This window comes from Nocardiopsis sp. MT53 (assembly GCF_019598965.1).
Classification (GTDB): domain Bacteria; phylum Actinomycetota; class Actinomycetes; order Streptosporangiales; family Streptosporangiaceae; genus Nocardiopsis; species Nocardiopsis changdeensis.
Window position 1 is genome coordinate 2,289,952 of sequence record NZ_CP080599.1, and the last position, 52,758, is coordinate 2,342,709.

Sequence of the window (52,758 nt, forward strand, 5' to 3'; positions counted from 1 at the left end):
GGAAGCTTGCTTCGAGATGAGGTCTCCTGCCTCCTTTGAGAGGGTAAGGCTCCCTAGAGACGATGGGGTTGATAGGCCGGGTGTGGAAGCCCTGTGAGGGGTGGAGCTGACCGGTACTAATAGGCCGAGGGCTTGTCCGCTGCAGATAATTGGGTGCTCGCGCATACATGTTCACATAACTGTGGAAGCTTCCGTTTCCCTGTCCTGGTTGGGGTGGGGTTGCGGTGTGGGTTTCCGTGGTGGTTATGGTGGGAGGGTCACACCCGGTTACTTTCCGAACCCGGTCGTTAAGTCTCCTTGCGCTGATGGTACTGCCCTGTGGTGGGGTGGGAGAGTAGGTTGCCGCCACGGTTTTCTTCGGGTTGAGAGCCCCTGCCTTCGGGTGGGGGCTTTCCCTGTTTTCGGGGTGCGGGTTTTGTGTGTGGGGGGTCGTCCTTGGGGCGGCCCCCTTTTTTTTTGTGTTCTGGGGGCCTTGGTCGCAGGGGGCGGCCGCGGTGGTCTTTCCGTTTGTTCCCTTTTCAATGCTGTGTGGGGTGGGGGTGGGTCTGTCCGGGGTCTCGGGGGTTGCCGGAGGGAGCATCGTCTCCTTCGGCTGCAAGAGGTCGGGGCGGGTGTTTCCTCTGTCCCGGACACCGAGGGGTTTCTGCCTGTCCTGGAGGCCTTGGCCACAGCCGGAAGGTGAACCGCCTTCTGCGCCACAGGGGGTTTCTCACCCGACCGGGATCTCCGCCATAGCCGTGTCAGGCCAGTGGGGTGCCCGGCCATAGGGGGTGTTCGCCGAGGTAGTTGTAGGTTTCCAAGAGGCCGGCCGCTTGGGGTGGGCGGTCCGCGCCGGGTGGGCCCGGCCCCGGCCGCAGTCGGTGTCCGGCAGACCACCAGGCGGGTGCGTTGGGCGCGCGTGGCGGGTGGTGGGGGTGTGACTGCCGGAGCCGGGTGCACCCGGAGCGCGCACACCCGCACCGCCTGGAAAGGTTGGGGGCGCCGGCGGCGGTGAAGGGGCTCCACGCTGTCGCCTACTCCCGCGCGTGACCGCGGTACCGGTCAGTGCTGGGGGTGAAAGCCGCACGTTTCCGCGACCCCGGCCCCAGACCGGGCACAGGACCGCGGCCCTGGCCGTAGGGGGTGTTGCCGCGCATACGTGCGACCCCGGCGCCAGGGGGGTTAGGGAGGAAGAACCGCGGCCCCCGCCGCAGGGGGTGTGGGAAGGAGCGACCGGCGGCCTCCGCCATGGGGGTGAGACCCGCTCCCGATCGCCGGCCCCGATCCACGGCATGGGAAGGCATTTAAGGCGTTTGCGGCGTTCACCGGGTGGGGTCAAGGCCGCGGTTCTATTGCCGACCTGGGGCTGAGGCCGCGGGTTTTTGCGGCGACCCCCCCTGGAGCCGGGGACGCGGTTCTTCCTCCCCAACCCCCACGGCTGAGGGCTGCGGTCCGGTGCCCGGGCTGGGGCCAAGATCGCAGGCACGCGCGGCAACACCCCTCGGGGCGGGGGTTCCGGCTCTTCCTCCCCAACCCCCCCTCTGGCTGAGGCTGCGGGTGCTCGCGGCCTTTACCCCCCGGGGGGCGGAGGTGCGCGGTCCTGTGCCGGGCTGTGGCCGGGGCCGCGAGAATGTACCGCTTTCACCCCCTGGGACTGGGGTCGCGGTCTCTCCTTCCCACACCCCCTGGGGTAGAGGTCGCGGACCTGTTCCCGGTCTGGGGCCAGGGTCGCGGGTACCTGCGGCGACACTCCCTGGGGCGGGGGTCGCGATTCCTCCTCCCCACACCCCCTGTGGCTCGGGGCTGCGGGCGCGTGCGGGTTTCACCCCCGCTCCCGTCCGTACCGCGGTCACGCGCGGGAGTAGGCGACAGCGTGGAGCCCCTTCACCGCCGCCGGCGCCCCCAACCTTTCCAGGCGGTGCGGGTGTGCGCGCTCCGGGTGCACCCGGCTCCGGCAGTCACACCCCCACCACCCGCCACGCGCGCCCAACGCACCCGCCTGGTGGTCTGCCGGACACCGACTGCGGCCGGGGCCGGGCCCACCCGGCGCGGACCGCCGTTCCCAAGCGGCCGGCCTTTTGGAAACCTACAACTACCTCGGCGAAGACCCCCTATGGCCGGGCACCCCACTGGCCTGACACGGCTATGGCGGAGATCCCGGTCGGGTGAGAAACCCCCTGTGGCGCAGAAGGCGGTTCGCCTTCCGGCGGTGGTGAAGGTCCCGGTCGGGTGGGAAACCCCCTAGAGCGCAGGAAACGGTCCACCCTCCGGCTGTGGCTGAGGCCCCGGTCGGGTGCGCCAACCCCCTGGGGTCGGGGCGGGAAGCCGCCTGCGACCCTCACCCCCTGCGGCGGGGGCCCAGCGATGCCCTCCGGCTGTGGCCAAGGGCCCCGGTTAGGTGGGAAACCCCCTGCGGCGCAGGAGGCGGTTCGCCTTCCGGCTGTGGCTGAGGCCCTGGTCAGGCGGGAAGCCCCCTGGGGCTGGAGCGGGAAGCTACCCGCGGCCCTCACCCCCTGCGGCGGAGGTGGCGGTTCGCCTTCCCCCTGGGGCTGAGGGCCCCAGCCAGGTGGGAAACCCCCTGGGCCCGGGGCCCGCAGGGTACGCGCGGCCCCACCCCCATGTATCCGGGACGGAGGGCACGCCGACCCCGGCCCCCTGGGGTCGAAGGAGATGATGTGCCTTCCGGTGGTGGCTCGGCCCCCAACAGACCCACCCGTCACCCACCACAACGTTGAAAGACAAGGCAAAACCCCCGAACGACAGGCGGAAGGCCATCTGCGGCCCTCACCCCCTGCGATGAAGGCCCGGCGACGCTCTCTGGTGGGGGCTGAGGGCTCCACGCGGGTGGAAACCCCCCCGCGGCGGAGGCCCAGCGACGCTTTCCGGCCGGGGCTGAGGTTTCCGGTCGGGTGGGAACGCCCCGCGGCGAAGACCCACGACGCCCACCGGCGGTGGCCGAGGACAGCAGGAAGCCGGATGACCCGTCCCCCGACAGCCCTACCCGTCACCCATCACAGCGTTCAAAGGGCCCGAGGGAACCCACGAGCGGAACCGCCCCACCCCCCGTCACCCCAGGGACGTGTGCCCGATGGACGCCGGTTCCGCATGTGCGTGCAGGTCGGCCGCCTCGATCTCCTCCCGGGTGATCCCCAGGATGAACGCGATCGTGTCCAGGTAGGGCACGTTCACCGACGTGTCCGCCTGCTGGCGGACCACCGGCTTGGCGTTGAACGCCACACCCAGCCCGGCCGTCTGGAGCATGTCCAGGTCGTTGGCCCCGTCGCCCACGGCGACGGTCTGCTCCAGCGGCACCCCGGCCTCGCGGGCGAACCGCTCCAGCGTGACGGCCTTGCCCTTGCGGTCCACGACCGGGCCCACCAGGCCCCCGGTCAGTTTGCCGTCGACGATCTCCAGCGTGTTGGCGGCGGAGTAGTCCAGGCCGAGCCGCTCCACGAGCACGTCCGTGATCTGGGTGAAGCCGCCGCTGACGATGCCGCACTCGTACCCCAGCCGCTTGAGCGTGCGGATGAGGGTGCGGGCGCCGGGGGTCAGCTGGATCTCCTCGCAGACCTCCGCGATGGCGCCGGCGTCCAGGCCCTTCAGCAGGGCGACCCGGCGGCGCAGGGACTCCTCGAAGTCCAGTTCGCCGCGCATCGCCTGCTCGGTGACGCGGGCGACCTCCTCCTCGCAGCCCGCGTGGGCGGCCAGCAGTTCGATGACCTCGCCCTGGATCAGGGTGGAGTCGACGTCCATGACGATGAGGTGTTTGGCGCGGCGGTGCAGGCCGCTGGGCTGGACGGCGACGTCCACGCCCTGGGTGGAGGCCTCCATGGCGAGTTCGGCGCGCAGCTGCGCCAGGCGGGCGGGGTCGCCCGCGGCACCGGAGATCTCCATCTCCACGGAGGTGACCGGGTAGCTGGACAGGCGCTCGATCCGGTCGATGTTGGCGCCGGCCCGGGCCACACAGGAGGTGATGGCGCCCAGGGCGCCGGGGCGCAGCGGGTCGGCGAGCACGGTGACGTGCAGCCGTGCGGCGGAGGAGGACTCGTTGACCCGGTTGTGCGCGTCCCCGGAGGCGTAGTCGGCCTCCATGTCGAGGTCGATCGCGGTCTTGTCGAGCGCGTTGCGGACCTCTTCGAAGACGCGGTGGCGGCTCACCCCGGGGGCGACGCGCTCGTCCACCTCCAGGACGGCGCCCAGGACGAGGCGCCCGGCCAGGACGACCTGCTCGAGGTCGACGATGGTCACGGGGAAGACGGAAAGGGTGCTCAGCAGGCGCGCGCTGATCCCCGGACGGTCGCGACCGGTCACCGTCACCGACAACGTGGTTTCATCATTCATGGCGCTATCCACGGTACTCGGCCGCCCGCCGGCGTCGTCGCGCAGGTCGCTTCTTTTCCCAGCTAGTTCACTATGTGGACACCCGGGCCGGGGTCTTCCCGGGCCCTGGTGTCACTTCTGCTTCTTCGACTTGCGCGGTTTCTTCGCCTTGACGGAGACTCCGCCCAGCATGCAGGTGCCGGTGAGCCGGATGACGGGGGCGTTCGGGTCGGTCACCTGGTCCGTTCCGTGCAGCTCGGTGCCGCCGAGGATTCCGGACGTGTTGTTGATCACCCTGACCCCGTGGGGGACGGTGATGTCGACCCCGCCGAGGATGACGGCGACCTGGATGGTGACCTCGCGGCGGCTCAGGACGGCCTCGCGCAGGTCGAGGTCGACGCCGCCGCACAGGACGGACACGTTGGTGCGGGGCTCGACCAGCCAGCGGCCCTTGCGCTCGCAGCCGCCGAACACGGCGACCATGTTCTCCGAGCCCTTGCTCTGCCCGGCCAGGTCGCGGGCCTCCTGGCCCAGGATCTCCATGCCGTCGGCCGCGTGCGCGCCGTCGACGGCGGTGGGGAACGGGCTGTGCCCGGCGGCGGGCAGGTCGGAGACGATGGGCGCGAGCTCGCCCATGGTCTTGGCCTTGTAGAGGGTGTCGAGTCGTTCCTCGTGCTCCACGGGGGTGAGGCGACCCTCCGCCAGCGCTTCGCGCAGGCGTTCGGCAACCTTGTCACGGTCCGCGTCGGAAGCTCGGATGTGCTCGGGCTGCATGGTGTCGGGTCTCCTCCTCGATCGTGGGCCGGGTGTCGGCCGCACTCCAAGTATGGGTTCGGGCCCGTCGCGGGCGGATCAGGTATCTTCCCTGGCCCTACCCTGAGACTCCCCCTCAGGCCCCCAGGACCAAGGATGCCCCTTCCGGGCCGTACCGGCCAGGGCCGGTACCGGGTCGTGACCGTCGGGCGGGGCGGTGCGCGGTGCGGGCGCCCCGCCCGGACGGCGCGTCAGGCCGCGATGAGCCGGTCCACCAGCAGCTCCAGCCTCTGCTCGGCGTACTGCGGCGGCAGCCGCCCCTCCCGGGTCAGGGTGGCCAGCCCGTGCAGGGCGGCCCAGAACACCTCGGTGAACAGCCCCGGGTGGACGCCGTCCCCGGCGACCTCGCCGAGTGTCTCCAGCAGGGCGGCGAAGGCGTCCTTCAGGGGCTCGGGGGTGTCCTCGCGCGCGAAGGCCAAGCCGCCGTCGAGCCGGAACATGGCGTCGTAGACCGCCGGGTTGCGCACGGCGAAGTCGAGGTAGGCGCGGGCGAGGGCGGTGACCCGTGGCCGGGTGCCGTCCGCGGCGGCGGTCGCGGCCCGCAGCGCCACGGCCATCTCGGCGGCGCCCTGGAGGGCGACGGCGCCGATGATCTCGCGTTTGCCGCGGAAGTGGCTGTAGAGGACGGGCTGGCTGTACTCGATGCGCTCGGCGAGCCGGCGGGTGGTGACGGCGTCCCAGCCCTGCTGCTCGGCGAGTTCGCGGGCCGTCGCGACGATGAGGCGTTCGCGCTCGGCCCGTTCGCGCTGCTTGCGTTCCTGTACCGACATGGCTTGATTCTAGCACCGCTAGACAATCGAGCGGCAGCAGTACTAGCATCGCATCGAAAGCTAGCGGCGCTAGAAAATTGGAGGCACAGCCGTGCTCGTCGCACTGGAGATCGTCACCACCGTGATCGTGGGCCTGATGGTGGGGGTGGAGCTCGCCGTCGCCCTGGTCCTCGGCCGGATCCTCGACGCCCTCCCCGAGGACAGCGGTCAGCTCGGCCGGAGCCACGGGGGCCGGATGCTCGGGGCCGTGATGCCGGTCTGGTACATCGGCTCGCTCGTGCTCGTCGGGGTCTGGGCCGTCGCCGGGTGGCACCAGGACGGTGTCGGCCTCGTCGTCACCGCCGCCGCGCTGCTGGTCGTCAGCGTGCTCATGTCGGTCCTGCTGCTCGTCCCGATCAACAACAGGGGCAAGACGTGGACCCCCGAGAACCGGCCCGCCGACTGGAAGCGGCAGATGAAGCGCTGGGACCGCTACCACTACGTCCGGGTGGCCATCATCACCGCGGCCTTCGCCCTGCTGGTCACCGCCCTCGCCTGAGCCCGCCGGCCCCGGACGGCCGGCGCGGCCGCGCCGGGGCGGGCCGCGTCCGCCGTCGGCGGATACGGCCCCACGGCTCTCCCCTCCACACACCCGTCGGCCGCGCGCCCGGCGCGTGCCGCGGGGGCCGGGCGCCCTACGGGGCGGGACCGCCGGTCACGGCACGGCACGTGCCCCGGGACGCGGGCTCAGAGGGGGATCGAGGAGTGCGCGGCCACCAGGGCCCGGCGCACGGCCGAGTCCAGCCGGCGCAGGGACCGCGCCCTCAGCTCCGCCTGGTGGGCGCTCATGCCGCGGCCGGAGCGGGCGTCGGCCAGCTCCACGACCGCCGCCAGGCGCGCAGCCTGCTCGGCGACACCGCGGGCGCGCTGCGGGTAGGCGGGCGGGAGCCCGCCGCCGCCCCCGTCGGCGGAGCCCAGCGCGTTCACCCGCCGACGGACATCGGGGGAGAAGCCGGTGAGGTCGTCGACGCCCTCCAGGTCGCGGGCGACCTCGATGAGGGTGAGCTTGAGCGCCTGCTCGGCCTCGGCCAGGCCGGGTACCTGGGGGATCGTGTCGTTGGCCCGATACGGGGCCCAGGAGACCCCCACGTAGGATGAACCCCGCCGGTCGGTCGTGGGGACCAGCCCCACCTGGCGGTCGGCGAGTCGGAGCAGTACCCCCTCCCGCGCCTCCAGCGCGGCCTGGTTGAACTCCCCGGGGCCGACCAGACCGAGCGGGTCCCCTTGTACGGGCAGTGCCAGCCGGAACGCCGACGGTCTCGTACCCGGCAGGCCACGAAGTCGTACCAGTGCGGCCCGCAGCGGTACGCCCTCCTCGAAGGGCAGGTCCCCCGGCGGTACGGTCCCGATGAGCTGGGGCCCGCTGTGGCGTTCGACGGCGTCCACGGCCTCGTCCAGGCCGACGTGCCCGGACAGCCAGGCGTTGCCCCAGGCGACGAGTGTTGCGGACGTGGAGTTCATGGCTCCAGGGTAGGTCGGTGCTGCGCCGGCCGGGTCGGCACTGCACCGGCGCGGGACGCGAGTGACGTGAGGGAGAACGATGGACGGTCGGGTTCTGGGGCTGAGCGGTGTCACCGTGCGGCGGGGTGACGCGCTCCTGCTGGACGGCGTGGACTGGTCGGTGCTGGAGGGTGAGCGTTGGGTGGTCCTGGGCCCCAACGGCGCGGGCAAGACCACCCTGCTGAGCGTGGCCTTCAGCCAGCTGTACCCCACCTCGGGCGAGGTGGAGATCCTGGGCGAGCACCTGGGGCGGGTGGACGTGTTCGAGCTGCGGCCGCTCATCGGGTACGCGGGGGCGGCGATCGCCAACCGCGTCGAGCAGGGCACACCGGTCCTCGACCTGGTGCTGAGCGCGGCCTACGGGTACCTGGGCCGGTTCCGGGAGGAGTACGGCGTCCCGGACCTGGGCCGGGCGCGGGCGCTGCTGGGCCACTGGGGCGTCGGCGACCTGGCCGACCGCGAGTTCCACACGCTGTCGGAGGGCGAGCGCAAACGCGTGCTGATCGCCCGGGCGCTGATGTCGGACCCCGAGCTGCTGCTGCTGGACGAGCCCGCGGCGGGCCTGGACCTGGGCGGCCGCGAGGACCTGCTGCGCCGCCTGGGCGCGCTGGCCCGCAACGAGGCGGCCCCGGCCCTGGTTGTGGTGTCGCACCACGTCGAGGAGATCCCGGCCGGGTTCACGCACGGGCTGCTGCTGCGCGGGGGCGGTGTGGTCGCGGCGGGTCCGCTGGACGAGGTGATGACGGCCGACAACCTGTCGGAGACGTTCGGCCTGCCCCTGAAGGTGGAGCGCGACGGCGACCGCTGGAACGCCCGGGCGGTCTGACCCCGGACCCGCTCCCGACCCCCGAGAACCCTTCCCCGCTCTCCTCCCGTGCACGGCCGGCGGTCCTCCGCCGGCCGTTCCCCTTTCCCGGATCCCCGGCGACCTCCCTGTCTTCGGCGCGGGGACCGGGGCCGGAACCGGCGGCGGGCCGTTGTCGATACCGGGACCCAGAGTGGACGCTGTCCCAAAACCCGGATAAGGGGTACGGAAACGGCGCCATCATATTGACCTTAAATACTGTTCCTGTCCGGATATAGCTCCTTGATGTGACTTCGGGTACCGTCTTCGGCGGTGAGCGGAACACTCCAATTCGGCGCGCTTTATGATCATCGGGTGGGCGGGGCCGGGCGATGCGCGGTCCGTGCCCGCGTTGCCTGCACCCCCGTCAGGAGAACCGGAGCTGCCCAGATGTCGATGTCGAATACCGCCGCGGCGCATACCGCCCCGGAGCACGACAAAGGGGTGATCGCATGACCATGGTCATCATCGTCGCCCTTTTCGTCGCCGTTCTCCTTCTCATCTTCTGGCGGAGCGTGCGCATCATCCCCCACTCCATGCAGGACGTGGTGGAGCGCTTCGGCAAGTACCACCGCACCCTGGACTCGGGGTTCAACGTCGTCATTCCGGGCGTCGACCAGGTCCGCGAGCGCATCGACCGCCGAGTCCAGGTGGTGAGCTTCCCGCCACAGTCCGCCATCACCGAGGACAACCTGGCCGTGGAGGTCGACTCCGCGGTCTACATCCGGGTCGTGGACGCCTACCGCGCCACCTACGAGGTCGCCAACTTCATCCAGGCGGTCGAGCAGCTCACCCTCGCCACGCTGCGCAACGTCATCGGCGGCATGAACCTGGAGGGGACCCTCACCTCCCGCGACCAGATCAACCGCGAACTGAAGGCGGTGCTGGACGAGGCCACCAGCGACTGGGGCATCGAGATCAGCCGCATCGAGCTGAAGGGCATCGAGCCCCCGGGCTCGGTGCAGGAGGCCATGGAGATGCAGATGCGCGCCGACCGCGAGAAGCGCGCGCAGCTGCTCAGCGCGGAGGGCGAGAAGCAGTCCGCGGTGCTGCGGGCCGAGGGCGAGCGGTCGGCTGCGGTGCTGCGGGCCAAGGGGCAGGCGGAGGCGCAGATGCTCACCGCCAAGGCCGACGCCGAGGCCCAGACCCTGCGGGCGCGCGGTGAGGCCGACGCCATCCACATGGTGTTCAAGGCCCTGCACACCAGCAAGGTCGACCCCGACGTGCTGGCCTACCAGTACCTCCAGAAGCTCCCGGAGATCGCCAAGGGCGACGCCAACAAGGTGTGGATCGTGCCGTCCGAGATGGGCCAGGCCATCCAGGGGGTGGGCGCCGCGTTCCAGCGCCTGCGCGACGAGGTCGTGCGGGTGCCCTGACGCCCCCGCCGCGACCCGCCTGCGGCCCCGGTGCGCTCGGGCGCCCCGGGGCCGCACGGCTTCACGGAAGTCCTGCTCCACGGGCCGCAGGGCCCGTCCCGGCGGCCAGTGGATGACCCGATGACCGGCTCACCGGGGCCGCTCTCGTAGGCTGTGGGAGCCCTCGACGGTCGGGGAGCGGAGAAGCCACGAAAGCCGGACTATGGAACTCTGGGAGGCTGCGGCCGTCCTCCTGGCGGGGATCGCCGCCGGGGGGATCAACTCCATCGCGGGGTCGGGGACCCTGTTCACCTTCCCCGTGCTCCTGGCCCTGGGGTACCCGCCGATCACCGCCACCATCTCCAACAGCATCGGCCTGGCGCCCGGCAGCATCAGCAGCGCCATCGCCTACCGCAGGGAGCTGTCCGGGCAGCGCTCCCGGGTCATCCGGCTGGGCGGCATGTCCCTGATGGGGGCGATCACCGGCGCGCTGCTGCTCATCTACCTGCCCGCCGGGGTCTTCGAGAAGGTCGTCCCGTTCATGATCGGCGCGGCCTGTGTGCTGATCATCCTCCAGCCGCGCATCACCCGCTGGGCCCGGGCCCGCAAGCCCGCGCGCAGGGACGGCGGTCCGCTGCTCCCGCTGGGCGCCTACCTGACGGGCAGCTACGGCGGCTACTTCGCCGCGGCCCAGGGCATCATCCTCATGAGCATCCTGGGTGCCGCCCTGGACGACGACCTCCAGCGGCTCAACGGCCTGAAGAACCTGCTCGCGGGGATCGTCAACGGCGTCGCCGCCGTGTTCTACATCGTGCTGGCCTCGCCGTCGTGGCCGGTGGTCGGCCTCATCGCGGTGGGCTCGATCCTCGGCGGCTACCTGGGCGGTCGGTTCGGCCGCCGGCTGAGCGCCGCGGCCCTGCGCGTCGTCCTGGTGGTCGTGGGCCTGTCCGCGGCGATCCAGCTGCTCCTGGGCCGGGTCTGACCCGTCCCGCCGCGCGGGGGCCCGCCTCCGGTTCCGGGGCACGCCCGGCGCCCGCGCCCGGGCGGGGGGTCAGGTGCGGAAGTACCCGCGCCGGTCGGCGTCGTCGATGAGCGCCGTCGCGTACGCCCCCAGCGCCTCGGACCCCTCGGCGATCAGCTTGACCTTCTCCATGACCTGGGCCCGGGTGATCCCGAACCGCACCCAGGTGCCGCCCTCGTTGTGCCAGTTCGCGAGCATCGGCGACAGCCGGTCCACGGCCCGGGCGAACCGCGCCTCGGGGGTGACCCTGGCCTCGAACTCCTCCCAGAGGGCGCGGGCGGCCTCGGCCTGGTCCTCGGGGAGCAGCGGGAAGATGCGGTCGGCGGCTGCGCGCTCGCGCTCGGCCTGGGTCTGCGAGTTGACCTGGTCGAACAGGAAGGTGTCGCCCGCGTCGATCTCCACGATGTCGTGCAGCACCAGCATCTCGACGACCCTGTCGATGTCGGTGCCCTCGGGGGCGTACTCGGCGAAGGTGCGCGCGGTCAGCGCCAGATGCCAGGAGTGCTCGGCCGAGTTCTCCCTGCGGGACCCGTCCACCAGCAGGTTCTGCCGCAGGATGCGCTTGAGTTTGTCCACCTCCAGAAGGAAGCGGAGCTGCGCGTTCAACCGCTCGTTGTCGACCCCGCTGGCAAAGACCGGTGCCGGTTCCGTCACGTGGTTCGCCCTCCTGAAGGATGAGTCGAAACGGTCAGGTGGACCGCCCTCGAGCGGTCGCCCCTGGATGATCCCATGGAACGCGGACCGGCTGTCGCGGCGGCGTCCGTTAAGGGGACGGCCGGAGATGCGGCGGAGTGCACACGGTGAACGCGGTCTCACGGGGAGGTTGCGGTCGCGCGCGGACCGCCACCGGGGTACCGGACCCCTCACGCACCGCCCCGGACCTGCGCGGAAGCCGTGACGTGCCGGTGGAACCACTCTGTCAGGGCGCGGTCGGCGAGTACGCCGCCGGGGGTGAGCGGGCCCGGTTCCAGCCCGGGTTCGGGGCCGATGGCGTGCGCCAGGTCGGGGATCACGATGTGACGGAGCACATGGTCGGTGCCCTCGGGCGACACGGGTGCGGCGGCCTCCTGTTTCAGGCGGCGGCCGCGCCGCCGGAGCCAGCCCGAACCGCGCTCCTCGGGCTCCGCGGTGCCCGAGAACTCGGCGCGCAGCGCCTCGTGCAGGCCCAGGCCGTGCTCGGGGGGCAGCACGTCGTCCCGGCCGCCGCTGACGACCAGCACCGGGACGCGGCGCCTGGCGACCTCGGGGGCCCGGGAGGTGAAGTCGAACCGCTCGCGGACCGCCAGCGCGTCCTCGGTCCAGCCGTAGGGGGCGCCGCGGTTGCGCTCCCGGGCGGCCAGGACGGGCGCCGGGTCGGTGACCGGGTTGACCAGGGCCGCGGCGCCGACCGGCAGGTCGCCCTCGGCCAGGGACAGCAGGACCGCGGAGGCGCCCGCGCCCACCCCGAGTAGGCCGACCGGGTCGTCGGTGATCGGGAACAGGGAGCGCAGCTCGGCGACCAGCCGCGGCAGCTCGGCCGCGGCCCCCTCGACGACGGGGCCGAACAGCTCCATCAGGTAGTCGCTCTCCCCGCGGCGGCCGATCTCGGGCACCCCGCCCTCGGGCAGCCGGGCGCCGAACAGCGGCAGCCCGGGGTAGACGCGCCAGGCGGGCAGGGAGGCCAGGGGCGCCGTCCCCGCCAGCGCGGCCTCGCTGCGCGGCGGCTCGAACGCGTGCAGGCCCAGGACGAGCGGTGCCGGGTGCGCCCCCGTCGCCGGGGGCAGGGCCAGGAAGGGGATGCCCGCGGCGGTCCCGGCGACCGGGGCGGACCTGCCGTCCAACATGGTGCCGTCTACCACCGCGCCTCGCCTTCGTTGCGCCGGGAGAAGTCGGTGAGGTAGCTGCTCACCAGCCTCTTCGCCTCGTTGATGAGGTCGGGGTCGCCCTCGGGGTCGTTCCGGAACGCCAGCTTGAGCACGGCGTCGGCCGCCTCGACGGCCACGTTGACGGCCCGGTCGAGCTCGTCGCTGTCGGGGATGCCGGAGGCGGACACCACGATCTTGCGCAGCCGGATCGAGATGACCCGGTTGTTGTCGGTGCCGCCGTTGAGCAGCCGGGTGTCGACGATGTCGCCGAAGTGCAGGCTGCGGAAGCCCGGCACGTTGCGGTGCATGTCGATGTACTCGTCGACGATGGCGTCGACGGCGGTGGTCCAGTGGGAGAACGACGTCCCGGCGAGGCGTTCGGTGATCCGGGCGCCGAACTGGTCGAGGAAGCGCAGTCCCAGGGCCTGGGTGATCGCCTTCTTGTCGGGGAAGAACTGGTAGACCGAACCGATCGCGACCCCGGCGCGCTCCGCGATCCGGGTGGTGGACAGGTTGTCGTAGCCGACCTCGTCCAGGATCTCGGCGCAGCAGTCGAGCATCCGCTGGACGCGGAGCATGCTGCGCTGCTGGGCCGGCAGCCTCCGGAGGGGGGCCTGCGCGAAGGCGAGCTCCTCAGTGGAGACACGTGCGTGACCCGACCCGTTCTTGCCTGCGGGGGTCCTCCGCGACCGCGGGGGCGTTGAGCTTCGGGAATTAGTCGTCACAGCACCTATGATGCCGTTCCGGAATCACCTGGTTCCGGGGAAATTCCAGTTTCGTTCTGCGGACTCTTCCTTCCGCGCCACCGTCAGGGCAGGGTAGTGGCGTGCCCGAGGCCTCACAGCCATCGCTCTTGGAGGTTGAGTCATGAACACCCCGCCGACGACCGAGGACTCGCGGGACACCACACCCGAGCAACTCGACGCCGTCATGGAGCGCGCCGCGGCCGCCGCCCCGCTGCTGGCCTCGCTCGCCCCGGCCGAGCGGGCCCAGCTGCTGCGGGCCGTCGCCGACGCCCTGGACGCCGCCGCCGACGACCTGGTCCCCCTGGCGCAGGCCGAGGCGCACTACCCCGAGGCCCGCTGCCGCGGCGAACTGGGCCGCACCACCTTCCAGCTGAGGCTGTTCGCCGACGTGCTGGAGGACGGCACCTACCTGGAGGCCATGGTCGACCCCGCCGACCCCGACTGGGGCACCCCGCGCCCGGACGTGCGGCGGATCCTGGTGCCGCTGGGGCCGGTCGTGGTCTTCGGGGCCGGCAACTTTCCGTTCGCGTTCTCCACCGCGGGCGGGGACAGCGCCTCGGCGCTGGCCGCCGGCTGCCCGGTGGTCGTCAAGGCCCACCCCGGCCACCCGCGCCTGGCCCGGCGCACCACCGAGGTCGTCGTGGCGGCGCTGGCAGCCGCGGGCGCCCCGGAGGGGGCGTTCGCCCTCGTGGAGGGGGTCGAGGCCGGGCGGCAGGCGGTCCTGCACCCGCTGACCCGGGCCGTCGGGTTCACCGGCTCCATCCCGGGCGGGCGGGCGCTGTTCGACCTGGCGGTGTCGCGCCCGGACCCGATCCCGTTCTACGGGGAGCTGGGCAGCGTGAACCCGGTGTTCGTCACCCGGGCCGCCGCCTCCGCCCGCGGCGAGGAGGTCCTCGCCGGGTACGCGGAGTCCGCGAACCTGGGCTCGGGCCAGTTCTGCACCAAGCCGGGCGTGGTGTTCGTGCCGGAGGACACCGAGCTCGACGCGCTCGTCGCCGACTTCGCGGGGCGGGCCGCGGCGCCGCTGCTCAACGACCGGGTCGCCGACGGGTTCGCCCGCGGGTTGGACGCCCTGGCCGGGCACCCGGCCACCGAGGTCCTGGTCCAGGGGGCGGCGGACGGGGACGGCGGCTGGTCGCCGTCGCTGCTGCGCACCGACCTGGACGCGCTGCTGGAGCACTCCGAGACACTGCTGGAGGAGTGCTTCGGCCCGGCGACGCTGGTGGTGACCTACGCCGACGAGCGGAGGCTGCTGGAGGCCGCGGGCGTCCTCCAGGGCCAGCTCACCGTCACCGTGCACGGCGAGGAGGACGACGCGATCGCCCCCGCGTTGCTGGCGCTGGGCGCGTCCGTGGCGGGCCGGGTCGTCTGGAACGGCTGGCCCACGGGGGTGGCGGTCACCCACGCCATGACCCACGGCGGGCCGTACCCGGCGACGACCGCGCCGCTGCACACCTCGGTGGGCGGCACCGCCATCCGCCGCTTCCTGCGCCCGGTCACCTACCAGTCGGTGCCGGACGGCCTCCTCCCGGAGGCCCTGCGCGACGCCAACCCGCTGGGCGTCCCGCGCCGCCTCAACGGCGCGCCCCCGGCGGTGTGACCCGCCGGGCCGGGGCGGGCCCCGCCCGCCCCGGCCCCCGCTCGGGGAATCCGGGGAAGTACGGGTCCCCGGTGGCGCCCCACGCCTCGTACTTCTCCCGGAAGGCCTCGGCGTGCTCCCGCCGACTCTGCGATTCCGATCGGTGGATGAGCGCTCCCGCGACGTACCCGGCGCAGCCGAGGACGGGCAGGATGAGGTTCGCCGGGTGCAGCGCGGCCTCATCCCAGACCTGGGAGGTGATGATGAGCGCCGCGCAGCACAGGGCACCGGCCCATTGCAGGAAGATCGCTCCGCCCGGGCGCCGGACCCCGAACTCCCGCAGCCGCTGTCCGGCGAGGACGTACCCGTGCCGGTTCACCCACGGGTGCCATCCGAGAGAGCCCCGGTCCACCAGGCCCTCGGCCATGGCCACGTGGTACGGGTCCGCCAAGGGCGGCAGCGCGCCCTCGGCGGTCAGCGCCATGTCGTACCGCAGGGTGAGCCGGTACACGGCCGGGCAGAGCAGCGCGCACCCCGCGAGGGAGAGGACCGCGTACGGCAGGAGAGCGGCCATCGCGTCGCCGACACCGAGATAGAAGCCTCCGGCGGCCAGGAGCAACGCGAAGAAGACACCGGCCGCCAGTGCGGACACGAGGGCGTTTCCGCGCGGGTCGTTCTGATGGCGGATCTTCGCCGCGGCGGCTCGCACCACCCACGAGCGCGGTGCGGGCGGGAGTGCCGGGGGCCGTGGCGGGAGCAGGGGGGATGGTGGGGGAGCCATACCCCCTACCGTATCCGGAGACCCTCCTGACGGGTAGGTGTGAGGTTCGCCCGAAGACCTTGGTGGCCGGAGCCGGCCGGCCGTAGTCTCCCGCCATGAGCAGCCACCCGAACCCCGTCCCCGACGCCGTCGAGGCGCTGATCCGCGACCTGCCCAAGGTGGAACTCCACGTCCACCTGGAGGGGTCCATGCCCGCCGAGACCCTCTTCGACCTGGCCCGCCGCCACGGGCTGGAGTCCGTCCCCGACACGTTCGACGCGTTGGAGGCGTGGTACGAGTTCACCGACTTCCCGCACTTCCTCGACGTGTACCTGGCCTCCGTCGAGGCCCTGCGCGAGGAGGAGGACTTCGCCCGGCTCACCGCGGCGGTCGCCGGGCGCCTGGCCGCGCAGAACGTCCGCTACGCCGAACTCCACATCAGCCTGTACACCCACCTCATGCGCGGGGTGCCGGCCCGGGTGGTGTTCGACGGCGTGGAGTCCGCCCGCCGGCAGGCCGAGCTCGACCACGGCATCCGGCTGCGCTGGATCCCCGACTTCCCCACCGACTTCGGGCCGCAGAGCGCCGAGCGGACCCTCGAAGCGGTGCTGGCCGACGCGCCGCCCAGCACGGTCGGGTTCGGGGTGGGCGGTACGGGCAGCACCCTGGTCCCCTACGCCGACGTGTTCGGCCGGGCCCGGGCGGCGGGGCTGGCCAGCCTGCCGCACGCCGGGGAGCACGGCGGTCCGGAGCGGGTGGTCGAGGCCCTGGACCTGCTCGGGGCCGAGCGCATCGGGCACGGCATCGACTCCATGCTCGACGGCGACCTGGTGGCGCGCCTGGTCGACGAGCAGGTCCCGGTCGACGTCAGCCCCACGTCCAACGTGTGCACGCGGGCGGTGGAGCGGATCGCCGACCACCCGCTGCCCGCCATGCTCGACGCCGGGCTGCTGGTCACGCTCAACACCGACGACCCCACCATGTTCGGCACCGACCTCACCGAGGAGTACCGCACCGCCCACCGGATGGGCCTGGCGCCGGTCGACCTGGTGAGGCTGGCCGCCAACGGCGTCCGGGCCTCCTACCTGGGCACGGCCCACCGGCACGCGCTGCTGGCGGAGATCGCCGAGGCCGCCGCCCGGCACGGGGTCCCGGCCTCCGCCGTGGTCTGACCCCGGGCACGGGCCGGGCGTCCGCGCCGGTCGGCGCGGACGCCCGGGAGCCGCGGATCAGGCGGGGGAGTCGGTCAGCGGCAGGCCGCACTCGTTGCGCATGTCGGTCCAGGTCTGCGTGGCGGTCTCGGCCGCGGCGCCCTCGTAGGGGACGGGCACGCCGCCCTGGATCTGCGCGGGCAGCCAGTCGGCCCCGGTGACCGAACCCTGGTCGAAGGTGAGGGTGAGCACCCCGGTCTCCGCGGTCGGGCCGCTGAAGTTGTAGAACACGAAGTTGCTCAGCCCGTAGTGGACGTAGGAGTCACCGAGGAACCCGCCCGGGGACAGCACGTGCGCGTGTCCGCCGACGACCGCGGTCGCGCCGGCGTCCACCAGCTCCTGGGCGAGGGTGGGCGCGTGCGGCAGCGGGCAGTGCGACCCCTCCAGGCCCCAGTGCAGGAACACCACGACGTTGTCGTACTGCCCGGCGGCCTCGGCGACGGCGTCGAGCATGTGCTGCTTCATCTCGCCCTTGGTGGAGGCCATGCCGGGCTTGCCCTCGCCCGCGGTCCACTCGGCCATGAGGTGGTCGTCGAGCACGTCGGTGGCGCCGAACATGGCGACGGTCTGCCCGTTGACCTCGGCGACGTGCGGGGTGTACGCCTCCCCGATGTCGTTGCCGGCGCCGACGAGGGCGACGTCGGAGGCCTCGCCGTTGGCGAGGGTGTCGGCCAGGCCGTCGAGGCCGTAGTCCATGCCGTGGTTGTTGGCGACGGTGGCCACGTCCACGCCCGCCTCGGACAGGGCGTCCAGGGCGGACGCGGGCGCCCGGAAGAGGAACTCCTTGCCGGGGGCCGGGGTGCCGCCCTCGGTGATGGCGGTCTCCAGGTTGACCATGGTCAGGTCGGCCGCGGACAGGTGCTCGGAGATGGGGTCGAGCGCGGTCGCCGGGTCGTCCAGGCGGGGGCGGAGCACGCCCTCGAACATCACGTCGCCGCCGAAGGCGATGGTGAACGGTTCGGCGGCGGCCTGCGGTTCGGGGCTGGAGCCGGGCGAGGACGAGGGCTCGCCGCCGGCCGCCCCTTGGAGCTGTTCGGGTTCTTCGTCGGCGGAGGAACAGGCGGCGACGAGCAGGAGGACGAGCGTTGCGGCCCCGAGCGGCAGGATCGTGCGCGCGCGGGGGCGGATGTGTGCGGGTTGCATGCGTGCTCCAGAAGGGGCGGGGGAAACGGGGGGCGTGTCCTGAGGGTCAGGACGCGCGTCATGCGTCTCCGGTTGGCCGGTGCGCGCGAATCGGAGACCCCGTGCCGCCCGTCACCGGCGAATACTGATCGTGTTCAGATTATTGCCAAGCGTGTTCGCGTGCCGGGTTCGACATGTCGGGCCCGCGCTCGGGGGCGGCCCTCCGGGTTCAGGGTACGCGCCCGTGACCAGGGGTTTTGTCATGTTCTGGGGCTTCTGTGGTGAGAGGCACTCGATGGGGCTCAAGGGGTTTTCGTGGGAGTGCGAACGGGCGGCGGGGTCGGTCGTCGGCGCCGTTTCCCGTCTTTTCTCTCAAAAGGGATATCAATCCCATTCTTCTGAATTCACCGCGCACGGGTTGAGGCGCCTCCGAGGCCAATCGACTAAGTTGCTTAGTGGTTTGGCCGAGCGGGTTCACGGAGAACTTTTTTCGCCTCGAGAATCACCCAACGTGTCCGTTGTTTCTCTCTGTGTGTGCACTCAAGAGTCTCTGATCTGCACTGATTTCATGTGGTGTTATCGTGATCACTCGGGGTGTCGGGGGCGCGGATAAACATTTCCGGAAAGTGCTTGTGTTCCTTCCCGGGCTTGCTAACGTTTCGGTCCGTTGCCGGTTCGCGAAGAACGCAACCGCGACACCACGCGGGCCACCCCGCCGTTCCACCGCCCCAGTGCCGGTGACGGGCCCGCGCCGCCGACCGGCGGGACCGTGCGCCACCCGGGCGCCCCGCGCACACCGCGGACCGGACCCGCCCCCACGGCCCAACGCCACGACGGCGTGCATCCCCAGGTTTCCTGCGTCGAAAGGCCGCACCAGATGCGCAACACACTCCGTTACTCCTTCGCCACCGCCGTCGCCGCCGGCCTCGCCTTCGTCCCGGCCGCCGCGGCCTTCGCGGACACCACCACCGACGGCTCCGGGGGCATCGCCTCCGGCAACCAGGTCGTCGTGCCCGTCGACATCGAGGCGGGGCTGTGCGGCAACTCGCTCGCCGTCCTGGGCATCTCCGCGGCCAAGTGCACCCAGGTCTCCGAGGTCCTCTACGAGGCCAGCGGCCAGGGCGGCGGAGCCTCCACCGACGGCTCCGGGGGCGTGGCCTCCGGCAACCAGATCGTCATCCCGGTCGAGGCGGCCGTGGACGCCTGCGGCAACGCCGTCGCCGTCGGCGGGATCTCCAAGGCGGAGTGCGTCGAGGTCGTCGAGGTCCTGGAGGAGGAGTCCGGCAACGGCACCTACTCCACCGACGGCTCCGGGGGCGTGGCCTCCGGCAACCAGATCGTGGTCCCGGTCGACGCCGCCATCAACATCTGCGGCAACTCGGTGGCGATCCTGGGCGGCGCCAGCTCCAAGTGCACCACCATCATCAACATCATCCAGGCCGCCCCCGAGAACGAGGGCACCCCCGAGGCGACCACCGACGGCTCCGGGGGCGTGGCCTCCGGCAACCAGGTCGTCGTCCCGGTCGACGCCGCCGTCGACATCTGCGGCAACGCCATCGGCGTGCTCGGCCTGGCCGAGGCCTCCTGCATGGAGATCATCTCCGAGGAGCCCGCGCCCGAGCAGCCCGAGGAGCCGGGCGAGGAGACCCCCGAGGAGCCCGCCGAGCCGGAGGAGCCGGGCGAGGAGACCCCGCAGGAGCCCCAGCCCGAGAAGCCCCGCGAGGAGGACAAGAACGAGGAGGAGCCCTCCTCCGACGACCGGCCCGCCCCCGTCCAGCAGGCGGGCGGTGAGCTTCCCCTCACCGGTGGCGCCCTGACCGGCCTGGTCGCTGCGGGCGTCGCCGCCGTCGGCGCCGGCGGCGCGGGCCTGTACTTCGCCCGCAAGCGCAAGGCCGCCGCCACCGCCGACACGGAGTAGCGAGAACGGGGGACGAGAACGGCGGGACACGGGCCCGGCCGGACGCCACTGTCCGGCCGGGCCCGGTGCGGGCGGGGCGGTGCGGGGCGCCCGGAACCGTCTCATACCCTCGAAGACGTGCGCAGAGTCCTGTTCTCCCAACGCATGCTGGCGTTCCACGCGCTGGTCCTCGTCATCGTGCCCTCCTTCATCTGGCTGGGCTTCTGGCAGCTGGACCGCTGGGAACAGCGCAGCGCGTCCGTCGAACTCCAGCAGGGCAACCTGGCCGCCGACCCCGTCCCGGTCGCCGAGCTCACCGAGGTCGGCGGCGACGTGGACCCCGCCGACCGGTGGCGTGCCGTCGAGGCCTCCGGCACCTGGGACACCGGGCACGAGATCCTCCTGCGCAACCGCGACGGCTCCGGCGGTGTCGGCTTCCACGTGCTGACCCCGCTGGTCACCGAGGAGGGCCCGGCGCTGCTGGTCAACCGGGGCTGGATCCCGCGCGGCGAGACCGCCCTGGACACCCCGGAGATCCCGCCCGCCCCCTCCGGCACCGTCGAGGTGACCGGGCGCCTGCACTTCTCCGAGACCGAGGAGAACACGGGGCTGCGCAACCGCGACGACCTGCCCGAGGGGCAGCTGCTCGTGGCGGACGTCCCGGCGATCGCCGAGGGGCTGCCCTACCCGGTCTACGGCGGGTACGCCGACCTGACCGCGCAGGACCCGGTTCCCGACCCCGCCCCCGAGCGCGTCGAGGTGCGCGAACTGGACTCCGGGATGAGCCTGTCCTACGCCGTCCAGTGGTGGGTGTTCACGCTCGTCGCCATCGGCGGATGGGTCTTCCTGATGCGCCGCGAGCTGAGCGAGGCCCGCGAGGCCGCGGCGGCGGGGAACCCGGACGCTTCGGACGGCCCCGAAGGCCCTGACGGCACCGACGGTCCGGCCGCGGCCTCCGCGGCGGCGGCCGCCGGGGACCGCCCGCGAGAGGATGTGGGCTGACGCCGGCCGACGGCCGCCGACCACAGGGGGACACGTGCAGGAACACGACGACTACCCGGCGCCCGGACGCGTGGAGCGCCGCCCCGTCGACGCCGACGAGAGCGCCCGCGCCGGGCGCTCGTGGTGGGACGGGGCCGCCGACGCCTACCAGGCCGACCACGGCGGGTTCCTCGGCGACGCCGACTTCGTCTGGTGTCCGGAGGGCCTGACCGAGGCCGAGGCCGGACTCCTGGGCGGTCTCGACGACCTGCGCGGGCGCCGTGTCCTGGAGATCGGCGGGGGAGCCGGGCAGTGCGGCCGGTGGCTGCGGGCCCAGGGGGTCGGCGAGGTCGTCTCCTTCGACCTGTCGTTCCGCCAGCTCCAGCACTCCCGGCGCATCGACGAGCAGCTGGGGCTGCGCCTGCCCGTGGTGCAGGCCGACGCCCAGCGGCTGCCGTTCGCCGACGCCGCCTTCGACACCGTGTTCTCCTCGTTCGGGGCGTTCCCCTTCGTCCCCTCGGCCGACGACGCCCTGGCGGAGGCGACCCGGGTGCTGCGCCCCGGCGGGCGGCTGGTGTTCTCGGTGACGCACCCGGTCCGGTGGAGCTTCCCGGACGACCCCACCGAGCACGGGTTCACGGTCCGGCAGTCGTACTTCGACCGCCGCGCGTACGTGGAGGAGGACGACCACGGCAACGCGGTCTATGTGGAGCACCACCACACGGTGGGCGACTGGGTGCGCGGGATCGCCGGGGCCGGCCTGGTGCTGGGCGACCTGGTGGAGCCCGAATGGCCCCCGGGGAACGACCGGGTGTGGGGTGGCTGGGGCCCGGTGCGCGGGCGCATGATCCCGGGGACCGCGATCTTCAGCGCCGACAAGCCCTAGGAGGGGTCCGCCGCCGGCGGTGCGGACAGGTACTCGGGCGGCACCGCCGGGACCAGCCACACCCCGTTGCCCGTCACCCGGAACCCGTGGCCGTCCCGGTGCATGCGCCCGGCGGCGACGGAGAGCACCACCGGCCTGCCCCGCCGCGCGCCCACCCTGGCCGCGGTCTCCTCGTCCGGGGACAGGTGCACGTCGTGCCGGTTCATCGGACGCAGTCCCTCGGCGGTGATCGCGGGCAGGAAGCGGCCGACCGTCCCGTGGTAGAGGACCTCCGGCGGCACGGCCGGCGCCAGCCCCAGGTCCACGGGCACCGAGTGGCCCTGGCGGGCGCGGATCCGGGTGCGGTCGGCGCTGAACTCGAACCGCTTCTTGTCGTTGCCGGCCACCACCTCGTCCAGCTCCGTCCGGGAGAGCCGGACGTTCGCCCGACCCAGCCCCGCGAGCAGGGCGTCCACGGAGGTCCACCCCTGGGGGTCCAGCCGCACCCCGGCCCGGCCGGGGTCGTGGCGCAGCACGCGCGCGATGTACTTGGAGGCCCGTACCAGCCTCCGGGGGTCCATCCCCCTCTGTTGTTCCCTGCTCATGACCGCATCCTGGCCGGGCGGGGTGCGCCGGTCCAGGGGTTTACGGGCCGGCCGTTTATCCGGTGGACCCGGCGGGCCGCCGCGCACTAACGTGCCTGTCCGTCGACGAGGAGGGAAGGGCCCGTGTCACAGCGGTTGCGGGGGATCTGGGCGGAGACGAAGCGGGCGTTCGAGGCGGAGCGGTACCGCGTCGGCGACCGGGAGGTCGACCTGTCGGCCGACCTGGCGGCGATGCGGGAGGGCACCCGCCACCACCTGCCGGAGGACATCGCGGCGCTGCCCGTGCCCGCCGCGCGCCACGACACCCGGTTCGAGGTGACCGGGGAGAGCACGCTGGCCGCGCTGCTGCGCCTGGCGGGGGAGGGCGGGGTGGCGGCGCTCAACTTCGCCTCGGCGCGCAACCCGGGCGGAGGCGTGGCCAACGGCGCGCGGGCCCAGGAGGAGAGCCTGGCCAGGTCCACGGCGCTGTACGCGTCGCTGACCCGGTGCCCGGAGTTCTACGAGCACCACAGGGCGGAGCGGTCGCTGCTGTACAGCGACAGGGTGATCTGGTCGCCGCGGGTGCCGGTGCTGTGCGATGACCGGGGCGACCGGCTGGCGGAGCCGCCGGCGGTCGGGTTCCTCACCTGCGCCGCGCCCAACCGGCGGATGGTCGAGCGCAACGGGGTCGAGAGCGCCGGGCCGATCCCCCGGGTGCTCGCCCGCCGGGCCGGGGGCGTGCTGGCCGTGGCCGCCCACCACGGGGTGGACGTGCTCGTGCTCGGCGCCTGGGGGTGCGGTGTGTTCGGCAACCGCCCGGAGGAGGTCGCGGCGGCCTTCGCCGAGCACCTGCACGGGGACTACGCCGGGGTGTTCGCGCGGGTGGTGTTCGCGATCCTGGACCGCGACGGCGCGGTGCACCGGGCGTTCGGCGACCGCTTCCCGGAGTCGGCCGGCGTGTGACGGGAGGCCTCAGTCCCCCCGCGCCGCTCGGCGCCCGGCGCCCTCGAGGTTGCGCGCGGCGGACTCGTCCACCTGGGCCAGGCGCCGCAGGACCGTCAGCAGGGTGTCGCCGAGCACCGTCTTGACGACGGCGCCCTCCAGTACCTCCTCCGTCGCGGGCAGTCCGCTGATGCGGTCCAGGTCGACGGCGGCGATGCCCTCCGCCGCCTCGGCGTAACGGTCCAGGTCGGCGTCGCCGACGGAGTGGCCGACCTCGCGGTGCCCGGCCAGGACCACGGCCAGGGCGTGCAGCGCGGGGTGGTCCGGGTAGAAGTGCCAGCCGCGCCGGGTGACGAGCGCCAGGGCGCGTTCGCGGTCCTCCTCCAGCGGTTCGATGTCGTCGCCGACCAGGGGCAGCCGGCGCATCACGAGGCCGAGCTTGGAGTGCAGTCCGACGTCGGGCTCGCCGACCTCGGCGAGGACCTCCCGGACGGTGGCGACGGACAGGCCGCCGACGGTGGTGAGCGCCCGCACCAGGCGCAGCCGGCTCAGGTGCTCGTCGCCGTAGCGGGCCTGGTTGCGGCCGGTGGCCTCACCGCGGGGGAGCAGGCCCTCCCGCAGGTAGTACTTGATGGTCGGGATGGGGACTCCGGACCGTTCACTGAGTTCGGCGATGCGCATGCGGCCATCTTCTCCTGTCTCCCGTCTCCCGGGGGCTCTTGTGCGATCCAAATGGATAGTGGATAGTGTTGGTATCTGCACTGGATAGCACTGGTATCCATAAGGAGTATCCCATGAACCCCCCGAAGACCACCCTCCGCACCGTCATCGACCTGCACCGACCGCTCACCCTGACCGCGCTCCTGTGCGCGGCCGTACTGCTGGTGGCCGTTCCCGGCCTCCTCCTCGACGGGAGGACCGTCACGGGCGACCCCGTCTGGCTCAAGCCCGCCAAGTTCGCGGTCTCCATCGCGGTCTACAACGTGACCCTCGCCTGGCTGCTGTCCCTGCTCACCGCGTGGCGCCGCACCGGCTGGTGGCTGGGGGCGGTCGTCGCCGTGATGGTCACCGGCGAGCTCGTCGCCATCACCCTCCAGGCGGTGCGCGGCCGGGCCAGCCACTTCAACAACGCCACGGAGTTCGACAGCGCCGTCTACTCGCTGATGGCGTCCATGATCGTCACGGTCTGGGTCGCCACCTTCGCCATCGGGGTCATCCTGCTGGTCCAGCGCCTGGGCGAGCGCTCCGTCACCGCCGCCGTCCGCGCCTCCCTCGCGATCGCCCTCGCGGGGATGGCCGTCGCCTTCTTCATGACCTCGCCGACCGCCGAACAGATGGTCACCCTCCAGCAGGGCGGGTCGGCGGACGTGATCGGCGCGCACACGGTCGGGATGCCCGACGGCGGGCCCGGCCTGCCGATCGTCGGCTGGAGCACGGTGGCCGGCGACCTGCGCGTCGCCCACTTCGTGGGCCTGCACGGCCTCCAGGTGATCGTCCTGTTCGCGTTCGGGCTGATCGCCCTCGCCGACCGCTACCCCCGCCTGGCCGACGACGCCCTGCGCACCCGGCTGGTCCTGGTCGCCTCCGGCGCCTACACGGGCCTGCTCGCCCTGCTCACCTGGCAGGCCCTGCGCGGGCAGTCGGTGGTCGCCCCGGACGCCCTCACCCTGGGCGCCGCCGCCGCGCTGGCCGCCGCCACCGCCGCGGGCGCCTGGTGGGCGCTGGGCCGGCGCGAGCGCGAACACGTATGATCCCGGGTGACCGGACGGAGGCGGCCATGCGGCTCAAGCTCGACCTGCACGACATCTTCAACCGCGGGCGCGACATCGACCGCGCCCTCGCAGACATCATGGACGAGGCCGAGCGCACGGGCGCCAAGACCGTGGAGATCATCCCGGGCAAGGGGTCGGGCCAGCTCAAGAAGCGGGTGCTGCGCTTCCTCGACCGCAAGGACGTCAAGGCCCGCTACCACCGCGTCGAGAAGGACTCCAAGAACTTCGGCCGCCTGTTCGTCCACTTCAAGCACTGACACCGCCCGGGACCACCGCCCCGGGGATCGAAACCGTGTTCGGGTGATTGCGGTGAGTTGTGCGAGACTTTGCCGCCGCCATCCCCGGGGCGCCGGGGGGACGGTCCACACTCGGGAATGACGTGTCCACGAGGGGGGACCAGATGATCACGACCGACTTCCTGCCCGGGTCGCCCTGCTGGGTCGAGGTGTCCTCGCCCGACACCGACGCCTCGGCCGCCTTCTACCGGCGGGTCTTCGGCTGGAAGGCGATCGAGGACAGCCCCGAGGCCGCCGGCTACCTGTGCTTCCAGCTCGACGAGGACAAGGTCGCCGGGCTCAGCCCCCTCCTGGGCGAGGGCGAGCACCCCGCGTGGACGGTCTTCTTCCACGACCCCGACGTGGACTCCACCGTCCCCGCCGTCGAACGTCTGGGCGGCACCGTCCTGTTCGAGCCGTTCGACGTGCTGCGGCTGGGCCGCACCGCCCAGTTCTTCGACCCGCAGGGCGGCCGGTTCGCGGTCTGGAACCCCATCGGGTTCCCCGGCGTGCAGCGCGCCGACACCCCCGGGTCCCTCTGCCGGGTGGAGCTGTGGACCCCCGACGGGAACGGCTCGGAGGACTTCTACCGGGAGCTGTTCCGCTGGAGCTACGCCGACTCGCCCCGGTCGGCCTGGAACGGCCGCTACCGCGCCGTGACACCCGCCGGGGCCGGCCGCGACCGCGACCAGGGCGGCATCGTGGCCCTGCCCCCCGAGCGGGTGGACGACACCAAGGGCTCGGCCGAATGGAACCCGGTCTTCCGGGTGGCCGACGCAGACAGGGCCCTGGAGGCCGTCCGAGCCGGAGGCGGACAGGTCTACACGGGCCCCGAGGACACCCCCGGCGCGGGCCGCATCGCGGTCTGCGCGGACCCCTTCGGTGCCGGGTTCGTCCTGTCGGAGTCCCCGCAGGGCTGAATCCCCGGGGTGTCCTCCGCCTCCGAAGAGCGGGGGCGGGGGACACCGGGCCGCCTCACTGGCGCGAGACCGCCGAGGCCCCGCCGCGCAGGACGAACTTCTGGATCTTGCCGGTGGCCGTCTTGGGCAGCGCCTCCACGAACTCCACACTGGTCGGCGCCTTGAAGTGCGCCAGGTTGTCCCGGGCGAAGTCGATGATCTCCTGCTCGGTCGCCCGCGCTCCCTCGCGCAGCACCACCGCGGCGCGCGGCGACTCCCCCCACTTCTCGTGCGCGACGCCGAACACCGCCACCTCCAGGACGGCCGGGTGGCGCAGCAGCGTGCCCTCGACCTCGACGGAGGAGATGTTCTCCCCGCCGGAGATGATGACGTCCTTGAGCCGGTCCTGGATCTCCACGTACCCGTCCGGGTGCACCAGGGCGGCGTCGCCGCTGTGGAACCACCCGTCCCCCATGGCGCGTTCGGTGGCCTCGGGGTCGTTGTAGTACCCCTTCATCACCACGTTGCCGCGCACGGTGATCTCGCCGACCGTCCTGCCGTCCCAGGGCACCTCGTTCCCGTCCTCGCCGACCACCCGCAGTTCGCCGGAGGTGATCAGCTCGACGCCCTGCCGGGCCTTGACCGCGGCCCGCTCCCGCGGCGGCAGCCCCGCGTGCTCGGCGCGGGGCTCGCAGACGGTGATGAACGGCGCCGTCTCGGTCAGGCCGTACACGTGGGTGACGGTCCAGCCGAACCCGTCCTCCAGGCGCTCGATGGTGGCCGCCGCCGGGGAGGCCCCCGCCGTGAACACGTGGACCCCGGCCGGCACCTCGCCGCGTACGTCGTCGGGGGTGTTGGCGAGCATGATGAGCACGGTCGGGGCGGCGCACAGCCACCGGACGTCCTCGGTGCGGATCAGCTCGAACACCGTCGCCGGGTCCATCGCCGGCAGGCACACGTGTACTCCGGCCGCCGCCGTCACCGTCCACGTGAACGTCCAGCCGTTGGCGTGGAACATCGGCAGCGTCCACAGGTAGGACTCGCCGATGCCGATCCGCCCGTACAGCAGGGTGCCCACCGAGTTCATGTACGCGTTGCGGTGGGTGATCATCACGCCCTTGGGCCGGGCCGTGGTCCCCGAGGTGTAGTTCTATGTCGCTTGTAGAGGACACATTCGTGATGGGCTGCGGAAACACGCCCTGTAGATGCCACTCGCGCGCGGGTCTGGCCGGTGCGGGCGGCGGCCTGTAGACTCGTCCGCGGATGAGTACTTAGGTACCCAGAGAGGCCCCGGGGAGGGATACCCCGGGGCCTCTCTGATGTCCGGGCCTACCCCCGGCGGACGGCGCCCAGGAGCGCGCCCCACTCCCGGCCGGGAAGCAGGAAGTGGCCATCCTCGGGGTTCTGGGAGTCGCGGACCGCCGCGGTGCCTTCGCCGGCATCGGCGTACTCGACGCAGTTGGAGGGGTTGCTGTAGCTCGACTTGCGGAACACGAGCCCGGTGGATTCGGTGGATGAGTACATGGTCGTGACTTTCTAGGCGGCCAGCGCTCGCAGGTATGCGGGCACTTCATCGGGGTCGAGGGCCTTGGCGACCAGCCGGTCAAAGGACTGGCGGTACCGGGTGACCTCGACCGGCTTTTCCAGGTAAAGCCCGTCCGTGTTCGTCTCGAGGAACACGATGGACGCGGCGTCGGTGTAGTCCAGGATCACGAACGGGCCACCCATCCCAGCATGCAGCCCCGCATCCATCGTGAGCACCTGGATTGTGACCGAATTCGGGTCTTCGGCCAGTTCGATAAGTCGGTCGACCTGGGCGCGGAACAGCTCCGGGTGCGACTTCAGCATGAGTAGGGCGGCCTCATGGATCACCGCCCACACCGTTGGCGGGTCCGGCTGGGTGAGCAGCTGTTGGTGGCGTACGCGGGCTTCGACCGCTGAGGCGACGTCGTCGGGGTTGCGGATGAGGGTCGCGTGGGAGACGGCCGCGGCGTAGGCCTCGGTCTGGAACAGGCCGGGGATGTACTGCGGCTCGAAGATGCGGATGCCGGTCGCCCCGGCCTCGTAGGAGATGTAGGGGCCACCGATGGCGTCCCCGTACCTGTTCCACCAGCCGCTTTCCCGGGACTGGCGGACCAGGGTGAGGATGGCCTCCCGCTCTGCGGAGTCCGTGACGCCGTACAGGTCGAGCAGTACGCGGATGTCCGTCACCGCGGGTTTCTTCGACCGGCCGGTCTCGATGTTCGAGACCTTCGTGCTCGACCACTCGAGGTCGTCCGCGACCTGCTCGATGGTCTTGCCCGTGGCCAACCGTTTCGCGCGCATCTGTGCTGATAGCTGGCGCCTGGCCACGGATGGGCTGCTCACATCGACCTCCTCAGGGGACGTCGCTGATGGTACCGCCGATGAGTTAGAAACGGACATTTCGCAACTCCTTAGCGTGATGGTGCTGACAACTTATCGCTAAGAAGGGCTTGCGAATTAAAAATTTCAGTTGGAGTATGGGGCTCAGTACTTCATCCACCCGCCGCCCATCCAGCGGCATCCGTACTGAGGAGGCGCCCCGTGCGCTACCTGCTTCTCGTCGCATCCGCGGCCTGTCTCGTCGCCAGAGCCGTTGCTCACGCCCTCCGCCGGCGCGCCCACCGCGTGCGCCGCTACGCGGAGGACCTCCCGGCCGCCGCTCCCGGTGCCGTGGTGCTCCAGCTGCCCACGCAGCGGACCGGCCGCCCGGCTCCGGCTCTGCCCCCGGCGCCCCCGCGGATCGGCGGTCGCCACCGCGCGCCGGAGCCCCTGGACCTGTTCGCCGCCCGCGACCCGCGCGCCCGCGCCCAGCGCCGCGCCCTCGTCGTCCTGGGCGCCATCGGCCACCACCAGCGCGACCAGCTCGAGGCGGTGGCGGCATGAGCACCCGGTGGATCTGCGGCGCTGAACGCCTCACCCCCAGCAGCACCCTCCGCCGGTGCGTGCTGGACCCGCACCACGCCGGACACCACCAGGACGAGGGCGGAGAGACGTGGGTGCCGCCCGAGGTCGTCCTCAAGAGGCTCCGCGCCGCCTACGGGCAGACGCACCGGATCGCGTGGACCGGCCGGATGTGGATCGCAACGAACCGGGACCCGGACGCCCCGTGGCGGTCCGAGGTGGAGCCCACCCCGGAGCAGCTGGAGACCCGGCTCCGCGACCGGCAGGGCGTGGCCCCCGAGACCACTCCGCCCGCGCCGTAGACCCCCCACCACACCACGGCACACGAGAGAGAGGACACGCAGATGGACATCCGATTGGGGGCGCTGCTCGGTGAGATCAGCGCCGCCCTGGCCGACATCCCGGCGGACGCCCCCGCCTCCTACATCGGGGCCCGCGACCGGGCGCTCGTCCGCGCCCTGGACCTGGTCGTCGATGAGGGCGCGGACCCGGAGATCGTCCTCCCGGAGCTGATGGCGGCCCTCGAGGCGGCGTCCACGCCGCCGCTGGCTGCTCTCGAGCGGGGCGTGACCGACGACGCCCTCCGCGCGCTGCTGGGGCACGACTAGACCGCTCTCCCCGCCCTCCGTCCGAGCTGCGGGTGGGGAGAGCCCAAGAAGTCGCCCCCCGGTGCTTGCCGGGGGGCGACGGCCCGGGATCGCGGCGGCCACCGCCCCGGGCCACGGAATCACCGATACGAGGAAGGGTACGGATGCAGACCACCACGGTCGAGGGACCGAAGTCCTGGCACAAGAGCACGTACAGCCAGGGCGTCACGAACTGTGTGGAGGTCGCGGAGGGGCCGACCACGGCCGTCCGCGACACCCAGAACCGGGAGCTGGGGCACCTCGTGTTCCCCGGCGGCGAGTGGGCCGCGCTCCTGAAGGCGGCCGCCTGATGGGCAAGAAGCGCGACGAGGACGACGAGAAGACGAAGGAACTCCTCCGCACCCTCGGGAAGGCCGCGCAGGCATCCCGGGACGGCGACGAGGACGCTCTCGGGCGCGCCGTAGCCGACGCCCGCCGTCAGGCCCGGGATCTGGGCTACCCGGAGGAGTGACCAGACCCCCGTCTCCGCCCCTGGGGAGGGACACGGAGACGGGCACGGGCCGCCGGGGGTTGGAGGACCCCCGGCGGCCCACCACAGACCCCCGCTCTGGTCCCTGAGGAGGGAGACGGGGCGGGCGCGGGAGTAGGGACCCCGCACCACGGGGCCGCCGGATGGGTGCCGGCGGCCCCACCATTCGGCCACACGGCATCACGTACAGCTACACGGGGGACACATGGCGCCGCTCCGCCATATGCGATTTCAGCTCGACCTGTGGATGGACGAGCAGCAGGAGGCCCGGTACCGGGCCGACCGGACTCTCCGGCCCGAGGACGACGTCCGGCCGGATACGGCCACGCGGGTCTTGGAGGAGGTCGACGGCCTGGGCCAGCTGAACGGGTGGTGGCACGCCGAGATTCGCACTCGGTGAGTCTGGCGGCCCCCGTCGCGCGCCAGCGGCGGGGGTTCCCCCTGGGGCTTGTATGTATCGATCGATACATGTACTGTTCAATACATGGACAGGGAGCAAGAAGCCCTCGAAGCAGAGCTCGAAAACTACGCCCGCGTGATCGCCGGACGTGACAGCCTCATCGTCAGAGCCCGACGCGCCGGCATCACCAAGCACCGCATCCACAAGGTCACCGGAATCAGCCGGTCCACCATCGACCGCGTACTCGACAAGGAGTTCCCTATGTACACCTGTGACATCTGCGGATTCAAGAGCCGTCGCCCGCTCATCGAGGGCCCGCTCGGCACCTGCTACCGGTGCCCTGCCCGCACCCAGCACATCGCCGCGACGGACGGTCCCCTCCCGGGGCACGCCCTGTGCGAGGCCATTCCCGTGTACGACGGGCAGGGCCGCGACGACGCCCCGGCCTGCCCCGTGTGCGTCCACGCCCAGGAGACCGGCGTGGACCCGCTCCGGCACCGCGACATGGTGTTCCTGGGATTCGTGATCACGACCCGCCCCGAGCTGTGGAAGCACACCCCGCACGACAGTCTGCTGTGGGAGACCGAGCGTGGTCGCCGCCTGGTCCGCGACGGCTACCTCGTCGACCACGGGGAGACGTTCGAGGCCACCGACAGCGGCCGGGCCCTGTGCGAGGCCTACGAGGAGGCGTGGAGGGGCACTCCGCAGGCCAACGCCAACCACTCGATCGCGATTGCGATGGGTCTCCGCGCCGTCGAGCCCGCACGCGGCTAACCCCCTGCTCCCCGCCCACCCGGGCGGAACCAACCCGAGAGGACACCATGGACAACCCGTTCACACTGCACGTCGCCCGACGCCCCGAACACGTGCAAGTTGCCGAGATCACCGCCGAGACCATTCCCGCCCTGTTGGAACACCTGGCTTCGGTAGGGGTCGAAGCCACGGCCACCCTGCCCGAGACGCCCGAGGACACTTACTGCGTGCTCCGGTGGACCTCCCCGGACCCGGACGGGAAGCCGCGCCGGTACGTGGCTTCGGTGGGCTTCTGCATCGTCCGTCTCCCCGACGGCCGGTTCATCCGCATGAGCCGTGACGCGCTGGCCGACTACTACACCCCCACTGCGGCCGCGGTCGATCTCGCGACGCTGCCCCTCATCGACTGACCGACCTGAGAACCGGCCCACCCCGCCCATCCTGTGGGCGGGCCCCCAGCCCCGCGCACGCGGGGATGCCGCCCACCCCGGGGCGGACCCGAACCCCCTGAACGGAGCACCCTGTGCAGTACGTCGCCCTCATGTCCGCTGTCCGCCTCGCCGGGAACCCCGAGAACCACATCGTCGCCGTCCACACCTGGGAGGACGGCGACCTCGGGACCCAGGTCACTTCTGATATCGACACCCACATCCCCCACGCCGACGAGACCCTCCACACCGCCCAGACCTGCGCGAAGCTGGCGCTGGCCGCCCAGGGGTGGAGGGTCACCGGGGAGTGGGTCCTGTCCGGCAACGGCTGGTACGCCGACGCCCTCGACGCCCGCCGGGTCACCCCCGACCACATCCGGGACCTGTACGACGCCCAGGCCGACCGGGAGCCCTCCGCCATCGGCCTGTCGGACCTCCGGTACATGGTCCTGGCGGACTCCGGCGACGGGGAGGTGTCCCCCGTCGTCGCGGACACCGCCCAGGAACAGGGCTGGGAGGTCCTGTACTCCGCTGAGGTGCTGATCGGGTGGCTCGACGGGACCGAGCTGACCGACGCCGACGCTGAGGCGATCGCGGCGGAGATCAACACGAATCTCCTGAACCGCTGACACAGCCGACTCCGCCGGGTTATGGTGGAGCCAATCCCCTCGGGGAGCGCCCGCACAGGCGGGTATGGACCAACTAACAGGTAGATCTACCTGTTCAGGTCATATGTCCCGCGCACGCGGGAATGGGCCACTACGCCGTTTCACGGTGAAGACCCAAGCAGTACGCCCCCGCGCACGCGGGGATGGACCGCGAATGTTCTGGAAGGCGGGGGAAACCCTCCACCCAGAAGGTCCCTTTGCTCCGCGCACGCGGAGATGAGAACCCCGCCCGAGGGCGGGGTTTCTGCTTCCCCCAGGAACGCGAAAAGCGCCCCGCCTCCCAGTACGGGAGGCGGGGCGCTGTGCTGCTCAGAGGTTCGTCACCCGGAGCGGCCCGTAGATCGCGGTCCGCCGGGTCCCGGCCCGGACCACGTCGAGCCGCCACACGAGATCCCCGGGCGTCGCCAGGTAGCCGCGGTTGATCATCGCCAGGGCCAGGCCCTGGGCGGCGTTCACGACGGTGATCTCCCCCGTCGTGGTGGACAGGATCACCGTTGCCGGGTCGGTGTCGAGCTGGTCGACGGTGTCCTTGATGACCAGCTCGAGTACGGCGTCGGTGAGGTCGTAGGCGGTCCCGGCGTCCGGGTCGGTGATGCTGAGGTCGATCTCCTCGTCGTTCCACTCGTAGACGGTCAAGGTCTGGTGTGTCGCCACGGCGTCACCTCCTGCTCGCGGTGCCGTCGATGCGGCTGGTCGGGTGTGCGGCTCCACCGAGGCGGCCGGACGGCCGCGCGGTCCCCTCCGGCTGGTGCACGATGCGGGCGACGGCCTGCACCGGCGGTACCGGCTCGATCAGCTGGTGCGCCTCGGTGGTGAGCGCCAGCTGCGCGATGGCGGAGCCCGCGGTGTGCTTGGTGCCCTGCACGGTGCCGACAACGCCGAGCTGCGCGACGGCCTGGCCGAAGGCATGCTTCGTGCCGTCCGCCTCGGTGATGGTCCCGAGCGACGCGACCGCTTCACCCGCGCCGGCCTTGGCCCCGTCGACGACCCCGGACGCCCCGAGGACCGCCAGGGCGTTGCCGCCGCGGCCGCCGGACGGCGACGCCAACGCCCCGAGGGCCGCCACCGCTTCACCGGCAGCGTGCTTGGTGCCCGAGGCCGGGGTGAGCAGCGCCCCCAGGGCGGCGACCGCATCACCGCCCGGGAGTGCCGCGGGCCCGAGCGGGCCGGAGTCCGACACCGCCACGTGGGACAGGTACAGCGGCGGCGGGGTCGGCTGAGCCTTGAGTACCCAGATGGCCAGGTCCATGGCCGCGCCGGTCTCCGGACCGATCTCGCCGTCCGCCGGGACCAGGCCGTAGGCCAGTTGGAAGCTCTGCACCGCGGTGGCGGTGCCGGGCCCGTACTGGCCGTCCGCGCCGCCCGGCGCCAGGTATCCGAGGTCGATGAGCTGCTGTTGGCGGAACGACACCTGGCCGCCGGTGGTGGCGTCGGTGGCGCCCTGCTGGAGCAGGACTCCGCGCCGGTACCGGTACCCGGTCACCTCGAGGGACCGGCCGACGTCCCGGTTCAACCAGGTGTGGACGCGGGCGCCGGTGGTGGAGTGCCCGGGGTAGATGCGGCTGATCAGGTCCGTGCCGGTGTACTCCAGCTCGATCCGCCACCACTGCCCGGTGGCCACGGCCGATCCGGTCTCGGTGTCCCAGTTGATCGCCGCTGACGCGAGCCCGGACGGCTGGAGGCGCGTCCCGGCGTTGCCGGCGGCGGTCGCGTGGGTGACGTACCCGAGGCCCGTCCCTGGGAAATGGACGTGCCAGCGGACTTCGTTGATGCCGTACCCGGCGTCCTGTAGCGGCGGCATCCAGGCGTACCAGCGCGCCCACCACGGGCCCGTGGCGGGCAGGGCGATGGGTCCGAGGCGGGGTGTGTCGCCCCGGTGGTAGCCGGTGGACAGCTGCACGGTGGTGAGGCCGTGCACGGTCTGGGTGGCGGAGTACAGCGCCCTGCTGGGCGAGAGAATGCCGACGGCCCCGGCCCGAGCCGTCCGCGCCAGCGAGGACGCGGACGGCTGGGTTCCGGTGACCCCGGACAGGGAGTTGTTGACCGTGGTCGCCACGGTGGGCCCCTCCCTACGCCGGAGTGATGTCCGACTGGGTCACGCGGACCAGGAGGACCGTGTACGTGCCCGCCGCCCCGTAGCTCTCCGGGGTGGACAACTTGATGGAGCCTTGCCATACGGGGGTGCCGGAGGCGTCCCACAGGCCCAGGTGGGTCACGGTGTGGCCGCCGGGGATGTCGAAGGTGATCTGCGCGGCGGCGTCGATCTGTCCGCCGCTGGCGGGGTCCCAGGTGATCGGCTGGCGGGCGTAGGTGCCGCCGGTGACTTCGCCGGTGCCGGTGGTGCCGCCGTCGGTGGTGTGCATGGACGCGGTGACGGCGCCAGCAACGAGACCTTCGAGGGTCCTGTCGAGGGCGACGGTCTGAAACGCCATCGGGGCTACGCCTCCTCGGTGTCGTCGCGGCGGGTGTGCGGGGCCAGGTACGCGGCCACCAGGGCGGCCAGGTACACGAACCCGTGGGCGACCGCCTCCGGCATGTCGAGGCCGGCCAGGGACGCGAGCCAGACGAGGACCAGGGCGACGCCACCGGCGCCGCCCGCGGCCGTCACCTTCTTCTCCGGCAGGTAGCGCGCGGGGTCGCGCGGGGTCGCGTGCATCAGGCCCCCTTCAGCTTCACGGTGCCGCTGATCTCGGCAGTCGCGGGGAGAGCGCCCCCACCCCCGCCGCCCGCGATGAGCTTCCGGGCCTCCGCGATGGCGACGGCCTGGATGAGGTGCGCGTAGGCGGTGCCGGTGATGCTGCTCGCGTTCGTGACCGAGGAGCCGACGCTGTGGCGGAGCGCGAGCATCATCTCCGACGTCGCGGGCCCCCACTCGCCGTCGCAGCCGTAGGGCGCCAAGTACGAGCCGAAGCCCGCGAAGGTCCCGAGCCGCTGCACGGCGATGACCTCCTCCTTCTTGCCGGTGGCCTTGCCGTCGCCTTCGCGAAGTCCGATCAAGGGATTGTCTCCTTCTGTGCTGATGGCGCCGGGCGCCTGGGTGAAAGTGCCGTCCTTGACGAGCGCGTAGGCGCGGTCGCCGGGGCAGCTGGTGGCGATGAAGTCGCGGTGGCCCAGGACCTTGCCGGACACGCCGTGGTCCTCCATGAGCCACTGGCGGAGCCAGCGGACGGCGTTGATCTGGTCGTCGGTCGGGGTCTCGCCGGGGCCCAGCCCGAGCGTCACCGAGTAGTGCGTGGTGTTGCCGCCCGGCTGGGCGGCCTGCTCCCGGTGGAGCCCCCGGCCCTCCACCACGTGGCCCTGAGGGGTCGCGGCGAAGCTGTACCCGACGTCCCGCCAGTTGCGGGACGGGCCGGTGTGGAAGTCGCGGGTGCGCTGCCAGTAGTCGAGGAAGTCGTCGAGGTCGCCGTTGACGAGCCCCTGGTCGCTGCCGTCGTAGTGGACGACGAGACCGGACTTCGGGTCGGCGTAGGCGGCCGGGGAGGTGGCGGACCACCCGAGGTCCTCCCGGCTGATGTAGAGCGGTGGTCGGGGCATGGCGCCTCCTGGCATGGGAAAGCCCCCGGCCGGGCGGCACGGGGGCGGGCGGGTGGGTTGTGGGCTACGTGGCGAGCAGCTGGAGCGCGAGCAGCACCGCGCCGACGAGGAGAGAGAACCCGGCGGTGATCACCGCGGCCCGCACCATCCGGCGGTCCGCGGCCCGGCGGTCCTCCGCTGCCTTCTCCGCGGCCTCCTCCGTGGCCTCCTTCTGCTTCGCGTCCGCGCGGAGCTCCGCGACCTCCGACCCGAGGCGGGCTATCCGCTCCTCCGTGAGGCGCTTGTCGGCCTCGTAGACGTCGGAGGACACGCGGCCGCCGATCTCACGGCGGAGGTCGTCGAATCCCTTGCGCATCTCCTCGCGCATCAGGGTCAACAGCTCTCCCAAGTGCGCATAGTTCGGGGTGGGTGTGGTCATGGGGTTCCGGGTCTTCTAGATGGGCGCCGTCGACGACAGCACCGGGCGAGTGATCTGACGAGTCCGCGCGTCCAGCTGGTCGGCCAGGTCCCGCGCGTACATCGGCGCCCCCCGCGGGGAGGTGTCGCCGCCCTCCCGCGGCCCCTCGAGGAGGAGGGTCACCCGCTCGGGCTGGCCCCGGTCCGGGGCAGCGATCTCCATCCCGATCACGCGGCGGATCTCGTCGAAGGTCGGCGCCCCGTTCGCGTCGAGGGGCCACCAGTCGTTGACCAGGGTCAGCCGGGCGCGCTCCCCGAGCCGGTCGGGGGTGAGCGTCGGGGACTCCCCGAGCCGCACGTCGACCTGTAGGGAGTGCTGGGCGCCGGCGCGGTGGGCCGCCCACCAGGCGGCGTAGTCCCCGAGGGTGGAGCCGCTGGTCACCGTGGGGTAGTCGCGGGTCTCCTCGAGCTGGGCCCACCCGGCGGACCGGTGGTCCTGGGAGAACACCTGGAACACGGACCGGTACCCGTTGCCGTCTGCGGCGTCGCCGCGGGCGGTGTAATGGGTGCCGGTGCCGGTGGCGTCCACGCTGTGCGACCAGGACAGGACGTTGCCGGGCTGGGCGAACACGTGCGTGCGCGCGGTGTTCCCGAGGAGCGGGGCGACGTAGAACTCCCGCACCCTCGCGCCGGAGGCGTTCGGGTAGGTGCGGACGTACCACTCGGGTCCGCCGATCACCTCCGACAGCTGCTCGAGGCGTTCCCCGACCGTCGCCAGGTCGTGCCCGGAGTACGTCCGGTCACGGAGCACACCGGAGGTGGCCGGGCCGCCCCCGATGATGCCCAGCTGCAACGCGCCGCCGCTGGTCTGGGCCTGCTTGCGGCGGACGATCTCCCGGGCAATGAACAGCTGGTCCTGCTGCACGTAGGTCTGCGTGGAGTCGATCTGTACGCGGTGGAACCACGACTCCAGCGACTCGCCGGACAGCTCCGCCGTGATGCGGCCGCGGTCGTCGGACGACACCCGGCCGCGCCAGATGATGTACGACCCCCACAGCTGGCCGTTGCGCCAGACGTGGCAGATGGTCCGGCCGGGCCCCGTGCTGATGTCGTCCTCTCGGGGCGGGAGGATGCGGGCGACCTGCTGTGCGGTGGTGCGGTTGGTGATCGGCACCCGCGCGGAGAACGGGCCGGGCTGCACGATCCGGCGCCCGTAGCGGACGCCGCTGAGGGCCAGGTCCGTGATGTGCTGGTCGGTGAGCAGGTCACAGAACTGGTACCGGTACGAGGGCATGGGTCCCTTCCGTTACAGGTAGGCGTGCCGGTAGGTGACGTGCGCGCGGGTGGTGGCGCCGGTGCCGGTCGCGGCCAGGGCCACCGTGGACGTGCCCACGGGGATGGCCAGCGCCTCGACCGGCACGGACCCGGCGGTGAGGGTGCCGGTGATGTCGTCCCCCCACGACGCGGTCACGGTCCCGGCGTGGCAGTCCAGGGTGAGGGACTCCCCGGCGAACATCGTCACGGCGAACCCCACGGACAGGGGCGGGCGGCCGGGCCGGGTCACGGTGATGGTGGGGGTGGTGCAGGGCCCGTAGATGGTGATGGTGGGGCGGCTGGAGGTGGTGCCCTGCTGGGGCGCCGGCCGGGCCGCGCCCGGGACGATGGCCAGGTGCACGGGGTCGGGGTCGTACCGGATCGGGTCCGGGCACGTCCATTGGAGGGTGAACGGCACGTGCCCCAGCCTCGAGTACTTGTCCAGGCTGATGACGCGCAGGGAGACCCGCGCGTCGACGGTGAGGGACTCGCCCAGCACCGTCGCCACCAGCGGCCACAGCGTGTCATCATCGGGCACCGCGCACACCCGGCGGAGGTCCCGCACCCGGTCTCGGATGTCCACGGGCAGGGCCCGGATGCGCCCCGTGACGGTGACGGTCCGGGCCTGCGCGTAGGAGGTGCCCGCCCACGACCCGTGCCGGGCCGGGCGGGGCTCGTCCCCGGAGTCCAAAGGCGGCATGTCCTCCCACCCGTCGAGGCGGAGCAGCTGGTAGACGCTGGGCGGCCCGAGGGTGAGCCCCTGCCACGCGAGACTGTCCGGCAGCATCAGACCCCCCTCCGTGCGCTCACGAGCCCGTACAGGGCCTCTCCGACGTCGTGCGGCGACATGCGCTCGGTGGCGTGGAAGTGCTCCACCCACACCGCCGGGTCCTTGCCGCCCCGGTCCGGGCCGGGGATGCCGTCCGCGGCGGACCGCTGGCCGGGCACCGCCAGGGCGCCGGTCATGCTGTCCGCGATGCCCGCCGCCATCCGGTACGTGGCCGAATCCAGCCGGGCCTGCCCCAGCTGGAGGCCGGCCGCGATGCCCTCGGGAATCCACCGGCCGACCTGGTCACGCATCACGCGAGACGGGGAGGAGATCCCCAGGGCCTCCTTGGCCGACTCCAGCGCGCTCGAGGCGATGCCGCGGAGCTTGCTGTAGAGCCTGCCCGCGGCGCCGGTCACGCCGTTGATCACGCCCTGGATCATGTCCCGGCCGACCGACGACCAGGAGGACAGCTTCGAGCGGACCGTGGAAAGCGCCTGGCTGAAAAGGCTCGTGATCTTGGATTTCATCCACGACCACGCTGCGGACGTGGCGTTTTTCAGTCCATTCCACGCGCCGACGATCCCGGACCAGATGTTGTTGGCCGTGGACTTCACGGAGCCCCAGGCGGAATTCCAAATCCCCTGGATGAATTTCAGGGTGGCGGAAAGGCCGTTCGAGATGATCTTGATGGCTCCGCCGATGATGCCCTTGAGGGCTTCCCAGATTCCGGCGCCGATTTGCTTGACGCCATTCCAGGCGCGATCCCAGTCCCCGGTGATGAGCCCGAGGACGGTATTTAGGATTCCCTTGATGACTTCGAGGCCGCCCGAGACGATCCCGGAAATGATCTCCCAGAGTCCCTCTAGGATTCCGATGATCTCGGTGCCGAAGTTCTCCCAAATCCAGGTGAGGAATTCTGCTGCCTTGGAGAGGATTTCCCCGATCAGCTCCCCGCCGAGGCTGAAGATCTCGCCCAGCTGGGACCACCACTCGCGGATGGTCTCGAGGATGTCGGAGGAGGCCAGGGCCTCCCACAGGTCCTCTAGGATCGGCTGGAGCGCCTCCCAGAGCTCCTCCGCCCCGCCTCGGATGTACTCCCACGCCGACGACAGCGAGCCCGCCATTTCCATGATGGCGTCCCGGAATCCCCCGGCCTTTCCGGCGGTGTCGGTAAGGGTCGTCCCGAGGAGGACCATGGGGGAGAGCAGCCCTAGGAGGCCGCCCGGGATGTTCTCATTGATCCAGACGTAGGCGATGCTGAGCCAGTCGACCAATTTAATGATCTTGCCGACCAGGTCGATCGCACCGGTGATGATCCCGGCGAAAGGCTCCGGGTTCTCCTTGATGGTCCCGAAGAGGTCCGAAAGGGATTCCCAAATTCCCCCTAGGGATTCCTCCAGGTCTGGGCCGAGTGCTCCGAGGAGGGAGTTGAAAGCCTCGGTGGCTTCATCAATGACCGGGCCCGCGCCCTCGAAGGCCCCGAAAAGGAGTTCCGAGAATTCGGAAAGGACCGGCGCCATTTCCGCAAAAGCGGATTCGAGATGCGGGGAAAGGGAGTCAAAAAGGCCTTGCAGGTCCCCGGCGACGTCGACCAGGGTCCCTTGCAGGGGTTCGGCCATCCGCTTCAGGTCGCGGACGACGTTGTCCTTCAGGTCCGAGAACGCGTCCTGGACCTCCTGGGCCTGGGCGGCCGCGGCCAGGCCCACACCGGCGATGGCACCGCCGAACGCGAGCGCGAGCCCGAGCCCGACCGTGGCGCCGAGCAGGGGCAGCGCCGCCAGGGCCACGCCCACCACGCCAACCATCACCCACACGTTCGACGAGATCGCGCCGAACGCCTTCGTGAGCCCGCTGCTGAGGCCCCCGCCGGCATCGGCCCCGGCGCTCATCAGCCGCGGCCGCTCCCCGCGGATCGCGCCCAGGAGGCCGTTCCCGAACCCCTGGCCCGAGCGGGCCCCGGCGCCGGAGGCGTCGATGTCGTCGAGCGCGTCCTCGATGCGGTTGGCGGCGACGCGCGCCTCCGCGGCCGCACCGGCGAGTCCTCTGCTGTACCCCCGGTCCTCGAGGTCCATGGTGGCGACCAGTTCGCCCACGTTCATCGCCAAGGGGGTTCACCCCCCTCGGGTCATCACGTGGCGCCTGGGCGCCTCACAGGTTGCGGAGCAGGTCCCGGGCGGCTTCGCCGTCGACGACCTGGTCGGGTTCCTTCTCGAGCAGCCGCCAGAACACGGTGTCTCTGGGCATCGCCAAGACGAGGGCGTGGAACTGGCGGACGGTCATGTCCGCGAGCGCTTCCGCTTGGATCCCTTGCGCGAGCGCCCAGCCTTCGAGCGCCCACCAGTACTTTCGGAGGCACCGCTCGAAGCGCCCTTCGCGCGGAGCGCCTTCTCCCGGAGCAGACGCTCCGGGGCTTTTCCCGTGGTCACCGCCTCGTAGGCGTCCCGCCAGGTGATCGGGGATCCGCCGGCGCGGGCGATGCCCCACGCCATGACCACCGCGAGGCGCTGGTAGGTCATCCCGGCGTCGTACCAGCGCTGGAAGGACCCCTCCCCGAACAGGTCGTCGAGGGCGGCGGCGATCTCCTCGTCGGAGACCTCGACCAGGTCCAGGCGCTCGATGCGCCGCTTGGTGCGCAGGGTGACGGTCCGGGGGGAGGGCACCCGGACCCGGACACCGAGGATGGTCTCGGTCTCCTCCTGGGCCTCGACCTCCGCCCAGAACTCGTCATGGCTCTGGTTCTCAGCGGCGCGTTCGGCCGCGGCCTCCGCCGCGTCGGTGTCGGCGTGCAGCCGGGCGGCCTCCGCGAGGGCCTCCTCGACGTTCATCAGAGCACCGCCACGGTGGTGCTGGGCCCGGACCGGCTCAGGGTGGCGTTGAAGCTGGTGTTTTCGTTGTGGTTGCCGCCCTGTTCTCCCACGCTGGTGGTGGCGTCCCAGACGGTCCACTCGGTGTCCATCGGGTACCTGAACCGGTACATGGCGTGGCTCTCGATGCCGAACTTGCCGCTCGCGTTGGCCGTGACGAGGGCCTGCCCCGGCTCGAGGGCGCCGGTCGTGTCGTCCTTGACGAGACGGCCCTCGAGGGTGAGGGTGGCGCCCTCCTGCATCTTGTCCTGGGAGTAGAAGCCGTTCGACTCCATGGTCGTGGTGTCGACGAACTCCTCGTTCTCCGCCCGGTTCACGGTCACGGTGAGCTTTCCGCCGACCTCGGTCCACACGGGGGTGGTGGCGCCGTCGCTGACTTCGAGGATGATGCTCCGCGCGGGCACCTGGTGCAGGACCATCGCGGACCTCCTTTGCAGGGTGGGGCCCCGCGCGGGCGGGGCCAGGGGTGGGTGTGGTTCAGAATCCGGGCCGGGCCGTCGTGGGGCGCTCCAGCACCAGGCGGACGTTCACCGTCCACTCGTGCCGGCCGTTCTCGTCCCGGCCGATGTAGGCCGGAGCGCCGCCCTGGCAGACGGCCATCTGGAGCCAGGTGCCGCCCGGGAGCGCCCGGTACATGAGCCCGTTGAGGGCGTCGTAGGCGGCCTGGGCCAGGGCCTCCCCCGGGGCGGGGTTGTCCTTGGTGCCGCGGATGCGCAGCTGCACGCGGACGTCGTCCTCGGGCAGGCCGCCCAGGGCGTCGGCGCCGTCCCCATACAGGGCGATGGCCAAAGCGACGTCAGGAGCGAGCGGTAGGGACGTGGCGAACAGGTTCCCGCCAGCGCTCCCGTCGAGCCGGTACTCGCCGACGCCCAGCTCGTCCAGGAGGAGGCCGATCTCGTCGGTCAGGGTCACGGCCCGAGCGCCTCCCTCACCTGGGCGGCCACGATCTCGAGGAGGGTCTCCCGCTCCCGGTTGAACGGGTCCTCCAAGTACTTCGCCTTCCGGCCCGGGTCGTGCCGCCAGGTGAGTTCCTCGTGCTGTCTCCTGGCGTACACGGTGTCGAAGTACACGGCGCCCTCCCGGCCCCGCACCACGGCGGTACCGGACCGCTCGAGGGTGCCCTCCTCGAGGGGGGCCTCCTTGCGGGACTCCCCGAGGAGGTGCTCCATCGCGAGCCCGAGGCCCTTCTCCGCGGCCTTGAGGGCTTCGCGGCGGGCGTCGTCGCCGTCCCACTTCAGTCGAACGCTGCTGCTCATGTGAGGCTCACCTCCAGATGGGACGGGACAGGGAGCTTGCGGCCGTCGTAGCGGACCGTCGTGATGACGGTCGGGGTGGTGCCGTCCGGGAGGCCCACGCGGGACCCGGCCGGGAAGTGGTCGGCGTCGGCCAGGCGCACGCGGAGGGTCGTGGTCGAGACGACCTCGTCCCCCTCGGTGCGGGTGACCTTCCGCCGCCCGGCCTCCATCAGGGCCCGGACGGTGACCGGCGGCCCGTACACGGGCCCGTGCGCTCCCGCGCCCGTGTACGGCTCGACGGTGATGTCCCACCCCATGCGGCGGAGCAGGGCTCCGGGGATGGTGCCGGGCATCAGCACCACCACCCGGGCGGGCCGGTGCGCGGCCCGTGGCCGGTCAACCCGGCCTGCTGGAGGATCAGGTAGGACTGCTCCGGCAGGCCCGCGCGGGCGGCCGCGGCCGCGGTGGCGGAGGCCTGGCCCCCGCCGGCGCCGCCGGTGCGGCCCCCGCCCAGCGAGATCGGACCGGCCGCGACCGAAGTCCACGCCCGGGGGTCCCCGATCCCGCCGTCCTGCTCGCTGCCGTCCATGCCGTTGTCCGCCCACCACGCACAGAGTTCGAGGGTGGCGTCGCGGAGGGCGGCGGCGGTGTCCGGTTCGGTGCGGTCGTAGATGGCGGACAGCAGGGCGCCCCGCACGCGGCGGGACGCCCGGTTGAGCATCCGCTCGGGGTTGTCGACCGGCTCGTCGAGGTAGGCGTTGAGCTCGGTCACGGTGGCGTAGGGGTCCACGCGCTCACCCCCCGCCGTTGGTGTCCTCGGGCTGCTCGTCGGCCGGGGCCAGGGCGGCGGGCTCCTCGACCAGGTACCAGCCGTCCGCCTCCCGGGCCTTCTCCCGGGCCATCGCCTGGAGGCCGATGCGGGTGTCCTCGAGGGACTTGGGGACGGTGCGGACCCGCTCGACGACCTGGCCGCCCTTGCGGTGTTCGTAGAAGGCCATCAGGCGTCACCCCCGTCCGCGGGCGCGTACCGCTCCACGAGCTGGTCGCGGGTGGCGGCCTCCGCCTCCTCCTCGGGCATGCCCTGGGCGACGGCGTAGGCGAGCCAGTCGGCCTTGCTGGCGGACTTCGCCGGCCGGGCGGGCGGCTGCTCGCCGCCGCCCTGGCCGCCGTCCTCCTCGGGGGCCTGCTCGACCGCCTCGACCTTGTAGCGGTGGCGGTGGAAGTACGCGAGCACCCCCTCGTCGGAGGTCTCGCCCACCCCGTTCGCCAGGGCCACCCCGGCGACGACGCCCGTGTACCCGGGCACCGGGGCCGTGATCTTGTGCAGGGTCATGGGTTAGGCCACCTTCACGTTGCGCAGGACGGCCGCGGCCTTGGTCGACTTCAGGGCGACCGCCACGGGACCGAGTTCGACCTCACCGAGCTTGACCGCGCCCGCGGTGGAGAAGTCCGGCGGCCACTGGCGGATGCGGACCCCGCCGGTGGTGGACACGCCGTGGAAGCCGCTCATGTCCACGCGGTAGGCGTAGAGGTCGGTGAGGCCGGTCTCGGCGGTGCCGCCCACGGTTCGGCCCTCGACCGGGATGATCGGGGAGTTGCTGCCGGCCTTGTCGCCCGGGTCCGCGAAGATGGCGCCGCCGTAGGACTCCCGCACGACGGGTCGGCCGAACTGGTCGACGAGGCCGTCGACGGGGTTGCGGACGTACATGCCGGTCCGGCGCACGATGGCGCGGATCTTCGCGAGCGCGGCCCGGTTCCCGAGGATGACGGTCGGCATGCCGTCGAGCAGCCCGAGCCACTCGTCGAGGGTGTCGAGGGCCTTGTGCTTCACCGAGGCGTCGGTGTCCAGGTCCGACCAGTCGGTGACGGAGGTCGCCCCGAACTCCGTGGTGGAGCCGGTGAGGGCCTTGTCGAGGCCGTCGAACCCGTTCGCGTCCACGGCGGTGTCACCGTTGATGACGAGGTCCTGGAACTGGGTGCGGGTCGCCTTGATCTTCTGGCTCATGTTCAGCTCGACGGCGCCGCTGGCCGCGGGGCCGATCTCCCCGACGATGCGGTCGACCTCGAAGCTTCCACCCATGACCGCGAGGTCGGTGGTGTACCGCTCGGTGGTGACGTTCTGCGGGGTGTACTCGCTGTTGATGGCGCGGGTGGAGGCGGTGGGCTGGGTGATCAGGCGCCGGTACCCGTAGGTGAGGGTCGCGCCGCCCCCGGACGGGTTGACCGCGTCGTCCCAGATCAGGGTGTCCAGGATCGTCGATTCCTTGCGGAACTCGTCGATGACGGCCAGGTCCACGGCGTCGGTGGTGTTGTTCTTCGCTTCCGCGAGAGTGACGGGCATCGGGTGCCCTCCTTACTTCTTGGCGTAGTGGGAGCGGAGGGCCGCGCCCAGCCCCTTGGGCTGGTCGGGGGCGCCGGGCCTGCCGGTGCCGTCGCTGCCTCCGCGGGTGCCGCCGGGCGCCTGGCCGCTGGCGTAGTGGGGGTGGTCGGCGACCGCCTTCTTGATGGCGTCGGAGACCTGCTTGTCGTAGTCGGCCGCGGCCGGGTCGAGCTTGCCGACGGCGTCCATGAAGGACCGGGAGTCGGTGAGCGCGACCGGGTTCGCACCGTGCTTGCCCGCGGCCCGGTAGACCGCGAGTTCGGTCGTGGCCGCGGCGAGCCTGGCCGCGGTCCCGTCGTCGGTGGCCGGTGCCTGGCCACGCTGCTGGCCGGGCGCCTGGCCCTGGCCGTCCTGCTGGCCGGTGTCCTGCTGGCCACCGGCGCCGCCCTGGCCACGCTGCTTCAGCTGGCGGTTCTCCTCGCGGAGGTTCTCCACCAGGCGCTGAAGGCGCGCGGGGTCGAGCGGCTGTCCGTCCGGGCCGACCGGCGGCGCCTGGCCGCCCGGCTGCTGCCCGGCCTGCTGCTGGCCACCGGCCGCGCCCGGCTGGCCAGCACCCTGGCCACCGTCGCCACCGGCCTGGCCAGCGCCCTGGCCACCCTGGCCGACACCGGCCGTGCCGCCCTGGCCGTCGCCGCCGGACCCGGACTCGTCGCCCCCGAGCTGGGGCCAGACGATCCGGCCGGACGGCAGCACACCGAGCGCCCGAAGGCCGGTGCGCGGGTGGCGGGGAAGTTCGATGGACATGCGTCGCCTCCTGGGCGTGGGAAAGCCCGCGGCGCCTGTCCGCGGGCATGAGAAAGCCCCGCACCGGGGGCCGGTACGGGGCGGGTCAGAAGAGGGTCAGGCGGGGGGCGCCCCAGTCTCAGGGTCGAGGCCGAAGATGCCGCGCGCCCGCGCGTGGAACTCCTGCTCGGCGTCGGCCGGCGGGTTCACGTCGAGGTAGTGGAGGTTGTAGTCGGAGACCTGGCGCCGCTCCGGGGCGTCCGGCCGGAACTCGACCTCCCCGTCGAGGTGCTCGGCGGTCCACTCGGCGTGCAGGTCGGACAGGGCGCGGAGCCGATCCACCTGCGCCTGTGAGGGGCGCACGGGACGGGCCCGCCGCCACGAACGGTCTCGGGTCATAGCCACTTCACCCCTTGCCAGTCGGACCCCAGCATGGCGCGCTTACCGATCCAGGACGCATCCCGGCCGGTGTGCTGCGGCTGGCGGCCGCACTGGGACAGCTCATACGCGGTCGGGTAGTCGTCGGACCCGAACGGCTCGTCGTTGAACCGGTCGAGCAGGGCCTCCGCCGCGGCGATCTCGAATTGCAGGCCCGGCCGGTCCGGGTCGTCCGACGCCATCGACGCCAACTCGGTTTCCGCTCTGGCGAGTTCCCGCTCCAGCTGGTTCGCCAGGTCGATGGCGTCGTGCTCGTCCGCCCAGGTGAAGCCCTGCCGCGCCCACGTGTACCCGCCCACGTCGATGTTCGCGTGGACCTCGATCCTCTCAAACCCGCTGTGCCGGTACCAGCGCTCGAGGAACCCGTTCCACGCCTCCGCGAACCCCTGGCCGCGGACCGACCGGTCGAGGTTCAGATAGTCGTGGATGGCGTACAGGATGCCGCCGCCCTCCCGGCGGAAGGTCCGCTCCACCGTCCCGACGTAGGTGTCGTTCTGGCTGTGGATGTCGGCGGAGAACTGGGTCTCGTCCTCGTTGATGTCGGTGCTGCTGATGGCGATGGTGAACCCGTTGTAGTCGCGGCTCTCGAGGACGTCGGTGAGGGCGTCGCGGATCTCGTCCTCACGGTTGAGGGCGTCGTCGTAGTCGTCGGGGATGAGGTCCCCGAGCCGGATGAACCCGGGCCCCAGGGGCGCGGATCGCGCCTGCTGGGCGGCGGACCGGGCGGCCTGCCGGGCGGCCTCCAGCTGTTGCCGGTGGGCCTCCTCCGCAGGGTTCGGGGCGGGGTTGACGGCCAGGAGCGGCCCGGCCTGGCGGGGCTGGTCGGCCGCGCGTACCCCGCCGGCGGGGTTGAACAGGTCCGGCTGCACGTCCGGACCCAGCGGGGTCGCCGGGTTGGAGGTGTCGCCGCCGGGCGGGGTGGAGCCCGCGCCGATCTGCTCCCGGTACCGGAGCCGCTTGAGCTCCGGGTGGTCGTCGAGGTGCTTGCGCATCTCGCGCTGCCAGTCGAGGACCTTCCGGCGGGCCGCCTTCTTGGCCTCGTCCGTGGTGGCCGCGGCCTCCTGCTCCTTCCACTTCCGGATCTTGCGTTCGATCTCGCGCTGACGCATCCGCGCCTTGTACTGCTCGGGCTGGGCGGTCGCCCGCGGGATCTGGGTGACCCCCGGCAGGTACGCGGACACGCTGTGGCGGCAGTTCGGGTGGAACAGGCCCGCGGCCCTGGCCTCCGCCAGGGTCCCGGCCGGGTGGACCGTCACCCACGCCCGGGGGCGGAGCGGGTTCGGTGCGGCCGTGCCCACGGTGGCCTCACCGCGGAACAGAATCTTGCCCTCCCACGGGCGGCACAGCTGGCACTCCTGGGCGTGGTCGGACACGTACACGTACTTCACGCCCAGGTCCTCGAGCCGGGACGTCTGCCCCTCGACGGCCGCGCGCGCGGACGCCGTCCGGGTCGCCATCTCGACGTAGCTGGACAGCCGCCACCGGCGCCCGGACCGGTCGGTGAACCCCAGGATGCCCCGGTTCACCAGGGCGGCCCACGCGGCCTGTGTGGCGTCCCGCCGGGTCTGGCCGCCGGCCAGCATCCGGGCCGTGGCCCCGGCGATCGCGGACCGGTAGGCGTCGAGCGTGTCCCTCAGGATGTTCTGCACCACCTGGCCGACGTCGCGCACGAGCGCAGCCGCGAGCGCCTGAATCGCGCCCTGCTGGGGCACCAGGTCGCGGGCGGCCTCCGCCGCCTGCGACAGCCCCGACGCCGGGAACCAGGCCGCGGGCAGGTCCGCCACCGCGGCCCGGGTGCCCAGCCGCCAGGCGTCGGCCACGGCCTGGCGGAGCGCCGTCGACCCGTTCCCCGTCAGCGCCGTCTGCACCGCGCCGGCGGCCCGGCGGAGCGACGCGAGCGCGTCGGCCCGGGGCTGGGCGAACGCGGTCGGGGCGCCCGGGTGCTCGCGGAGGTGGTCGCGGATCTCGCGCAGGAGCGCGAGTTCCCCCTCACGGTAGATCGCAGCGACGTTCGCCACGATCTCGTCGACGTCGTCGGGGTTCACACCGGGCACCGGCGGCCACCCCCTGTCCGGCTACTCGCCGTCCTCGGGCTCGTCGCCCTGGTCCTCGTTGTCCTCGAGCCGGTTGGCGGCCAGGCCCTCAGCGGCGCCCATCCACGGGTCGGCGTCGGTGACGGCCGCGCGCTCCCGCTCGATCCGGGCCGCCTCCTCCTGGACCTCGGTGTCGGTCCACTCGGGGTGCTGGCGCTTCACCACCAGCCACGTGCTGATGGCCTCCGCGGCGCGGAGCATCTGAATGGACCGGGCCTCGGATTCCCGGGACGGCCGTTCGGCCGGGGCCATCTCGACCGTGGGCGGGTCGAGGACGTCCACGCCGCTGTCGAACTGGGCGGCGTCGAGGGCAAGCCACGCCTGCGAGATCCGCCTCAGAGCGGTCTTGACGTACATGCCCTTGCGCTCGGTCGTGGTCATCGACGCTTCCTTGCGGTCGACGACCTCCGTCGCGGTGCGCTCTCCCTGCTCGGCCAACCCGAAGGTGCTGGGGCTGTACCCGCAGGACCGGGCGATGGTGGCCAACAGGTCGTCCTTCGTCGCCCGGTGCTCCTCGTGGCGGATCTGGAACTGGGCGACCGTGATCCCGAACCCGGGAGCCTTGGGGTCGACGTTGATCTCGTCGTAGACCTCACGGTCCAGGTCGAAGTACGACCCCTGGCCCTCCCCGAGGGACTCGAGCACACCGGCCGGGACGGCGATGCGGCCCTTGCCGAGCCGGATGTCCCGCATCCAGCTCGTCATCGTCTGGTCGATGGCGTCCATCTCGTCCCACACCGGGGCGGCGTAGTCGGACCGCCCGAGGTACCCGCGGTCACGCCGGTTCGGCCGGATGTTGGGGATGTGGGTCGCCGTCAGCATGCCGATGCCGGTCAACTGTCGGCCCTGGTCGTCGGTGAGCGCGTCGAGGTGGGCGGCGTCGGGGTGCCGGTTGAAAGGCCTCCGGGTCCCGAGGTTCGCGGTCGTGCCTTCGTAGAGGCCGTACTCGATCAGGCCGGCCCCGTCCTCAACGGCGTGCCGCTCCAGCAGCCGGAGCACGACGTCGCCCTCCCGGGACAGCTCCCGCCAGAACGTCACCTCGATCAGGCGGCCGTACCGGATCGTGGGGATGGCCATGTCCCCGGGCCAGACCGTCAGGAGGGCCCGGTCGGGGACGGCCTCCCGGTCCCACACGGTGGCCAGGTAGCAGTCTCCGAGGGCGGCGCACAGCTCGAGGCCCTCGAGGAGGCGCATGTGGAGGCCGCCGTCTTCGGCCAGCTGGTCGAACCGGGTCTGCGCCTGGGCGTTCTCGAACCGGATCGTGGGCGCCTCGCTCGCGAGCAGTCCGGCGGAGGCGGCGGCGATGTCTCCGGCCACGGGGACGTGTACGCGGCGTTCGGGTTCGTCGAGGCGGCGGCTCTGGGCCCACAGGTACGCCTGCACGCTGGGCCGGTCGCGGTCGCGCTTGACGAGGGTGCCGTAGTACTCCGCGAGCTGGTATTTGTCGCCGGTGTACCAGACGTCTGCCTGGCGCATGTCGTCGTATGCGTCGACCAGGTTCTTCGGGGGCCAGGGGGTGTTCTCGTCGGGGAGCGGCACGGGGTCACTCCCTTCGGGTGTTGAGCCGGTTCGCGTGGGCGCGGGCGCGGGCGGGGTCGAGGTGGACGCCCCACGGCGCGATGCGGCGAGAGGGGAGCGCGATCACGTCCCACACGGTGGGGCGGCCGGGTCGGGCGGCGGCCAGGTGGGCGGGGAGCGTGCGCTCCCGCACGGCGTAGCGGGCGGCCATCAGTCGCCGGTCTCGGGGACGTGCCACGTGCCGGCGGGGTAGGCGCGGCCGCCGGTGTGGCAGCGGGCGCCCGGAGCGTCGTCGGCCGGGTCACCGACGCCGTGGAACACGCCCTGGTCGAAGAAGGCCCCGGTCGGGTTGAGCACCGCGAGTCCGACGTGTCCGATGTGATGTCCGGGCGGCCAGTCCTGGTAGGTGTCCACCAAGGTGACGATCGCGGCCCGGCACGCGGACGGGTACCGCTGGGTGCCGTCCGGCAGCACGGGGGAGCCGTGGGACACGTAGTGGACGACGTCGCCCACGCGGGGCGGCCAGTGAGCGGCCATGCTGGGGTGCCTCCTCAGGCGGTGGTGGGGTGTGCGGCGGCGAGCTGGGCGGCGAGCACCTGGCCGACCGCGCGCTCCTCGGGGGAGTCCTCCACCAGGTGGACGACGTCAGCGCCGGTGGCGCGGAGCAAGTCGACGTGCTGGCGGATCTCGTCCCGGTCGGCCGGGCGGAGCCGCTGGGCGCTGTGCAGCTCGATCACGACCAGGGGGCCGCGGGCGCCGCGGAGGTGGCAGGCCCGGTGCGCGGTCCGCACCCGGTGGCGGGGGATGCCGGCCGCGCGGGCGTGCCGGTGGGCGTTCGTGACGCTGCCGGTGATGTAGACGACCGGGGCCGTGGTGGTGTGCAGCAGCCGCATGGCGTGCTGGGCGGCGGCCAGGCCGGGCGGGATCTCGGGCACGCGGGTCTCCTCAGGCGGCGAGTTCGAGAATCGGGAGCTTGAGCGTGGACCGCCACAGCCACGCGGAGCTGTGCAGCCCGTACCGGAGGGCGTCAGCCGAGTGGTCGAACGCCTTGACCGGCTTGTCCTCCCCCTTGGCGGCCGCGTCGTCGTCCCAGGCGTAGGCGGGGAGTTCGGTGATGAGGCCGGTCGCGGACCGGTGGATGCGCAACCGGTCCTGGCCCATCACCGAGGACACGGTGCGGATGCCGTCGAGGACGTCGTTGTCGGCGGTGGCCACGCCGGGGTGCCGGTCGGCCCACAGCTGGGTCATGAACGACGCGGCGGACGGGTCGACATAGGTCTTCTCGGGGCGGACGCCGCGCGCCTGGGCGTGGTCGGCGCCGGTGATCTCCCCGGGGCGCGGTACCCGCTTGAGCCAGTCGCGGAGGGCGGCGGAGTACTGGGCGTCGGTCTTCTTCGCCCGTTCCTTCTTCGAGTCCCACCGGTATTCGCTGGTGACGTACATGCGGCGGTCGGCGCCGATCCCCAGGAGGACGGCGGCGAACGGGTTCGTGGTGCCGTAGTCGATGCCGCACGAGACCCATCGGGTGATCTCGGGGAGCCGGTCGACGACGTGCCGGTCGGGGTCGAAGCTGTCGTAGACGGCGCCCTCTGCGAGCGCCCACTCTCCGAGGATCAGCCGCCGGTACCAGAGGCCCACGCTCGAGGCGATGAGGTCGTCTCGGTACTCGGGGTCGAGGTGGGGGTTGTCGGTGAGCTTGAACGAGAACCGGTGCAGCGGCACCGTGTCGCCGTCGAACCGGTGGAGCTTGTCGTCTCGGTCGACCCAGAGGCGGGCTCGGTCGAGCCACTTGACCTTGCACCAGTGGAACGGTCCCTCGGGGTTGGTCGTGGCGTAGATGCGCGCCCCGGCCTGGCTCATGCGGGTGCGGAGCATCTCCCAGAAGCTTTCCGGGAGGACGGACAGCTCGTCGACGTAGGCGCCGAGCAGGGTCATGCCGCGGATCTTCTCCTGCGCGCGCTCGTCGTTCGCGCCCGCGATGTAGACGCGGCGGCCCAGGAGGTGGAGGGTGCCCTCTCCGGCGTTGAGCTTGCACCGGGAGGACCCGAGCATCTCGACCAGCGGGTCGATGATGTTGCGGCGGAGGGTGCGTTCGGTCTTGCCGACCATGAGGAGGTTGCCGGGCGGGGCCTGGCGCACGAACTGGAGCCAGGCGAGTAGGGAGCACACGGTCTTGCTGCTCCGGACGGTGCCCTCCCAGATGTTCATGCGGGCGGTGGCCAGCTGCACGCTCAGGGCCTGCTTGCCGACGAGGGGCTTGATGCTCATGCGGGGTCACCCCCGTCCGGGTTCGCCTCCTCGGTGGAGGGCTCGGGGGCGGGGGTGTCGCCGGTCATCGCCTGAAGCCAGGCGTCGACGGCGGGGAGGTTCAGGGTGTCGGCGTCGACAGCCTCGAGCTTGACGGCCTCACGGGCAGCCGCGCCGGCGGCCTGCACGAGCGCGCGCACGTCCTGGGCGGGCAGGTACTTCGCAGTCCACTTCACGAGCTGCCCGGCGGAGGGCTGGGCGAGGTCGTGCTCGGGGAGGTCGAGCCGGTCGAGCGCGTTGTGGGCCTGGGCGTAGAGGCGGAGGATCAGCTCGGTCCGGGCGGCGCGGGCGTCTTCGACCTTCGCGCGGGTGGCGGCGGCGGTGCGGCGCCGGTCGAAGGACAACCCGGCGTCCTTCGCGATGGTGCTGACGCTCTCCTGGGGAATGCCGAGTTCGCGGTGGATCTCGTTCCGGGACTTTCCAGCGGCGTGCAGTTCCTTGACGCGGCGGATCTTCTCGGGGTCGCGGCGGTGGTTCGGTTGGGCCACAGGGGATGCACCTCCCCGGGGCCGGACATGAGAACGGGCCCCGCCCGGTCGCCGTCCCCCAACGGACGGCCGGGCGGTGGCCCGGGAGAGGGCGCGCGTGTGGCACCGGGATCTAGGGTTGCACCTCGAAGTGACAAAACGCCCAGGGGGTCACTTCTTGGGCTTGCGGGCGCGGATGCGGCGGCCGGTGTACAGCCGGTCCACCTGCGCGCGCGTCCACGTGGGGCGGCCGTCCGCGTCGTCCTGGGCGTGGCCCTTGAGCACCCCCCGGGATGCGTCGGTGCGGACGAC

The 52,758-nt window shown here is 72.2% G+C and carries 63 protein-coding genes, 2 rRNA genes and 1 pseudogene (2 of these 66 cut by a window edge); 24 read left to right on the plus strand and 42 right to left on the minus strand.

What is annotated here, in order from left to right:
• Positions 1–140: ribosomal RNA gene (locus K1J57_RS09975) — 23S ribosomal RNA — on the plus strand; it begins 2,951 nt to the left of the window's first position.
• 95 nt (positions 141–235) lie between these two features.
• Positions 236–351, plus strand: a 5S ribosomal RNA gene (gene rrf, locus K1J57_RS09980).
• A 2,694-nt stretch (positions 352–3,045) separates the two neighbouring features.
• Here rrf and serB read toward each other — a convergent pair.
• The 3 genes from serB to K1J57_RS09995 form a co-directional block, all read right to left on the minus strand.
• Positions 3,046–4,320 carry a phosphoserine phosphatase SerB gene (serB, locus tag K1J57_RS09985; RefSeq protein WP_220564147.1) on the minus strand — a complete coding sequence of 425 codons (1,275 nt, stop codon included), beginning with the start codon at positions 4,318–4,320 and terminating at the stop codon, positions 3,046–3,048.
• Between the two features lie 111 nt (positions 4,321–4,431).
• Positions 4,432–5,073, minus strand: coding sequence for a DUF1707 domain-containing protein (locus K1J57_RS09990; protein WP_220564148.1), 642 nt, complete (start codon positions 5,071–5,073; stop codon positions 4,432–4,434).
• 230 nt (positions 5,074–5,303) lie between these two features.
• The gene (locus tag K1J57_RS09995; RefSeq protein WP_220564149.1) at positions 5,304–5,882 is read right to left on the minus strand and encodes a TetR/AcrR family transcriptional regulator; all 579 of its coding nucleotides are present in this window, start codon (positions 5,880–5,882) and stop codon (positions 5,304–5,306) included.
• Positions 5,883–5,973: 91 nt separating this feature from the next.
• Between K1J57_RS09995 and K1J57_RS10000 the strand changes: the two genes are divergently transcribed.
• Complete coding sequence (locus K1J57_RS10000) at positions 5,974–6,420, plus strand: DUF1772 domain-containing protein (protein ID WP_220564150.1); 447 nt, start codon at positions 5,974–5,976, stop codon at positions 6,418–6,420.
• Positions 6,421–6,608: 188 nt separating this feature from the next.
• On the opposite strand, the gene K1J57_RS10005 is transcribed toward K1J57_RS10000, so the two are convergent.
• Entirely contained in the window at positions 6,609–7,382 is a 774-nt protein-coding gene (locus K1J57_RS10005; protein ID WP_220564151.1) for a hypothetical protein, read from the minus strand.
• A gap of 79 nt (positions 7,383–7,461) precedes the next feature.
• Here K1J57_RS10005 and K1J57_RS10010 point away from each other — a divergent pair, with 79 nt between their 5' ends.
• From K1J57_RS10010 to K1J57_RS10020, 3 genes are all read left to right on the plus strand, one after another.
• Entirely contained in the window at positions 7,462–8,247 is a 786-nt protein-coding gene (locus K1J57_RS10010) for an ABC transporter ATP-binding protein (protein ID WP_220564152.1), read from the plus strand.
• A gap of 470 nt (positions 8,248–8,717) precedes the next feature.
• Complete coding sequence (locus K1J57_RS10015) at positions 8,718–9,641, plus strand: SPFH domain-containing protein (protein WP_220564153.1); 924 nt, start codon at positions 8,718–8,720, stop codon at positions 9,639–9,641.
• 202 nt (positions 9,642–9,843) lie between these two features.
• Positions 9,844–10,602 carry a sulfite exporter TauE/SafE family protein gene (locus tag K1J57_RS10020; RefSeq protein WP_220564154.1) on the plus strand — a complete coding sequence of 253 codons (759 nt, stop codon included), beginning with the start codon at positions 9,844–9,846 and terminating at the stop codon, positions 10,600–10,602.
• A 69-nt stretch (positions 10,603–10,671) separates the two neighbouring features.
• On the opposite strand, the gene K1J57_RS10025 is transcribed toward K1J57_RS10020, so the two are convergent.
• The 3 genes from K1J57_RS10025 to K1J57_RS10035 form a co-directional block, all read right to left on the minus strand.
• Positions 10,672–11,295: an HD family hydrolase gene (locus tag K1J57_RS10025; RefSeq protein ID WP_220564155.1), complete on the minus strand. Its 624-nt coding sequence runs from the start codon at positions 11,293–11,295 to the stop codon at positions 10,672–10,674.
• 209 nt (positions 11,296–11,504) lie between these two features.
• Complete coding sequence (locus K1J57_RS10030) at positions 11,505–12,464, minus strand: S9 family peptidase (protein ID WP_220565442.1); 960 nt, start codon at positions 12,462–12,464, stop codon at positions 11,505–11,507.
• Between the two features lie 8 nt (positions 12,465–12,472).
• On the minus strand, positions 12,473–13,063 hold the full coding sequence (locus tag K1J57_RS10035) for a TetR/AcrR family transcriptional regulator (RefSeq protein WP_220564156.1): 591 nt from the start codon (positions 13,061–13,063) through the stop codon (positions 12,473–12,475).
• A gap of 289 nt (positions 13,064–13,352) precedes the next feature.
• Between K1J57_RS10035 and K1J57_RS10040 the strand changes: the two genes are divergently transcribed.
• The gene (locus tag K1J57_RS10040; protein ID WP_220564157.1) at positions 13,353–14,831 is read left to right on the plus strand and encodes an aldehyde dehydrogenase (NADP(+)); all 1,479 of its coding nucleotides are present in this window, start codon (positions 13,353–13,355) and stop codon (positions 14,829–14,831) included.
• Here K1J57_RS10040 and K1J57_RS10045 read toward each other — a convergent pair.
• Positions 14,806–15,462: a hypothetical protein gene (locus tag K1J57_RS10045; protein ID WP_220564158.1), complete on the minus strand. Its 657-nt coding sequence runs from the start codon at positions 15,460–15,462 to the stop codon at positions 14,806–14,808. The genes K1J57_RS10040 and K1J57_RS10045 overlap by 26 nt on opposite strands.
• A gap of 224 nt (positions 15,463–15,686) precedes the next feature.
• On the opposite strand from K1J57_RS10045, the gene add reads away from it, so the two are divergent.
• Positions 15,687–16,742: an adenosine deaminase gene (gene add / locus K1J57_RS10050; protein WP_220564159.1), complete on the plus strand. Its 1,056-nt coding sequence runs from the start codon at positions 15,687–15,689 to the stop codon at positions 16,740–16,742.
• Between the two features lie 57 nt (positions 16,743–16,799).
• Here the strand turns inward: add and K1J57_RS10055 are convergent, their stop codons facing one another.
• Positions 16,800–17,924, minus strand: coding sequence for a CapA family protein (locus K1J57_RS10055; protein ID WP_220564160.1), 1,125 nt, complete (start codon positions 17,922–17,924; stop codon positions 16,800–16,802).
• A gap of 856 nt (positions 17,925–18,780) precedes the next feature.
• On the opposite strand from K1J57_RS10055, the gene K1J57_RS10060 reads away from it, so the two are divergent.
• The 3 genes from K1J57_RS10060 to K1J57_RS10070 all read left to right on the plus strand — a co-directional run bounded on the left by K1J57_RS10060 (position 18,781) and on the right by K1J57_RS10070 (position 21,667).
• Positions 18,781–19,821, plus strand: coding sequence for a chaplin family protein (locus K1J57_RS10060; RefSeq protein ID WP_220564161.1), 1,041 nt, complete (start codon positions 18,781–18,783; stop codon positions 19,819–19,821).
• 117 nt (positions 19,822–19,938) lie between these two features.
• The gene (locus K1J57_RS10065; protein ID WP_255646942.1) at positions 19,939–20,802 is read left to right on the plus strand and encodes an SURF1 family protein; all 864 of its coding nucleotides are present in this window, start codon (positions 19,939–19,941) and stop codon (positions 20,800–20,802) included.
• On the plus strand, positions 20,792–21,667 hold the full coding sequence (locus tag K1J57_RS10070) for a class I SAM-dependent methyltransferase (RefSeq protein ID WP_220564162.1): 876 nt from the start codon (positions 20,792–20,794) through the stop codon (positions 21,665–21,667). The genes K1J57_RS10065 and K1J57_RS10070 overlap by 11 nt, the downstream gene beginning before the upstream one ends.
• On the opposite strand, the gene K1J57_RS10075 is transcribed toward K1J57_RS10070, so the two are convergent.
• A complete protein-coding gene (locus K1J57_RS10075) occupies positions 21,664–22,227 on the minus strand; it encodes an RNA 2'-phosphotransferase (RefSeq protein WP_220565444.1) in 564 nt (187 codons plus the stop codon). The two genes, K1J57_RS10070 and K1J57_RS10075, sit on opposite strands and share 4 nt — an antisense overlap.
• A 147-nt stretch (positions 22,228–22,374) precedes the next feature.
• On the opposite strand from K1J57_RS10075, the gene K1J57_RS10080 reads away from it, so the two are divergent.
• Positions 22,375–23,193, plus strand: coding sequence for a TIGR02452 family protein (locus K1J57_RS10080; RefSeq protein ID WP_220564163.1), 819 nt, complete (start codon positions 22,375–22,377; stop codon positions 23,191–23,193).
• Between the two features lie 9 nt (positions 23,194–23,202).
• Here K1J57_RS10080 and K1J57_RS33970 read toward each other — a convergent pair whose 3' ends face one another.
• Positions 23,203–23,853, minus strand: a complete 651-nt coding sequence (locus K1J57_RS33970) for a MerR family transcriptional regulator (protein ID WP_220564164.1) — start codon at positions 23,851–23,853, stop codon at positions 23,203–23,205.
• A 113-nt stretch (positions 23,854–23,966) separates the two neighbouring features.
• On the opposite strand from K1J57_RS33970, the gene K1J57_RS10090 reads away from it, so the two are divergent.
• From K1J57_RS10090 to K1J57_RS10100, 3 genes are all read left to right on the plus strand, one after another.
• Complete coding sequence (locus K1J57_RS10090; protein ID WP_220564165.1) at positions 23,967–24,923, plus strand: hypothetical protein; 957 nt, start codon at positions 23,967–23,969, stop codon at positions 24,921–24,923.
• Positions 24,924–24,949: 26 nt separating this feature from the next.
• Positions 24,950–25,201, plus strand: coding sequence for a Smr/MutS family protein (locus K1J57_RS10095; protein ID WP_220564166.1), 252 nt, complete (start codon positions 24,950–24,952; stop codon positions 25,199–25,201).
• A 143-nt stretch (positions 25,202–25,344) separates the two neighbouring features.
• Positions 25,345–26,139: a VOC family protein gene (locus tag K1J57_RS10100; RefSeq protein ID WP_220564167.1), complete on the plus strand. Its 795-nt coding sequence runs from the start codon at positions 25,345–25,347 to the stop codon at positions 26,137–26,139.
• A gap of 55 nt (positions 26,140–26,194) precedes the next feature.
• Here K1J57_RS10100 and K1J57_RS10105 read toward each other — a convergent pair.
• The 3 genes and pseudogenes from K1J57_RS10105 to K1J57_RS10115 all read right to left on the minus strand — a co-directional run.
• A pseudogene (locus K1J57_RS10105) lies at positions 26,195–27,268 on the minus strand (AMP-binding protein); the annotation flags it as partial.
• 179 nt (positions 27,269–27,447) lie between these two features.
• Entirely contained in the window at positions 27,448–27,642 is a 195-nt protein-coding gene (locus tag K1J57_RS10110) for a DUF397 domain-containing protein (protein WP_220564168.1), read from the minus strand.
• A 12-nt stretch (positions 27,643–27,654) separates the two neighbouring features.
• Positions 27,655–28,485, minus strand: coding sequence for a helix-turn-helix transcriptional regulator (locus K1J57_RS10115; protein ID WP_255646945.1), 831 nt, complete (start codon positions 28,483–28,485; stop codon positions 27,655–27,657).
• Positions 28,486–28,683: 198 nt separating this feature from the next.
• On the opposite strand from K1J57_RS10115, the gene K1J57_RS10120 reads away from it, so the two are divergent.
• The 9 genes from K1J57_RS10120 to K1J57_RS10160 all read left to right on the plus strand — a co-directional run bounded on the left by K1J57_RS10120 (position 28,684) and on the right by K1J57_RS10160 (position 32,369).
• Entirely contained in the window at positions 28,684–29,025 is a 342-nt protein-coding gene (locus K1J57_RS10120) for a hypothetical protein (protein ID WP_220564169.1), read from the plus strand.
• Positions 29,022–29,345 carry a hypothetical protein gene (locus K1J57_RS10125; RefSeq protein ID WP_220564170.1) on the plus strand — a complete coding sequence of 108 codons (324 nt, stop codon included), beginning with the start codon at positions 29,022–29,024 and terminating at the stop codon, positions 29,343–29,345. Before K1J57_RS10120 ends, K1J57_RS10125 begins: the two co-directional genes overlap by 4 nt.
• Positions 29,346–29,387: 42 nt before the next feature.
• A complete protein-coding gene (locus K1J57_RS10130) occupies positions 29,388–29,651 on the plus strand; it encodes a hypothetical protein (protein WP_220564171.1) in 264 nt (87 codons plus the stop codon).
• 143 nt (positions 29,652–29,794) lie between these two features.
• Positions 29,795–29,980 (plus strand): DUF397 domain-containing protein, encoded by a 186-nt coding sequence (locus tag K1J57_RS10135; RefSeq protein WP_220564172.1) that lies wholly within the window; start codon positions 29,795–29,797, stop codon positions 29,978–29,980.
• Positions 29,980–30,141: a hypothetical protein gene (locus K1J57_RS10140; RefSeq protein WP_220564173.1), complete on the plus strand. Its 162-nt coding sequence runs from the start codon at positions 29,980–29,982 to the stop codon at positions 30,139–30,141. Before K1J57_RS10135 ends, K1J57_RS10140 begins: the two co-directional genes overlap by 1 nt.
• Positions 30,142–30,382: 241 nt before the next feature.
• Complete coding sequence (locus K1J57_RS10145; protein ID WP_220564174.1) at positions 30,383–30,559, plus strand: hypothetical protein; 177 nt, start codon at positions 30,383–30,385, stop codon at positions 30,557–30,559.
• 84 nt (positions 30,560–30,643) lie between these two features.
• On the plus strand, positions 30,644–31,333 hold the full coding sequence (locus K1J57_RS10150; RefSeq protein WP_220564175.1) for a hypothetical protein: 690 nt from the start codon (positions 30,644–30,646) through the stop codon (positions 31,331–31,333).
• 47 nt (positions 31,334–31,380) lie between these two features.
• Positions 31,381–31,722, plus strand: coding sequence for a hypothetical protein (locus K1J57_RS10155; protein WP_220564176.1), 342 nt, complete (start codon positions 31,381–31,383; stop codon positions 31,720–31,722).
• Positions 31,723–31,835: 113 nt separating this feature from the next.
• Complete coding sequence (locus K1J57_RS10160) at positions 31,836–32,369, plus strand: hypothetical protein (RefSeq protein ID WP_220564177.1); 534 nt, start codon at positions 31,836–31,838, stop codon at positions 32,367–32,369.
• Between the two features lie 348 nt (positions 32,370–32,717).
• Here the strand turns inward: K1J57_RS10160 and K1J57_RS10165 are convergent, their stop codons facing one another.
• From K1J57_RS10165 to K1J57_RS10300, 28 genes are all read right to left on the minus strand, one after another.
• Positions 32,718–33,062: a hypothetical protein gene (locus K1J57_RS10165; protein ID WP_255646946.1), complete on the minus strand. Its 345-nt coding sequence runs from the start codon at positions 33,060–33,062 to the stop codon at positions 32,718–32,720.
• A 4-nt stretch (positions 33,063–33,066) separates the two neighbouring features.
• Complete coding sequence (locus tag K1J57_RS10170) at positions 33,067–34,464, minus strand: peptidoglycan-binding protein (RefSeq protein WP_220564178.1); 1,398 nt, start codon at positions 34,462–34,464, stop codon at positions 33,067–33,069.
• Positions 34,465–34,477: 13 nt separating this feature from the next.
• On the minus strand, positions 34,478–34,840 hold the full coding sequence (locus K1J57_RS10175; RefSeq protein ID WP_220564179.1) for a hypothetical protein: 363 nt from the start codon (positions 34,838–34,840) through the stop codon (positions 34,478–34,480).
• 5 nt (positions 34,841–34,845) lie between these two features.
• Entirely contained in the window at positions 34,846–35,064 is a 219-nt protein-coding gene (locus K1J57_RS10180) for a hypothetical protein (RefSeq protein WP_220564180.1), read from the minus strand.
• Positions 35,064–35,942 (minus strand): peptidoglycan recognition family protein, encoded by an 879-nt coding sequence (locus K1J57_RS10185; RefSeq protein ID WP_220564181.1) that lies wholly within the window; start codon positions 35,940–35,942, stop codon positions 35,064–35,066. The genes K1J57_RS10180 and K1J57_RS10185 overlap by 1 nt, the downstream gene beginning before the upstream one ends.
• Before the next feature lie 64 nt (positions 35,943–36,006).
• Positions 36,007–36,330: a hypothetical protein gene (locus tag K1J57_RS10190; protein ID WP_220564182.1), complete on the minus strand. Its 324-nt coding sequence runs from the start codon at positions 36,328–36,330 to the stop codon at positions 36,007–36,009.
• A 45-nt stretch (positions 36,331–36,375) separates the two neighbouring features.
• The gene (locus K1J57_RS10195; protein WP_220564183.1) at positions 36,376–37,632 is read right to left on the minus strand and encodes a hypothetical protein; all 1,257 of its coding nucleotides are present in this window, start codon (positions 37,630–37,632) and stop codon (positions 36,376–36,378) included.
• 12 nt (positions 37,633–37,644) lie between these two features.
• Positions 37,645–38,439, minus strand: a complete 795-nt coding sequence (locus tag K1J57_RS10200; protein ID WP_220564184.1) for a hypothetical protein — start codon at positions 38,437–38,439, stop codon at positions 37,645–37,647.
• Positions 38,439–40,526 carry a hypothetical protein gene (locus K1J57_RS10205; protein ID WP_220564185.1) on the minus strand — a complete coding sequence of 696 codons (2,088 nt, stop codon included), beginning with the start codon at positions 40,524–40,526 and terminating at the stop codon, positions 38,439–38,441. The genes K1J57_RS10200 and K1J57_RS10205 overlap by 1 nt, the downstream gene beginning before the upstream one ends.
• Before the next feature lie 171 nt (positions 40,527–40,697).
• A complete protein-coding gene (locus K1J57_RS10210; RefSeq protein ID WP_220564186.1) occupies positions 40,698–41,246 on the minus strand; it encodes a hypothetical protein in 549 nt (182 codons plus the stop codon).
• Entirely contained in the window at positions 41,246–41,704 is a 459-nt protein-coding gene (locus K1J57_RS10215) for a phage tail tube protein (protein ID WP_220564187.1), read from the minus strand. Before K1J57_RS10215 ends, K1J57_RS10210 begins: the two co-directional genes overlap by 1 nt.
• Before the next feature lie 58 nt (positions 41,705–41,762).
• Positions 41,763–42,197, minus strand: a complete 435-nt coding sequence (locus tag K1J57_RS10220) for a minor capsid protein (RefSeq protein WP_220564188.1) — start codon at positions 42,195–42,197, stop codon at positions 41,763–41,765.
• Positions 42,194–42,541, minus strand: a complete 348-nt coding sequence (locus K1J57_RS10225; RefSeq protein WP_220564189.1) for a hypothetical protein — start codon at positions 42,539–42,541, stop codon at positions 42,194–42,196. The genes K1J57_RS10220 and K1J57_RS10225 overlap by 4 nt, the downstream gene beginning before the upstream one ends.
• On the minus strand, positions 42,538–42,873 hold the full coding sequence (locus tag K1J57_RS10230; protein WP_220564190.1) for a hypothetical protein: 336 nt from the start codon (positions 42,871–42,873) through the stop codon (positions 42,538–42,540). Before K1J57_RS10230 ends, K1J57_RS10225 begins: the two co-directional genes overlap by 4 nt.
• Positions 42,873–43,310, minus strand: coding sequence for a hypothetical protein (locus K1J57_RS10235; RefSeq protein ID WP_220564191.1), 438 nt, complete (start codon positions 43,308–43,310; stop codon positions 42,873–42,875). The genes K1J57_RS10230 and K1J57_RS10235 overlap by 1 nt, the downstream gene beginning before the upstream one ends.
• 4 nt (positions 43,311–43,314) lie before the next feature.
• On the minus strand, positions 43,315–43,518 hold the full coding sequence (locus K1J57_RS10240) for a hypothetical protein (protein WP_220564192.1): 204 nt from the start codon (positions 43,516–43,518) through the stop codon (positions 43,315–43,317).
• Positions 43,518–43,853: a hypothetical protein gene (locus K1J57_RS10245; RefSeq protein ID WP_220564193.1), complete on the minus strand. Its 336-nt coding sequence runs from the start codon at positions 43,851–43,853 to the stop codon at positions 43,518–43,520. The genes K1J57_RS10240 and K1J57_RS10245 overlap by 1 nt, the downstream gene beginning before the upstream one ends.
• 3 nt (positions 43,854–43,856) lie before the next feature.
• Positions 43,857–44,861: a major capsid protein gene (locus K1J57_RS10250; protein ID WP_220564194.1), complete on the minus strand. Its 1,005-nt coding sequence runs from the start codon at positions 44,859–44,861 to the stop codon at positions 43,857–43,859.
• A gap of 12 nt (positions 44,862–44,873) precedes the next feature.
• Positions 44,874–45,644 carry a hypothetical protein gene (locus K1J57_RS10255; RefSeq protein WP_220564195.1) on the minus strand — a complete coding sequence of 257 codons (771 nt, stop codon included), beginning with the start codon at positions 45,642–45,644 and terminating at the stop codon, positions 44,874–44,876.
• Positions 45,645–45,740: 96 nt separating this feature from the next.
• Entirely contained in the window at positions 45,741–46,022 is a 282-nt protein-coding gene (locus K1J57_RS10260) for a hypothetical protein (protein ID WP_220564196.1), read from the minus strand.
• Complete coding sequence (locus tag K1J57_RS10265) at positions 46,019–48,115, minus strand: phage minor capsid protein (RefSeq protein WP_220564197.1); 2,097 nt, start codon at positions 48,113–48,115, stop codon at positions 46,019–46,021. Before K1J57_RS10265 ends, K1J57_RS10260 begins: the two co-directional genes overlap by 4 nt.
• A 21-nt stretch (positions 48,116–48,136) precedes the next feature.
• On the minus strand, positions 48,137–49,693 hold the full coding sequence (locus K1J57_RS10270) for a hypothetical protein (RefSeq protein ID WP_220564198.1): 1,557 nt from the start codon (positions 49,691–49,693) through the stop codon (positions 48,137–48,139).
• A 4-nt stretch (positions 49,694–49,697) separates the two neighbouring features.
• A complete protein-coding gene (locus K1J57_RS10275) occupies positions 49,698–49,883 on the minus strand; it encodes a hypothetical protein (protein WP_220564199.1) in 186 nt (61 codons plus the stop codon).
• Positions 49,883–50,209 carry a hypothetical protein gene (locus K1J57_RS10280; RefSeq protein ID WP_220564200.1) on the minus strand — a complete coding sequence of 109 codons (327 nt, stop codon included), beginning with the start codon at positions 50,207–50,209 and terminating at the stop codon, positions 49,883–49,885. Before K1J57_RS10280 ends, K1J57_RS10275 begins: the two co-directional genes overlap by 1 nt.
• Positions 50,210–50,223: 14 nt before the next feature.
• The gene (locus tag K1J57_RS10285) at positions 50,224–50,607 is read right to left on the minus strand and encodes a hypothetical protein (RefSeq protein ID WP_220564201.1); all 384 of its coding nucleotides are present in this window, start codon (positions 50,605–50,607) and stop codon (positions 50,224–50,226) included.
• A gap of 10 nt (positions 50,608–50,617) precedes the next feature.
• The gene (locus K1J57_RS10290) at positions 50,618–51,940 is read right to left on the minus strand and encodes a PBSX family phage terminase large subunit (protein WP_220564202.1); all 1,323 of its coding nucleotides are present in this window, start codon (positions 51,938–51,940) and stop codon (positions 50,618–50,620) included.
• On the minus strand, positions 51,937–52,467 hold the full coding sequence (locus tag K1J57_RS10295; protein WP_220564203.1) for a hypothetical protein: 531 nt from the start codon (positions 52,465–52,467) through the stop codon (positions 51,937–51,939). The genes K1J57_RS10290 and K1J57_RS10295 overlap by 4 nt, the downstream gene beginning before the upstream one ends.
• A 150-nt stretch (positions 52,468–52,617) precedes the next feature.
• On the minus strand, positions 52,618–52,758 hold the final stretch of the coding sequence (locus K1J57_RS10300; protein WP_220564204.1) for a hypothetical protein. 288 nt of this gene lie beyond the right edge of the window; the window shows 141 of its 429 coding nt (coding positions 289–429); its start codon lies off the right edge, out of view; the stop codon is at positions 52,618–52,620.

Excerpts from the sequence above, each read along its gene's own strand:
- serB (WP_220564147.1), bottom strand. The coding sequence starts at position 4,320 with ATGAATGATGAAACCACGTTGTCGGTGACGGTGACCGGTCGCGACCGT.
- K1J57_RS10225 (WP_220564189.1), bottom strand. The coding sequence starts at position 42,541 with ATGAGCAGCAGCGTTCGACTGAAGTGGGACGGCGACGACGCCCGCCGC.
- K1J57_RS10145 (WP_220564174.1), top strand. The coding sequence starts at position 30,383 with ATGCGATTTCAGCTCGACCTGTGGATGGACGAGCAGCAGGAGGCCCGG.
- K1J57_RS10140 (WP_220564173.1), top strand. The coding sequence starts at position 29,980 with ATGGGCAAGAAGCGCGACGAGGACGACGAGAAGACGAAGGAACTCCTC.
- K1J57_RS10155 (WP_220564176.1), top strand. The coding sequence starts at position 31,381 with ATGGACAACCCGTTCACACTGCACGTCGCCCGACGCCCCGAACACGTG.
- K1J57_RS10210 (WP_220564186.1), bottom strand. The coding sequence starts at position 41,246 with ATGAACGTCGAGGAGGCCCTCGCGGAGGCCGCCCGGCTGCACGCCGAC.
- K1J57_RS10280 (WP_220564200.1), bottom strand. The coding sequence starts at position 50,209 with ATGGCCGCTCACTGGCCGCCCCGCGTGGGCGACGTCGTCCACTACGTG.
- K1J57_RS10015 (WP_220564153.1), top strand. The coding sequence starts at position 8,718 with ATGACCATGGTCATCATCGTCGCCCTTTTCGTCGCCGTTCTCCTTCTC.
- K1J57_RS10275 (WP_220564199.1), bottom strand. The coding sequence starts at position 49,883 with ATGGCCGCCCGCTACGCCGTGCGGGAGCGCACGCTCCCCGCCCACCTG.
- K1J57_RS10255 (WP_220564195.1), bottom strand. The coding sequence starts at position 45,644 with ATGTCCATCGAACTTCCCCGCCACCCGCGCACCGGCCTTCGGGCGCTC.
- K1J57_RS10185 (WP_220564181.1), bottom strand. The coding sequence starts at position 35,942 with ATGCCCCGACCACCGCTCTACATCAGCCGGGAGGACCTCGGGTGGTCC.
- K1J57_RS10075 (WP_220565444.1), bottom strand. The coding sequence starts at position 22,227 with ATGGACCCCCGGAGGCTGGTACGGGCCTCCAAGTACATCGCGCGCGTG.
- K1J57_RS10070 (WP_220564162.1), top strand. The coding sequence starts at position 20,792 with ATGTGGGCTGACGCCGGCCGACGGCCGCCGACCACAGGGGGACACGTG.
- K1J57_RS10095 (WP_220564166.1), top strand. The coding sequence starts at position 24,950 with ATGCGGCTCAAGCTCGACCTGCACGACATCTTCAACCGCGGGCGCGAC.
- K1J57_RS10200 (WP_220564184.1), bottom strand. The coding sequence starts at position 38,439 with ATGCTGCCGGACAGTCTCGCGTGGCAGGGGCTCACCCTCGGGCCGCCC.
- K1J57_RS10230 (WP_220564190.1), bottom strand. The coding sequence starts at position 42,873 with ATGCCCGGCACCATCCCCGGAGCCCTGCTCCGCCGCATGGGGTGGGAC.
- K1J57_RS10090 (WP_220564165.1), top strand. The coding sequence starts at position 23,967 with ATGAACCCCCCGAAGACCACCCTCCGCACCGTCATCGACCTGCACCGA.
- K1J57_RS10110 (WP_220564168.1), bottom strand. The coding sequence starts at position 27,642 with ATGTACTCATCCACCGAATCCACCGGGCTCGTGTTCCGCAAGTCGAGC.
- K1J57_RS10010 (WP_220564152.1), top strand. The coding sequence starts at position 7,462 with ATGGACGGTCGGGTTCTGGGGCTGAGCGGTGTCACCGTGCGGCGGGGT.
- K1J57_RS10240 (WP_220564192.1), bottom strand. The coding sequence starts at position 43,518 with ATGGCCTTCTACGAACACCGCAAGGGCGGCCAGGTCGTCGAGCGGGTC.
- K1J57_RS33970 (WP_220564164.1), bottom strand. The coding sequence starts at position 23,853 with ATGCGCATCGCCGAACTCAGTGAACGGTCCGGAGTCCCCATCCCGACC.
- K1J57_RS10125 (WP_220564170.1), top strand. The coding sequence starts at position 29,022 with ATGAGCACCCGGTGGATCTGCGGCGCTGAACGCCTCACCCCCAGCAGC.
- K1J57_RS10260 (WP_220564196.1), bottom strand. The coding sequence starts at position 46,022 with ATGACCCGAGACCGTTCGTGGCGGCGGGCCCGTCCCGTGCGCCCCTCA.
- K1J57_RS10215 (WP_220564187.1), bottom strand. The coding sequence starts at position 41,704 with ATGGTCCTGCACCAGGTGCCCGCGCGGAGCATCATCCTCGAAGTCAGC.
- K1J57_RS09990 (WP_220564148.1), bottom strand. The coding sequence starts at position 5,073 with ATGCAGCCCGAGCACATCCGAGCTTCCGACGCGGACCGTGACAAGGTT.
- K1J57_RS10130 (WP_220564171.1), top strand. The coding sequence starts at position 29,388 with ATGGACATCCGATTGGGGGCGCTGCTCGGTGAGATCAGCGCCGCCCTG.
- K1J57_RS10005 (WP_220564151.1), bottom strand. The coding sequence starts at position 7,382 with ATGAACTCCACGTCCGCAACACTCGTCGCCTGGGGCAACGCCTGGCTG.
- add (WP_220564159.1), top strand. The coding sequence starts at position 15,687 with ATGAGCAGCCACCCGAACCCCGTCCCCGACGCCGTCGAGGCGCTGATC.
- K1J57_RS10030 (WP_220565442.1), bottom strand. The coding sequence starts at position 12,464 with ATGTTGGACGGCAGGTCCGCCCCGGTCGCCGGGACCGCCGCGGGCATC.
- K1J57_RS10180 (WP_220564180.1), bottom strand. The coding sequence starts at position 35,064 with ATGCACGCGACCCCGCGCGACCCCGCGCGCTACCTGCCGGAGAAGAAG.
- K1J57_RS10135 (WP_220564172.1), top strand. The coding sequence starts at position 29,795 with ATGCAGACCACCACGGTCGAGGGACCGAAGTCCTGGCACAAGAGCACG.
- K1J57_RS10175 (WP_220564179.1), bottom strand. The coding sequence starts at position 34,840 with ATGGCGTTTCAGACCGTCGCCCTCGACAGGACCCTCGAAGGTCTCGTT.
- K1J57_RS10040 (WP_220564157.1), top strand. The coding sequence starts at position 13,353 with ATGAACACCCCGCCGACGACCGAGGACTCGCGGGACACCACACCCGAG.
- K1J57_RS09995 (WP_220564149.1), bottom strand. The coding sequence starts at position 5,882 with ATGTCGGTACAGGAACGCAAGCAGCGCGAACGGGCCGAGCGCGAACGC.
- K1J57_RS10055 (WP_220564160.1), bottom strand. The coding sequence starts at position 17,924 with ATGCAACCCGCACACATCCGCCCCCGCGCGCGCACGATCCTGCCGCTC.
- K1J57_RS10020 (WP_220564154.1), top strand. The coding sequence starts at position 9,844 with ATGGAACTCTGGGAGGCTGCGGCCGTCCTCCTGGCGGGGATCGCCGCC.
- K1J57_RS10150 (WP_220564175.1), top strand. The coding sequence starts at position 30,644 with ATGGACAGGGAGCAAGAAGCCCTCGAAGCAGAGCTCGAAAACTACGCC.
- K1J57_RS10195 (WP_220564183.1), bottom strand. The coding sequence starts at position 37,632 with ATGCCCTCGTACCGGTACCAGTTCTGTGACCTGCTCACCGACCAGCAC.
- K1J57_RS10245 (WP_220564193.1), bottom strand. The coding sequence starts at position 43,853 with ATGACCCTGCACAAGATCACGGCCCCGGTGCCCGGGTACACGGGCGTC.
- K1J57_RS10290 (WP_220564202.1), bottom strand. The coding sequence starts at position 51,940 with ATGAGCATCAAGCCCCTCGTCGGCAAGCAGGCCCTGAGCGTGCAGCTG.
- K1J57_RS10100 (WP_220564167.1), top strand. The coding sequence starts at position 25,345 with ATGATCACGACCGACTTCCTGCCCGGGTCGCCCTGCTGGGTCGAGGTG.
- K1J57_RS10060 (WP_220564161.1), top strand. The coding sequence starts at position 18,781 with ATGCGCAACACACTCCGTTACTCCTTCGCCACCGCCGTCGCCGCCGGC.
- K1J57_RS10035 (WP_220564156.1), bottom strand. The coding sequence starts at position 13,063 with ATGCTCCGCGTCCAGCGGATGCTCGACTGCTGCGCCGAGATCCTGGAC.
- K1J57_RS10250 (WP_220564194.1), bottom strand. The coding sequence starts at position 44,861 with ATGCCCGTCACTCTCGCGGAAGCGAAGAACAACACCACCGACGCCGTG.